General features: G+C 61.6%; 64 protein-coding genes and 1 tRNA gene (2 of these 65 running past the window's edge). 43 read left to right on the top strand and 22 right to left on the bottom strand.

Annotated features, from left to right (window positions below; translation table 11 throughout):
* The 10 genes from KBZ14_RS00665 to KBZ14_RS00620 all read left to right on the top strand — a co-directional run.
* Window positions 1-374 carry the 3' portion of a phycobilisome rod-core linker polypeptide gene (locus KBZ14_RS00665; RefSeq protein WP_255116351.1) on the top strand. The gene continues 385 nt to the left of window position 1, outside the view, so only the last 374 of its 759 coding nucleotides appear in the window; its start codon lies beyond the left edge, outside the window; it ends in the stop codon at window positions 372-374.
* A 68-nt stretch (window positions 375-442) separates the two neighbouring features.
* Window positions 443-1,027 (top strand): hypothetical protein, encoded by a 585-nt coding sequence (locus KBZ14_RS00660; protein ID WP_255116350.1) that lies wholly within the window; start codon window positions 443-445, stop codon window positions 1,025-1,027.
* Window positions 1,028-1,031: 4 nt separating this feature from the next.
* Window positions 1,032-1,631 (top strand): globin family protein, encoded by a 600-nt coding sequence (locus KBZ14_RS00655; protein WP_255116349.1) that lies wholly within the window; start codon window positions 1,032-1,034, stop codon window positions 1,629-1,631.
* Between the two features lie 57 nt (window positions 1,632-1,688).
* Window positions 1,689-2,432: a pentapeptide repeat-containing protein gene (locus tag KBZ14_RS00650; protein ID WP_315856113.1), complete on the top strand. Its 744-nt coding sequence runs from the start codon at window positions 1,689-1,691 to the stop codon at window positions 2,430-2,432.
* A gap of 25 nt (window positions 2,433-2,457) precedes the next feature.
* Entirely contained in the window at window positions 2,458-3,657 is a 1,200-nt protein-coding gene (gene hemH / locus KBZ14_RS00645; protein WP_255116584.1) for a ferrochelatase, read from the top strand.
* A gap of 207 nt (window positions 3,658-3,864) precedes the next feature.
* Window positions 3,865-4,740 carry a phycobilisome linker polypeptide gene (locus KBZ14_RS00640; RefSeq protein WP_255116347.1) on the top strand — a complete coding sequence of 292 codons (876 nt, stop codon included), beginning with the start codon at window positions 3,865-3,867 and terminating at the stop codon, window positions 4,738-4,740.
* Window positions 4,741-4,852: 112 nt separating this feature from the next.
* Window positions 4,853-6,379, top strand: coding sequence for a phycobilisome rod-core linker polypeptide (locus KBZ14_RS00635; RefSeq protein ID WP_255116346.1), 1,527 nt, complete (start codon window positions 4,853-4,855; stop codon window positions 6,377-6,379).
* A gap of 68 nt (window positions 6,380-6,447) precedes the next feature.
* Window positions 6,448-7,188 carry a phycobilisome rod-core linker polypeptide gene (locus tag KBZ14_RS00630; protein ID WP_255116345.1) on the top strand — a complete coding sequence of 247 codons (741 nt, stop codon included), beginning with the start codon at window positions 6,448-6,450 and terminating at the stop codon, window positions 7,186-7,188.
* Between the two features lie 264 nt (window positions 7,189-7,452).
* The gene (locus KBZ14_RS00625; RefSeq protein ID WP_255116344.1) at window positions 7,453-7,986 is read left to right on the top strand and encodes a phycobiliprotein lyase; all 534 of its coding nucleotides are present in this window, start codon (window positions 7,453-7,455) and stop codon (window positions 7,984-7,986) included.
* Between the two features lie 3 nt (window positions 7,987-7,989).
* On the top strand, window positions 7,990-8,610 hold the full coding sequence (locus KBZ14_RS00620; protein ID WP_255116343.1) for a chromophore lyase CpcT/CpeT: 621 nt from the start codon (window positions 7,990-7,992) through the stop codon (window positions 8,608-8,610).
* A 299-nt stretch (window positions 8,611-8,909) separates the two neighbouring features.
* Here the strand turns inward: KBZ14_RS00620 and KBZ14_RS00610 are convergent, their stop codons facing one another.
* Both KBZ14_RS00610 and KBZ14_RS00605 read right to left on the bottom strand, forming a co-directional pair.
* Window positions 8,910-10,256, bottom strand: a complete 1,347-nt coding sequence (locus tag KBZ14_RS00610; RefSeq protein ID WP_255116341.1) for a HEAT repeat domain-containing protein — start codon at window positions 10,254-10,256, stop codon at window positions 8,910-8,912.
* Window positions 10,257-10,728: 472 nt separating this feature from the next.
* Window positions 10,729-11,163 carry a DUF2656 family protein gene (locus KBZ14_RS00605; protein ID WP_255116340.1) on the bottom strand — a complete coding sequence of 145 codons (435 nt, stop codon included), beginning with the start codon at window positions 11,161-11,163 and terminating at the stop codon, window positions 10,729-10,731.
* A 99-nt stretch (window positions 11,164-11,262) separates the two neighbouring features.
* Between KBZ14_RS00605 and KBZ14_RS00600 the strand changes: the two genes are divergently transcribed.
* Complete coding sequence (locus tag KBZ14_RS00600) at window positions 11,263-12,177, top strand: HEAT repeat domain-containing protein (RefSeq protein WP_255116583.1); 915 nt, start codon at window positions 11,263-11,265, stop codon at window positions 12,175-12,177.
* A 50-nt stretch (window positions 12,178-12,227) separates the two neighbouring features.
* On the opposite strand, the gene KBZ14_RS00595 is transcribed toward KBZ14_RS00600, so the two are convergent.
* From KBZ14_RS00595 to cpeB, 3 genes are all read right to left on the bottom strand, one after another.
* Window positions 12,228-12,857 (bottom strand): HEAT repeat domain-containing protein, encoded by a 630-nt coding sequence (locus KBZ14_RS00595; protein ID WP_255116339.1) that lies wholly within the window; start codon window positions 12,855-12,857, stop codon window positions 12,228-12,230.
* A gap of 94 nt (window positions 12,858-12,951) precedes the next feature.
* The gene (cpeA, locus tag KBZ14_RS00590) at window positions 12,952-13,446 is read right to left on the bottom strand and encodes a C-phycoerythrin subunit alpha (protein ID WP_255116338.1); all 495 of its coding nucleotides are present in this window, start codon (window positions 13,444-13,446) and stop codon (window positions 12,952-12,954) included.
* Between the two features lie 56 nt (window positions 13,447-13,502).
* On the bottom strand, window positions 13,503-14,063 hold the full coding sequence (cpeB, locus tag KBZ14_RS00585; RefSeq protein ID WP_255116337.1) for a phycoerythrin subunit beta: 561 nt from the start codon (window positions 14,061-14,063) through the stop codon (window positions 13,503-13,505).
* 349 nt (window positions 14,064-14,412) lie between these two features.
* Between cpeB and KBZ14_RS00580 the strand changes: the two genes are divergently transcribed.
* The 5 genes from KBZ14_RS00580 (at window position 14,413) to KBZ14_RS00560 (ending at window position 17,601) form a co-directional block, all read left to right on the top strand.
* The gene (locus KBZ14_RS00580) at window positions 14,413-14,628 is read left to right on the top strand and encodes a DUF8630 family protein (RefSeq protein ID WP_255116336.1); all 216 of its coding nucleotides are present in this window, start codon (window positions 14,413-14,415) and stop codon (window positions 14,626-14,628) included.
* Window positions 14,629-14,747: 119 nt separating this feature from the next.
* Window positions 14,748-15,461: a biliverdin-producing heme oxygenase gene (locus tag KBZ14_RS00575; RefSeq protein WP_255116335.1), complete on the top strand. Its 714-nt coding sequence runs from the start codon at window positions 14,748-14,750 to the stop codon at window positions 15,459-15,461.
* A 29-nt stretch (window positions 15,462-15,490) separates the two neighbouring features.
* Window positions 15,491-16,081: a phycobiliprotein lyase gene (locus KBZ14_RS00570; protein ID WP_255116334.1), complete on the top strand. Its 591-nt coding sequence runs from the start codon at window positions 15,491-15,493 to the stop codon at window positions 16,079-16,081.
* Between the two features lie 9 nt (window positions 16,082-16,090).
* On the top strand, window positions 16,091-16,822 hold the full coding sequence (locus KBZ14_RS00565; RefSeq protein WP_255116333.1) for a 15,16-dihydrobiliverdin:ferredoxin oxidoreductase: 732 nt from the start codon (window positions 16,091-16,093) through the stop codon (window positions 16,820-16,822).
* Complete coding sequence (locus KBZ14_RS00560; RefSeq protein WP_255116332.1) at window positions 16,819-17,601, top strand: phycoerythrobilin:ferredoxin oxidoreductase; 783 nt, start codon at window positions 16,819-16,821, stop codon at window positions 17,599-17,601. The genes KBZ14_RS00565 and KBZ14_RS00560 overlap by 4 nt, the downstream gene beginning before the upstream one ends.
* An 81-nt stretch (window positions 17,602-17,682) precedes the next feature.
* Here KBZ14_RS00560 and KBZ14_RS00555 read toward each other — a convergent pair whose 3' ends face one another.
* Entirely contained in the window at window positions 17,683-17,925 is a 243-nt protein-coding gene (locus KBZ14_RS00555; RefSeq protein ID WP_255116331.1) for a hypothetical protein, read from the bottom strand.
* Window positions 17,926-18,061: 136 nt separating this feature from the next.
* Between KBZ14_RS00555 and KBZ14_RS00550 the strand changes: the two genes are divergently transcribed.
* Entirely contained in the window at window positions 18,062-18,979 is a 918-nt protein-coding gene (locus tag KBZ14_RS00550; RefSeq protein WP_255116330.1) for an NAD-dependent epimerase/dehydratase family protein, read from the top strand.
* A gap of 139 nt (window positions 18,980-19,118) precedes the next feature.
* On the opposite strand, the gene KBZ14_RS00545 is transcribed toward KBZ14_RS00550, so the two are convergent.
* The 4 genes from KBZ14_RS00545 to KBZ14_RS00530 all read right to left on the bottom strand — a co-directional run bounded on the left by KBZ14_RS00545 (window position 19,119) and on the right by KBZ14_RS00530 (window position 22,160).
* Window positions 19,119-19,430: a hypothetical protein gene (locus KBZ14_RS00545; protein WP_255116329.1), complete on the bottom strand. Its 312-nt coding sequence runs from the start codon at window positions 19,428-19,430 to the stop codon at window positions 19,119-19,121.
* 89 nt (window positions 19,431-19,519) lie between these two features.
* Window positions 19,520-20,050, bottom strand: coding sequence for an ISAs1 family transposase (locus KBZ14_RS00540; protein ID WP_255116328.1), 531 nt, complete (start codon window positions 20,048-20,050; stop codon window positions 19,520-19,522).
* Window positions 20,044-20,661, bottom strand: coding sequence for an ISAs1 family transposase (locus KBZ14_RS00535; protein ID WP_255116327.1), 618 nt, complete (start codon window positions 20,659-20,661; stop codon window positions 20,044-20,046). The genes KBZ14_RS00540 and KBZ14_RS00535 overlap by 7 nt, the downstream gene beginning before the upstream one ends.
* A gap of 560 nt (window positions 20,662-21,221) precedes the next feature.
* Window positions 21,222-22,160, bottom strand: coding sequence for an IS481 family transposase (locus KBZ14_RS00530; protein WP_255116326.1), 939 nt, complete (start codon window positions 22,158-22,160; stop codon window positions 21,222-21,224).
* Between the two features lie 173 nt (window positions 22,161-22,333).
* Here KBZ14_RS00530 and KBZ14_RS00525 point away from each other — a divergent pair, with 173 nt between their 5' ends.
* Genes KBZ14_RS00525 through KBZ14_RS00515 form a run of 3 tightly spaced genes read left to right on the top strand, consistent with a single transcriptional unit; the run spans window position 22,334 to window position 24,358 of the window.
* Window positions 22,334-23,173 (top strand): HEAT repeat domain-containing protein, encoded by an 840-nt coding sequence (locus KBZ14_RS00525; RefSeq protein WP_255116582.1) that lies wholly within the window; start codon window positions 22,334-22,336, stop codon window positions 23,171-23,173.
* The gene (gene cpcF, locus KBZ14_RS00520; protein ID WP_255116325.1) at window positions 23,170-23,877 is read left to right on the top strand and encodes a C-phycocyanin alpha-cysteine-84 phycocyanobilin lyase subunit CpcF; all 708 of its coding nucleotides are present in this window, start codon (window positions 23,170-23,172) and stop codon (window positions 23,875-23,877) included. The genes KBZ14_RS00525 and cpcF overlap by 4 nt, the downstream gene beginning before the upstream one ends.
* Window positions 23,870-24,358 carry a low molecular weight protein-tyrosine-phosphatase gene (locus tag KBZ14_RS00515; protein WP_255116324.1) on the top strand — a complete coding sequence of 163 codons (489 nt, stop codon included), beginning with the start codon at window positions 23,870-23,872 and terminating at the stop codon, window positions 24,356-24,358. The genes cpcF and KBZ14_RS00515 overlap by 8 nt, the downstream gene beginning before the upstream one ends.
* 3 nt (window positions 24,359-24,361) lie before the next feature.
* Here the strand turns inward: KBZ14_RS00515 and KBZ14_RS00510 are convergent, their stop codons facing one another.
* Window positions 24,362-25,873, bottom strand: coding sequence for a bifunctional pantoate--beta-alanine ligase/(d)CMP kinase (locus KBZ14_RS00510; protein ID WP_399219570.1), 1,512 nt, complete (start codon window positions 25,871-25,873; stop codon window positions 24,362-24,364).
* A gap of 133 nt (window positions 25,874-26,006) precedes the next feature.
* The gene (locus tag KBZ14_RS00505; RefSeq protein WP_255116322.1) at window positions 26,007-26,525 is read right to left on the bottom strand and encodes a septal ring lytic transglycosylase RlpA family protein; all 519 of its coding nucleotides are present in this window, start codon (window positions 26,523-26,525) and stop codon (window positions 26,007-26,009) included.
* Window positions 26,526-26,936: 411 nt separating this feature from the next.
* On the opposite strand from KBZ14_RS00505, the gene purM reads away from it, so the two are divergent.
* Entirely contained in the window at window positions 26,937-27,971 is a 1,035-nt protein-coding gene (purM, locus tag KBZ14_RS00500; RefSeq protein ID WP_255116321.1) for a phosphoribosylformylglycinamidine cyclo-ligase, read from the top strand.
* 179 nt (window positions 27,972-28,150) lie between these two features.
* Window positions 28,151-28,876 (top strand): DUF8656 domain-containing protein, encoded by a 726-nt coding sequence (locus KBZ14_RS00495; RefSeq protein WP_399210565.1) that lies wholly within the window; start codon window positions 28,151-28,153, stop codon window positions 28,874-28,876.
* Between the two features lie 4 nt (window positions 28,877-28,880).
* Here KBZ14_RS00495 and KBZ14_RS00490 read toward each other — a convergent pair whose 3' ends face one another.
* The gene (locus KBZ14_RS00490; protein ID WP_255116320.1) at window positions 28,881-29,864 is read right to left on the bottom strand and encodes an aldo/keto reductase; all 984 of its coding nucleotides are present in this window, start codon (window positions 29,862-29,864) and stop codon (window positions 28,881-28,883) included.
* 28 nt (window positions 29,865-29,892) lie between these two features.
* Here KBZ14_RS00490 and KBZ14_RS00485 point away from each other — a divergent pair, with 28 nt between their 5' ends.
* The 6 genes from KBZ14_RS00485 (at window position 29,893) to KBZ14_RS00460 (ending at window position 33,139) form a co-directional block, all read left to right on the top strand.
* Window positions 29,893-30,060, top strand: a complete 168-nt coding sequence (locus KBZ14_RS00485) for a DUF8639 family protein (protein WP_255116319.1) — start codon at window positions 29,893-29,895, stop codon at window positions 30,058-30,060.
* A gap of 41 nt (window positions 30,061-30,101) precedes the next feature.
* Window positions 30,102-30,632, top strand: coding sequence for a hypothetical protein (locus KBZ14_RS00480; RefSeq protein WP_255116318.1), 531 nt, complete (start codon window positions 30,102-30,104; stop codon window positions 30,630-30,632).
* 32 nt (window positions 30,633-30,664) lie between these two features.
* Window positions 30,665-31,033, top strand: a complete 369-nt coding sequence (locus tag KBZ14_RS00475) for a ribbon-helix-helix domain-containing protein (protein ID WP_315856112.1) — start codon at window positions 30,665-30,667, stop codon at window positions 31,031-31,033.
* A 151-nt stretch (window positions 31,034-31,184) separates the two neighbouring features.
* On the top strand, window positions 31,185-31,535 hold the full coding sequence (locus tag KBZ14_RS00470) for a hypothetical protein (RefSeq protein ID WP_255116317.1): 351 nt from the start codon (window positions 31,185-31,187) through the stop codon (window positions 31,533-31,535).
* Entirely contained in the window at window positions 31,507-32,064 is a 558-nt protein-coding gene (locus KBZ14_RS00465) for a LysR substrate-binding domain-containing protein (RefSeq protein ID WP_315856115.1), read from the top strand. The genes KBZ14_RS00470 and KBZ14_RS00465 overlap by 29 nt, the downstream gene beginning before the upstream one ends.
* A 448-nt stretch (window positions 32,065-32,512) precedes the next feature.
* On the top strand, window positions 32,513-33,139 hold the full coding sequence (locus KBZ14_RS00460) for a type 2 periplasmic-binding domain-containing protein (RefSeq protein ID WP_255116316.1): 627 nt from the start codon (window positions 32,513-32,515) through the stop codon (window positions 33,137-33,139).
* A gap of 42 nt (window positions 33,140-33,181) precedes the next feature.
* Here the strand turns inward: KBZ14_RS00460 and KBZ14_RS00455 are convergent, their stop codons facing one another.
* Window positions 33,182-33,313, bottom strand: coding sequence for a hypothetical protein (locus tag KBZ14_RS00455; protein WP_255116315.1), 132 nt, complete (start codon window positions 33,311-33,313; stop codon window positions 33,182-33,184).
* 958 nt (window positions 33,314-34,271) lie between these two features.
* On the opposite strand from KBZ14_RS00455, the gene KBZ14_RS00450 reads away from it, so the two are divergent.
* Entirely contained in the window at window positions 34,272-34,520 is a 249-nt protein-coding gene (locus tag KBZ14_RS00450; RefSeq protein ID WP_255116314.1) for a helix-turn-helix domain-containing protein, read from the top strand.
* Between the two features lie 29 nt (window positions 34,521-34,549).
* A complete protein-coding gene (locus KBZ14_RS00445; RefSeq protein ID WP_255116313.1) occupies window positions 34,550-35,224 on the top strand; it encodes a hypothetical protein in 675 nt (224 codons plus the stop codon).
* A 400-nt stretch (window positions 35,225-35,624) separates the two neighbouring features.
* Here KBZ14_RS00445 and KBZ14_RS15970 read toward each other — a convergent pair whose 3' ends face one another.
* From KBZ14_RS15970 to KBZ14_RS00425, 5 genes are all read right to left on the bottom strand, one after another.
* On the bottom strand, window positions 35,625-35,804 hold the full coding sequence (locus tag KBZ14_RS15970) for a hypothetical protein (protein WP_488657331.1): 180 nt from the start codon (window positions 35,802-35,804) through the stop codon (window positions 35,625-35,627).
* A gap of 24 nt (window positions 35,805-35,828) precedes the next feature.
* The gene (locus KBZ14_RS15795; protein ID WP_255116312.1) at window positions 35,829-36,869 is read right to left on the bottom strand and encodes a helix-turn-helix transcriptional regulator; all 1,041 of its coding nucleotides are present in this window, start codon (window positions 36,867-36,869) and stop codon (window positions 35,829-35,831) included.
* Between the two features lie 34 nt (window positions 36,870-36,903).
* Complete coding sequence (locus tag KBZ14_RS00435; RefSeq protein ID WP_255116311.1) at window positions 36,904-37,107, bottom strand: ribbon-helix-helix domain-containing protein; 204 nt, start codon at window positions 37,105-37,107, stop codon at window positions 36,904-36,906.
* Entirely contained in the window at window positions 37,104-37,418 is a 315-nt protein-coding gene (locus KBZ14_RS00430) for a hypothetical protein (RefSeq protein ID WP_255116310.1), read from the bottom strand. The genes KBZ14_RS00435 and KBZ14_RS00430 overlap by 4 nt, the downstream gene beginning before the upstream one ends.
* 191 nt (window positions 37,419-37,609) lie before the next feature.
* A complete protein-coding gene (locus KBZ14_RS00425) occupies window positions 37,610-37,897 on the bottom strand; it encodes a hypothetical protein (RefSeq protein ID WP_255116309.1) in 288 nt (95 codons plus the stop codon).
* A 134-nt stretch (window positions 37,898-38,031) separates the two neighbouring features.
* On the opposite strand from KBZ14_RS00425, the gene KBZ14_RS00420 reads away from it, so the two are divergent.
* Window positions 38,032-38,292 carry a hypothetical protein gene (locus KBZ14_RS00420; RefSeq protein ID WP_255116308.1) on the top strand — a complete coding sequence of 87 codons (261 nt, stop codon included), beginning with the start codon at window positions 38,032-38,034 and terminating at the stop codon, window positions 38,290-38,292.
* Window positions 38,293-38,996: 704 nt separating this feature from the next.
* On the opposite strand, the gene KBZ14_RS00415 is transcribed toward KBZ14_RS00420, so the two are convergent.
* Window positions 38,997-39,067: transfer RNA gene (locus KBZ14_RS00415), tRNA-Cys, on the bottom strand.
* A 43-nt stretch (window positions 39,068-39,110) separates the two neighbouring features.
* On the opposite strand from KBZ14_RS00415, the gene KBZ14_RS00410 reads away from it, so the two are divergent.
* Window positions 39,111-40,379 (top strand): lipid-A-disaccharide synthase-related protein, encoded by a 1,269-nt coding sequence (locus KBZ14_RS00410; protein ID WP_255116307.1) that lies wholly within the window; start codon window positions 39,111-39,113, stop codon window positions 40,377-40,379.
* A 30-nt stretch (window positions 40,380-40,409) separates the two neighbouring features.
* Complete coding sequence (locus KBZ14_RS00405) at window positions 40,410-40,667, top strand: DUF8658 family protein (RefSeq protein ID WP_255116306.1); 258 nt, start codon at window positions 40,410-40,412, stop codon at window positions 40,665-40,667.
* 23 nt (window positions 40,668-40,690) lie between these two features.
* Here the strand turns inward: KBZ14_RS00405 and KBZ14_RS00400 are convergent, their stop codons facing one another.
* Window positions 40,691-41,359: a ribonuclease D gene (locus KBZ14_RS00400; RefSeq protein WP_255116305.1), complete on the bottom strand. Its 669-nt coding sequence runs from the start codon at window positions 41,357-41,359 to the stop codon at window positions 40,691-40,693.
* Window positions 41,360-41,520: 161 nt separating this feature from the next.
* Between KBZ14_RS00400 and KBZ14_RS00395 the strand changes: the two genes are divergently transcribed.
* From KBZ14_RS00395 to KBZ14_RS00385, 3 genes are read left to right on the top strand one after another with little or no spacing between them, the layout of a single operon-like run.
* Entirely contained in the window at window positions 41,521-42,000 is a 480-nt protein-coding gene (locus tag KBZ14_RS00395; protein WP_315856111.1) for a Pex protein, read from the top strand.
* On the top strand, window positions 41,918-42,472 hold the full coding sequence (locus tag KBZ14_RS00390; RefSeq protein ID WP_255116304.1) for a cofactor assembly of complex C subunit B: 555 nt from the start codon (window positions 41,918-41,920) through the stop codon (window positions 42,470-42,472). Before KBZ14_RS00395 ends, KBZ14_RS00390 begins: the two co-directional genes overlap by 83 nt.
* The gene (locus tag KBZ14_RS00385) at window positions 42,472-43,287 is read left to right on the top strand and encodes a dehydrogenase (protein WP_315856110.1); all 816 of its coding nucleotides are present in this window, start codon (window positions 42,472-42,474) and stop codon (window positions 43,285-43,287) included. The genes KBZ14_RS00390 and KBZ14_RS00385 overlap by 1 nt, the downstream gene beginning before the upstream one ends.
* Here KBZ14_RS00385 and hemF read toward each other — a convergent pair.
* On the bottom strand, window positions 43,214-44,257 hold the full coding sequence (gene hemF, locus KBZ14_RS00380; protein ID WP_255116577.1) for an oxygen-dependent coproporphyrinogen oxidase: 1,044 nt from the start codon (window positions 44,255-44,257) through the stop codon (window positions 43,214-43,216). The genes KBZ14_RS00385 and hemF overlap by 74 nt on opposite strands.
* A gap of 234 nt (window positions 44,258-44,491) precedes the next feature.
* Here hemF and KBZ14_RS00375 point away from each other — a divergent pair, with 234 nt between their 5' ends.
* The 7 genes from KBZ14_RS00375 to ppc form a co-directional block, all read left to right on the top strand.
* Window positions 44,492-45,628 carry an Mrp/NBP35 family ATP-binding protein gene (locus KBZ14_RS00375; protein ID WP_255116303.1) on the top strand — a complete coding sequence of 379 codons (1,137 nt, stop codon included), beginning with the start codon at window positions 44,492-44,494 and terminating at the stop codon, window positions 45,626-45,628.
* Window positions 45,625-46,908, top strand: coding sequence for a rod shape-determining protein RodA (rodA, locus tag KBZ14_RS00370; RefSeq protein ID WP_399210556.1), 1,284 nt, complete (start codon window positions 45,625-45,627; stop codon window positions 46,906-46,908). Before KBZ14_RS00375 ends, rodA begins: the two co-directional genes overlap by 4 nt.
* Window positions 46,908-48,287, top strand: a complete 1,380-nt coding sequence (locus KBZ14_RS00365) for a DUF8628 domain-containing protein (RefSeq protein ID WP_255116302.1) — start codon at window positions 46,908-46,910, stop codon at window positions 48,285-48,287. The genes rodA and KBZ14_RS00365 overlap by 1 nt, the downstream gene beginning before the upstream one ends.
* Window positions 48,288-48,407: 120 nt before the next feature.
* The gene (gene psaD, locus KBZ14_RS00360; protein WP_255116301.1) at window positions 48,408-48,830 is read left to right on the top strand and encodes a photosystem I reaction center subunit II PsaD; all 423 of its coding nucleotides are present in this window, start codon (window positions 48,408-48,410) and stop codon (window positions 48,828-48,830) included.
* Between the two features lie 95 nt (window positions 48,831-48,925).
* Complete coding sequence (locus KBZ14_RS00355) at window positions 48,926-50,446, top strand: anthranilate synthase component I family protein (protein WP_255116300.1); 1,521 nt, start codon at window positions 48,926-48,928, stop codon at window positions 50,444-50,446.
* A complete protein-coding gene (gshA, locus tag KBZ14_RS00350; RefSeq protein ID WP_255116299.1) occupies window positions 50,443-51,600 on the top strand; it encodes a glutamate--cysteine ligase in 1,158 nt (385 codons plus the stop codon). The genes KBZ14_RS00355 and gshA overlap by 4 nt, the downstream gene beginning before the upstream one ends.
* 107 nt (window positions 51,601-51,707) lie before the next feature.
* Window positions 51,708-53,076, top strand: the start of a protein-coding gene (gene ppc / locus KBZ14_RS00345; RefSeq protein ID WP_399219569.1) for a phosphoenolpyruvate carboxylase. It continues 1,562 nt past the right edge of the window; the window shows 1,369 of its 2,931 coding nt (coding positions 1-1,369); its start codon is at window positions 51,708-51,710; its stop codon lies off the right edge, out of view.

Raw genomic sequence — 53,076 nt, 5'->3', positions numbered from 1 at the left:
TCATGATCGCCCAGCATGGTCTCGGAGCATTTGTTGATTCACTCCTGGATTCGGAAGAATACATGGATACATTTGGATATAATACCGTTCCCTTTCAAAGGTCACGGATTTTACCCGGCCAAGCCCTGGGCACCATGCCCTTCAACCAGCAGGCGCCCCGCTACGACAGCATCTGGAGGGACAAAATGGCCAAGCGAGCTCCAGCCAAGGTGCTCTGGCAAGACGCCATCAGCCAACGACCGGCCTGGCTCGCCGACGCCCCCGCACCATGGGCTCGCAAGCTCTGGCAAAATACTGTGACAGCCGGTGGTTTTGTGATCACAGGACTCGTGCTCTGGATTGCAGCTGCCATGCTGAGCACTGGAGCACAATAAAATGGGACTCGCATTAATAAACTGCCTCCAACAATTGAGCAATGGATTCACCGTCAATCACGGCAATGATGGGCTCAACTGATGGCCGAAGCGATTACTCTTACTGTCATCGTTGGGAAAGTGAGCTGGATGAAGATCTTCTTCCCTCAAAGAGAATTGCAATGAGCGATCCCCTTAGTCAGCTCAATGCTCTTATCAGCTCCCATCAAGGCCAAGACGAAGTTACCCCTGACGCCAGTCAGCCCGGATTTCGGATTTCCGTAAATCCTCATAATCTTGAGCTATGGAGATTAGAGTATAGGAAAATTGCTGGGAAGGGAGGAAATCTCCTATTGGCCTGCTTGAGTTCCACTGGACCCCTTGAAGACACCTCGCTAGGTTGGGTTGTAGGAGCAGCAATTCGTCCTGCCTCTGTAAACAGTCAAGAAGATTGCAAGGTGCTCTTGCAAGCTCTTGGTCTAAGCTCAGACCTGATAAAGTCTGTTCTACTAAACTGCCCAGGTATTGCCGGAAAAGTAGCATGGGCGCTTTACTTAGAACGTCACGGCCATCTGGTTGCCACGCCCGTGCTCGATCAGGATCCAGACTCTAACGATATCAAACTTCAAGTCACCGTACGCACCGATGACATGAAGCGGCTTAACCGAGAATGATCCCATGGACGAAAGACTTAGAGAGCTGACAGCCAAGGCGCGCATATTCGGCTTGATACACGATCAGTCTCTACCGCCATCGATTCGTGCAATACTTCAGCAAGCAGATGCGGAGGCCCGTGCATTAAGTGAGGATGAATTGAGCGCCATCTGTAGTATCTCTACTGTCAATGCTGAACACCTGCAACGGCTTCAGTCAAAGACTCCCCTAATTGTTACCTCAGCCAAGGGTCAACTACTTCGCGAAGATCCAGGCCTAGTTCTTACCGGTGGTGCGCTTTACCCTGGGGCAAGGGCGGAAGCGTGTTGGCGCGATTGTTGGCATTTTCTTAGAGTAACGATCTATGCAGTTGCGGTGGAACGCCCAATTTTCACCCATCCCCCCGGAGTACGGGGTCTAGGTGATTTGTATCGGGAATTAAGGGTGCCAGTCAACAGCATGGCTCTAGCGATAGGCTTTCTAAAAACTGACGCACTTTCACGCTATTCTGCCTATGCGAGCTCAAATGATGTATCCCTTCTGGGAGAAGCCCTGCTGCACCTAGAGCAGATGATTCAACAATTGAACCAAAGATCCAGCCCAGCCACTGAGGTTAACTTATGAACTCATTGTATGCGCCATTTCTAGCTCGACCATCAGCAAGTCCGCCTAGGGCAATACATGCAAATCCGATGCCATTATCACGTACAAAACAACCCTCCAGATATCATGACGTCAGCTTTCCCCATTACGTCACTCGCCTTTGAGCGCACAACCCCCGAGCAGCAGAAACCCCCTGCTAACAGTCATGAAGGCCCATTGGATGCCAGGGGAGCCGATTGGCGCAACCTACAACTTGGCGAGCTTGATCTATCCAAGGCACGATTATGCCGAGTAGATCTTAGGGGTGCTGACCTTCACAGCTGCCAATTTGAAGGCACAGATCTACGATTGGCTCGCTATGACAGACATACAATTTGGCCCCACGGTTTCGATTTCCGAAGCAGTGGAGCAATCGGCCCGCAGGCACGGCTTAATGGGGCCTTTCTCAACAATGCAGATCTTGCCGGCATGGATCTGGAAGGAGCATCGTTAATGGGTGCCTATCTCAGCGGAGCTGATCTCTCAGGTGCTTGCCTGCGAGGCGCACGACTGGCTGGAGCAGATCTACGCCATGCCCTATTGAGAGGTGCATTGTGTGAGGGGACTCGATTCCTGAACTGCCAGCTTGACTATGTGGATTTCCGACATGCAGAGCTCAAAAACAGTGATTTAAGCGGCGCTAGTTGCATTCGCGGGGCTGACTTTTCAGGTGCAATCGACATCGACACCCTTCGAGGATCTCTGCTTGGCCGGGCTTTCCAGGAACTTGACTGCTGGAATCCATTGACACGCCGAACGACGCGCGAAAGCCTTCATGGCTGAATCCAATCGTGCATTTGAAGCCCGCATGGAACCATCTGCAACCAAACGAAAACCACGAGTCGGCGTTGTCCTGCTGAACCTTGGCGGACCGGAACGGATCCAGGACGTTGGGCCGTTTCTTTACAATCTATTCTCAGATCCAGAGATCATCCGCCTGCCGGTATCAGCGATGCAGAAGCCATTCGCATGGCTGATAAGCAGCTTACGCAGCGGCAAGTCACGGCAGGCCTACCGCTCGATCGGAGGAGGTTCGCCGTTGCGACGCATCACGGGACAGCAGGCCCAAGACCTACAAAGCAGCCTGCGACTCCATGGAGTGGATGCCACCAGCTACGTAGCCATGCGCTACTGGCATCCATTCACCGAATCCGCTGTAGCAGACCTCAAGGCCGACGGAGTCGATGAAGTGGTTGTGCTGCCGCTCTACCCTCACTTCTCGATCAGCACCAGTGGCTCGAGCTTCCGGGAGCTGCGGCGCTTGCGCAATATCGATCCTACCTTTAGCCGCCTGCCAATCCGCTGCATCCGTAGCTGGTATGACCATCCTGGCTACATCCAAGCGCTGGCTAATTTGATCGCACACGAAATAAAAGCATGCGAAGATCCTTCCAATGCACATATATTCTTCAGCGCCCACGGTGTGCCCAAAAGCTATGTGGAGGAAGCCGGGGATCCCTATCAACTGGAGATCGTGGCCAGCAGCAAGTTGATCCTTGAGCAACTAAAGCAGCAGTTAGGCTATACCAATCCCTTCACCCTCGCCTACCAAAGCCGTGTTGGTCCAGTCGAATGGCTCAAGCCCTACACCGAAGACGCCCTGCAGGAACTGGGAGCGCAAGGAGTTAAAGACCTTGTGGTAGTGCCGATCAGTTTTGTCAGCGAGCATATCGAAACCCTAGAAGAAATCGATATAGAATACCGAGAGCTTGCTATAGCAGCCGGAATAAAAAACTTTCGGCGCGTCCCTGCGCTGGACACGGATCCAGCGTTCATTGCCGCCCTGACCGACCTGGTGGAGCAGGCGATGGCTGAAACGGAAACCGATCTCGATCAAGCTGCTCAGCGACCCACCAAGGCGAATCTCAAACCCCAGAACAAGTGGGCCTGGGGCTGGAACAACGACTCCGAGCTGTGGAACGGACGAGTAGCGATGCTTGGGGCTGCCGCAGTCCTGATGGAGGTGATCATCAGGCATGGCCCACTGCATGGACTAGGACTGCTTTAAAAACTCCTAAACTTCCAATATTGTTGGCTGTTGCTCGTTGCCGCAAGGGAAAAGGGCTGTCCAGCCATGGGCCCGCAGCAATGGGCGGGGCAATACCCCAATGCCCCAAGCAAGTCAGGCGAAGACAGAATTGCGCTTTGTAAATCTACTGGCCAAAATGGCCGCCTTCATAGGATGATCTTCGGGTCATCCCAGGAATGCACTATCATGTCCTTCGGCCCCGCCTCAATCCTAGGGGTTGAGCGATTCGACAGCGAGTCACCCCTCGAGTTGCTTCCTGGAGATAGCGATGCGAACAAAGAGCAGCTAATTCAGTCAGTCTACCGCCAAGTGTTGGGCAACGCCTATGTGATGGAGAGCGAGCGCCAGCTGGTCGCAGAGTCCCAGCTAAAGCTTGGTGAGCTTAGCGTACGTGAGTTCATTCGCACCATCGTCAAGAGCGATCTCTATCGGACTCGATTCTTCGATGCCTGCCCACGCTACCGCTATATCGAACTAGCCTTCAGGCATCTGCTGGGCCGGGCACCTGCGGATTTTGAAGAGATGCGTGCCCACGCAGAGCGCCTCGATAGCCACGGCTATGACGCAGATATCGACAGCTTCATCGATTCAGACGAGTACCAGAACGCATTCGGTGAGTGGACTGTTCCCTACCAGAGGGGATGGAAGACGGAAAGCTGCCTCACCATGCAGGAGTTCACTTGGAGCTTCCAGTTGCTCAGGGGAGCCAGCAGCAGCAGCCTCAAGGGCAGTCTTGCCGGTAAGGCTTCGCGACTCGGCGCAAATGCCTATCTCAACCGAGCGGTTGCGGTAATTCCGCCCTCCTCCGCGGACAGCCAGGGCTGGAGTTTCAGGCCATCATCTAACCTCCAGGATGCCCAGACCCGTTTGGGAGTAGGCGCTGGAGCAGAAGGTCGCATTTATCGAGTGGATGTAACGGCGTATCGCGCCAACAATGTGAAACCGATTTCTCGTTATAAGAAATCGAACCGTACCTACTTCGTACCCTTCGACCAGCTCTCAACAAAATACAAGCAGATTCACCGCGAGGGAGGAGTGATCGCCAGCATCACCCCCGTATAAACATTCATTGATTGCTACTTTATTCAGAGAACGTCATAACCTGCCTGGTGAGATAGTCACTCACCAACGCAGCACTTCCTGATCTCTCCCCCTCCCCCCTCCCAGTTGTGTAATGACCAGCCAATCCTTTGCACTCAGCTTTGGCGCTACTCCCCTTCTAGACAATCCGGTTAGCTACAAGACTGGTGATGATGAATCCAGCCTTAACCTTGTGATAAATGCGTGTTACAGGCATGTCTTCGGCAACACCATGCCGATGGAAAGCGAGCGCCTCGAATCTGCGGAATCGCAACTGAGGCATGGCAGCCTAACGGTCAAAGAGTTCGTTCGCTCCCTTGCGAAGTCGTCTTTCTACCGCTCACGCTTCTATGAAGCCGTGGCGCCCCATCGTTGCGTTGAATTGTCCATCAAGCATCTACTGGGCCGACCGCCAGTGGATGAGGCAGAAGTGAGCGCCGAAGTGGCAAGGATTGCTAGCGCCGGCTTTGACGCGAGCATCGATGCCCTCATTGATTCCGAAGAGTACGGACGTTCATTCGGAGACGACACGGCCCCCTACATCCGCACTTGGAACAGCCCTGCCGGCTCACCCCAATCGGCCTTCAATCGCATCGCCGCCCTCGAGCAGAACTTTGCTGGCAGCGATTCAGCTATTGGCTCCAAAAGTAAGCTCCTCGTCAGTCTGGCCAGGAATCAATCCATCGCAATTAGTGTCCCTACCCATGTGTATCGGGCCCAGAGTTATGGAGGTTTCGGAGGAAATGAAACGGGTCGCACAGTCTTTACGCCTGTAAGTCGTAGAAGCAGCGATGGAGGAGATTCAGTGCCGCTGCGTGGCGATTTGTATGTGGGATTCGGTCTCGGCCAGCGCAGCCAGGAAATCTTCCAACGGGTCCCGGGAGACACCCCCGATCAGATTCAGGGGTTGATCCGGGCAGCCTACCGCCAAGTAATGGGCAACCCCCATCTCATGGAAAGCGAAAGGGTACTCAGCGCCGAAAGCAAGTTCGCCGAAGGCTATCTCAGCACCAGAGAGTTTGTGCGGGCTATTGCCTGTTCGCCTGAATATAGACGTCGCTTCTTCGAAAGCAATGCTCCCTATCGCTTCGTAGAACTCAACTTCAAGCACCTGCTCGGACGCGCGCCTGCTAGCCAGGCCGAGCTGAGCGAACACATCCAACGGCTGGCCGTAGAAGGCTACGAAGCGGAAATCAGCAGCTACCTAGATGGCTCAGAATACCAACATTGGTTTGGCGAACACACTGTTCCATACGCCCGCATCCAAACGGAGAATGGCCGCAACCAGATTGGCTTTAATCGTCACTTGGCACTGGTGCAAGGCTTCTCCAGTAGCGACAGCGTGCAAAGTTCCTCCAGCTTGGTAACTTCGTTGGGTGCCAAGGCTCTGCCAGGCGGCTGGAGCAGCACCACCGTACGTCTGAACCGCCGCTCCGCCTTCAGCGGCTCGGTTGACCCCACCACAAAACGGTATCGGATTGCCGTTCAGGCGCAACCCGCAGGTGGCCGCCAACGCACACCTAACGCCAGCTACCTAGTCTCTGGTAAGGACATGACCACGCAATTGGCCTACATCCACCGCCGTGGCGGACGCATCATTTCAATCACTGAAGTTGCCTAAGTAAGCACAGCTTTCTCCCTGCTCTTATTGCAACACTCGTTTCTCCCTTTTCTGATTTCTCCCTGGCAGTGACCTTCACACTCACCACCTCATCAGTGCAAGACCAAGCCCATGCGCAGGACATTCTGCGAGCTGCCTACCGACAAGTGTTTGGCAATGCGCACTTGATGGAAGAGCAGCTGGTTGCGACCGCTGAAAGCCAATTTCTCCAAGGTGATCTCACCGTTCAGGGGCTGATTTCCGCCCTTGCTTGTTCAGACACCTATCGCAGCCTGTTTCTCGAGAAAAATGGGCCCTATCGGTTCGTTGAACTCAACTTCAAACACTTGCTGGGCCGAGCACCACGCAACCAAGCAGAACTGAGCGAGCATGTTCAGCGACTAGCCGCTGAAGGGTATCAAGCCGAAATCGACAGCTACGTGTATTCCACTGAGTACGGCGATGCCTTCGGTTTCGACAGCGTTCCTTACTGGCGTACCACAGCTACCACCACTGGGGAAAGCAATCTCACCTATGTGCGCTCCCTGAGTCTAAGAGGTGATTCCGCTGGCTTTGATGGGGGTAAACGGCCGATCCTAAAAGCAAGCCTTGCAACGGGTTCAGCGCCGGCCACTGCTGCTCGTAGTAACCGGGGGGTAAGTTCTAGCCGCAATCAGCGTCGCTATCGCATCAGCTGGAGCACATTGACGCCAACCGGAGTGAACCGCCGAGTTGTTCAAGTGTCCGTTGTCCCCTTCAGCAGCCTCACCGCAACGCTACAGAGTGTGCAACGTCGCGGCGGCACAATCCTATCGGTGACAAATGGTTGATCGACGCTTTTTGGACTCCTAACCTGCTTTGTGGTGGGACAGGCAAGCAGTTTGACCTAGAAGGAAACAGCCTAGTTCTTCCCACCATATCCTGATCTCCCTAACCCAAAATGCAATCCCAGTCTCGGTTCACACAGGTCCCATCCAGAGTGACCAAGGCCAGTTCTTCTGTGGCAAGGGATCTAATGATCCACAGCCTGGTCCACATGGTGCAGGCCGCCCGCCCAGAAACGGATAGGCTCGCCCAACTCCCCCAATTAATGTATGAGCATTGAGCAGTTCGTTGCCCGTTCGGAGGGGCAATGGCGGTCGATGCGTTCAGCGCACGCTCTGGCCTTTAAACAGTTTGAGGATGTCATTAGCACTATCAAGATCGTACGCCTAGCTAGTAATAATCAAGACGTAGTGGATTACCTGGCATTGCAGTCGATTGCTCCTGACAGTATTTCCAGCCCTTTTCAGATGACTTGGCAGGCAGAGTCTGATTGGGAACCAGATGATCCCACGGCAGTTTCTCAAGGAACCAGCATCCTGATCCCGATTCCAAGAACCGAACGAACGGGGCAGCTGCTGCGTAGCACAGGCTATGCAGAATCGGAGCCGGCAGTTGCCTCCTATAGCTTTCTCGATGATGGCACATTTATCCTCAAGACTGTCTATGGTCAATCAATAGCAGAGGAACGAATCTGGTTTCTCTCTGAGCACGTGCGTTGCCGATCCTCTGTTCTACGAACATCAGAGGGATCGGGCATATTGCAGACTTCCTTCAGCTCGGAAATCAGGAGAATAGAGGCTTGATCCATGGATTCTGCATCCATACTGCATTTCGCTCAGACCATTTCTGGCTGTTTCAGTAACCATCAACAGGCAAAGGCAGAGCCATCCAAGTTCGCTCATATCAACATTTTCTTTCGTCCCTTTCCATGGGAGACTTTTCGTGGCCCTTGGTTTTACTCTGAGCAGAGTTATGATTATGATCCTTGGCGTCCATACCGTCAGGGAGTGCATCAGCTAATCAATGCAGACGACCATCTTCTGATGCTCAACTTCGGTCTTCGTAACGGAATTCGCACAGCCGGAGCAGGATCTCGCCCCGAACTCCTGTCTGGGATCGTCGTAGATGATCTGCTGCCCCGTCCAGGCTGCGCGATGGTCTTTCGCCAGAAAGAAGATGGTTCTTTCAGGGGTGAAGTGGAGCCGGGTTGTAAATGCCTGATTCCCCGCGATGGACAACTGACCTATCTTGTCAGCGAAGTAGATTTTGGCAAGGATCACTGGTTGAGCCGAGATCGCGGCTTTGACCCGAGTACGCACGCCTATCTCTGGGGATCTGAGCATGGACCTCTACGCTTTAGCCGATCCCATCGCTATGGCGACCATCTCGATAAAGCCTGGCTCCTGAATGATCATGAGATCAGCTAAGGAAGATGGGTACAAAGAGTCCACAGCATCAGCTGGAAAGTTGGATTCGATCACAGCATCTAATCTGCCGTGGGACTGACTTTATCTTTGAGACAGTTGATCAATCTCTGATCGATCGATTCGAACACTGTCTGCTTTCGTTAGGGGGTGAGATCACCTCCATACAAGAAGTAGGTGCTTGGCCGATGGGGCCAAAGCGTACTTTTAAAATTTTACGTGCTGTGGCAAAGGTTCCAAGACCTGCCGGACAGGCGTTCGTGAGCTATTGGGCAAGCAATGGAAGCACAAAGACACGATTTTCAGAAATCAGTGAGTAACCCAGCCACCTGCCGTTTCTTGCTCTCGACAAAAGCATTTGGATCATTAGTCTTGATGTGCAAGTGCACGAGTTGAGTGCCGATCGACATGCCCATTCCAATCATTTGTGCAACCGCCATCCACGACGCATAGCGACATTCCCAATTCGCCTCCAGTTCAGGGTCCAGCAGTTGAGTTAGAGAAGAATTTAATCGTTCGGGCTGAAGACTTAATAGGGCCAGAATGGCCGCTGGGCGGGACTTGGCAAACTGCGGTCGGCGGTTGAAGATGGCATCATCGCAATAATCTTCTACCTTAGCCTTTTCATCCCCCCAGTCAACTATCATGGCAAATAGGCGAATAAAAAAATAGTGAGCTCCATAGTCATTGTGGGCCTCTTCCAGCCAGCGCTGCTCGAGCAGAGGCCACAGGCGGTCGCCCGGTTCGCAGGCAAGTGTTTGGAGCGCAAGATAGCAGCGACTAAAATCCGTACCAAAAAACTCATTAATCAAAAACAAATTCTCTTGCTTTTCGCCATAGCTGTGGACAAGCTGAAGGCACTCAGGGCTATCAAATAGCAGCGAATCTAGTGTGTCCAAAAGCGATAGGCCGTTGCATAGCGGCTGCGCCTCGGGCCAGAGCAGACGCACCGCCCGCATCCGAAAGGCCGGCGATACAGGTGTGCGCATAATCTCCTCAAGCAGCTCTATTGCGCCAGCATCAATCACATCCTGAATAGCCGACTGCCGGTCCATCTGATTTGGTAGAAACAGTTGCTCGCCAAGGATCAGGATCCGATCTTTCGATCCAGATAGAGTGGCCACAGCGGCGATTGCTGCACCACGGACACCAGGCCTATCATCATTCTGTAGAGCGCTGATCTCGGGAAGTGCTTGCATGACCCTTAGGCCGGCCAAACTCTGAATCAGCACACGACGATTCTGACGGCGGTCTGCCAATAAGGCCACCATCTGGTTGATGAAACCTTGATCCTGGCAGCCCAACTGGTGCAAGGCCCAAGCTGCATTCTCTACCAAATAATGGTCGTCGCTGTTCAGACACTTGCCAATGCTCTGGATCGCATCTCTGCAACCAAGCCGCGCCAGCACCTCCACGGCTTTGCGTTTAGCGAGTTGAGTTGCTTGCGTTTTATCTCCATCTGCGAGCAGCTGAAGCAAGGCCTGTTCCGATTGCCAGCCTGGAAAGTTGAGCAATTGGGCCGCCGCCATGTAGCGATCACTGCTTGACTCCAATTCGGCCACTGGTAAAGACAGAATGCGCAAAGACTCTTCCAGATCAAGGCCCGGATGAATGTTATTAAAGCGGCTTGAACTCACTGGCTCGTTCATCCTTGATTACATCGATCATTATCCCATGCGCTACCGATCAGAGGGGCGCATTGCAGATGTCAGAATATGTAGCGATTGGCGAACCCAATGCGCTTGGGAGACAGTCCAAGTAAGATGCCTGCGTCAGCATGGGAATCCTTGATTAATCAGGTATTTTATGTGAGCGTGGTCGGAAGCTTGAAAGGTGGCCACGTCGCTTGCAGAACCATTCGAGTTCCACAGCAAACCTTGAGTGTCGTGATGCATGTGCTTCATCACCAGGGAATGAGGGTTGCCGATGTGACTGGCCTGATTAAGGCCCGGGCTGATGTCGGTGCTAAGCCCCAGCCAGCTTCAGCGCAGGAGAATGTCGAAGCACTGCCTTCCCCTGACGCTGATCGGTCGGAACCTGGCCAACCCAAAGAAACTAAGCGCGTAAACCGGCGCACGACCAAGCAACCCTCTCGGAGCAAGCGAACCTAAAGCCGTTCCACTAGAGCGGCTTGTAGAGCACCTCAAAAACGCCATCGGCTGGACGGCCAACCTTCAGCTGTTCCCATTGAATACCCTCCAGAAAAGCATCTGGATCAGGAGTTTCAACGACGTCGACCCCCCAGGCGCCGAGACCGAGTGGTGAAGAGTTGGCTGCTGGTGTGTCCTTGCGCCCTCCTAACGCAAGAATCCCATGGTTGACCCCATGGCCATCGTCGCTACGCAGTGAGGCCCATCCTGCCACTAGTTCCTCAGCAAAACGCGGGGCATCTAGCGGGCTCTCCATCCGGAGACGCCAGTGCGGGTGGGACAAAGCTTCCGCCGAGGTGACCGTTGGACAGAAGCGTTTCAACCCTGCCGCCAATTGCAGCCCATCCAAGGGGGGGCAACATTCACTCGCCACCTGCAGGTTGTGGGAGATCAAGAAGGTGGTCATTGCTTTGCTTCAATCGGGCTTATGTTAAGAGCAGACACACCAGCCGGGTGCCGTCTGGCTCTGCGTCAAGAATGGGCCCTGGACTGCCACACCGCCTTGATCCACGAGACTCCGCCACTGACGCCGGCATCTGCCGCCATCTCCCTCAGTGAAGAGGAAGCAGCGCTTTTAGCTTCGGAGCTGAAGCAGCAGTTGCGCTCCGGAGATCGCCCCGCCGGGGATCAAGAATTGATCGAGAAGATGGTGGCCGGGCTCGGCGATCCACGCGGCCTGATGCGGCTCACCTTCGCCGAGAGTCTGGGTGCCGTTGGTCCCGCAGCCGTTCCGGCTTTGTGCCAGGCTCTTAGAAGCCACGCCAATGTGACCGTCCGCCGTGCCGCCGCCAAAACCCTCACTTTGATCGGTGACCCCGTTGCACTCCCCGATCTCCTGGCTGCGCTTCTGAATGATCCGGATCCGGTGGTGCAAGGATCTGCCGTGGGTGCCATGGCAGCCACTGGTGAGTGCGCCGTGGAGGCTCTGATCGCTGTTCTCTCCAATGCCGAGAGCACCACCATGCACCTGGGACTGGCCAGTTGGGGGCTGGCCTTCGTCGGTGCCAGGGCGCCAGAAGCACTGCGCCGAGCAGCCCGTTCTGCCGACACCGAAGTGCGTACGGCGGCGATTGCCGCCCTGGGTGAGCAGATTCAGAGCCTGGACGACGACGAGGCCCGGGTGCTGGTGATCGAGGCTCTCGCCGATCCGGCTGAACCGGTGCGCGCAGAAGCCGCCACCCTGCTGGGGAAGCTGCATGATCCGATCTGGGCCTCACCGCTCCTGCAGCCCTTGCTAAGAGACCGTTCGGATCAGGTGCGCAAGAATGCCGCCCTTTCGTTGATGAAGCTGCGAGCCATGGATGCCATCACCGAGCTAGAGGTTGCCCTGGCAGCAGAAGCCAGCGACCAGGTCAAGCCTGTGCTGCAGGTCTCACTTCAGCAGCTACGCAAACATCAACGAGCCGTCGACGACCTCTGAGGCCTGCCTGAACAGCAGGCTGATGGCCCCTTGTTAGGCTGGCCCCTTGTTTAGGCCAATGGCTGCCGCATCCGTAGCTCCTCCAGCCTGGCCATCGACGCAATCACCGTTTCGAGCACATAGGGATCGGTGTTCTCGGCGGTGGACAACTCAAGGAAACAAGCAGCCACATCCGGATGATCGATGCCAGCCAGGGCAGTCACCGCTGCCACGGCCTGCGCCTCGTTCTTGCCTCGGCACACCTGCAGCAACAGCGGCAGCGCCTGCCTGCCGACCTGGCCGAGGGTCATCACAGCGGTGATCGCCACCACGGGGGAGGCGTCATGCAACGCGGCCTCAAGGGCTGCCATGGCTTCCGGAGGAACATCGATGCCGGGCCGATTGGAAGCAATCTGGGCATAGGCCTTCACGCAACTGGCGCGAACGGTGGCATCGGAGCTGGCGTGGAACTTAGCGGCAAGGGGCAGCATCGCCCGATCGGCGAAAGCACCTAGGGCGCGCACCGCTGCCCGTCGCCTCGCCACATCCTGATGATCGAGCATCAGAAGCAGCCGAGGTAACGATGCATCGGCATGGTGCCGAACCATCTCCAGGAATGCCTCGGTCTGCACGTAGGGATTGGGATGCCCAAGATCGTCGAACAGCTGATCAAGGGAGCTGGTGCTGGTGGCAGGAGCCATCGGAAGGTCGTCGCTGCGAGGGGAAGGGCCTCAGAAGGGGCCGTCAACAAAAAAGGGGAGGCCTAAGCCTCCCCCCTGCGTAATTACACGGGCCTCAGGAGAGGGAATTGATGGCGTAATCGAGGTAGCTCTTGAGCTCGTTCAGAGCCTGGGGGCTCATGTCGCGAGGGGAGCAGGCGCGGTCACGGGTGTAGGTGAGCGCTTCGACGTAGGCCGCAGTGGGGAGATTCAGGGTGCGATAAACCTCGCGGGCGCCGGCAATACCCCACTCGTCGAGGGGGCCGGTGCCGCCCACCACCAGGCAGTAGTTGATCAGGCGCATGTAGTGGCCGAGATCGCGGTAGCACTTGTCAACCTTGGTCTGGTTGCTGCCAGCTTCGCCGGCTTGCTTGAGATAGGGGTACTTCTTGAAGCAGGCATCGCCGGCCTCCTTCACAACGGCGTCCATACCAAGAGCCAGCTTTTCAGCGGCTTCCAGGCGGGCAGTGGCGCGTTGAATATTGCCCTGAACGGCCTCAAGGTCGTTCTGGCTGGGGAAGCGACCGGCGGCGTCAGCGGCGGTCACGACAGTGGTGACAACTGATTTCATTGAATGGTTCCTGTGATGGAAGTGAAAAGGATGAAAAAGCTATTGCTGAAAGCCGATCAAGCCAGAGCGCTGGCCACGCGGTCGAAGTAGGAGGCAGCTTCGGCAACCAGTGCGGAGCAATCGCCCTTGATGGTTTCCATCTTGCGGAAACGGGTTTCGTCGGGATTGGTACCGCTGGTGTTGGTCTCGTTGATGTGGGCCGTGGAAGACGCCTTCATGATCGCCACGGCACGGGCGGCTGACTGCAGGGGCACACCCAGAGCGATGTAGGTTTCCTTCAGACCGTTAAGGCAGCGGTCGTCAAGAACGGAGGAATCGCCGGCCAGCAGGGCATAGCTGATGTAACGCAACACGATCTCACCATCGCGCAGGCATGCGGCCATGCGGCGATTGGGATAGCAGTTGCCACCAGCCTGGATCAGTCCAGTGTTCTCGCAGATCATGCCGGTCACGGCATCAGACACAATGCAGGATGCATTGGAGGAGATGGCATTGACGGCGTCGAGGCGCTTGTTGCCCTCAGCAACATAGGCACGAAGAGCTGCCAGTCCATTGCCGCCAATAGCAGCATTTTTTGAATCAGCGCTTACAACAGCGCGGGAGAAGGCGTCGAGCATTTTGGAGAGAACCCTGGGGGAGGGATGGGGAGCTTCTTCAAACAGGCTCTGAACTTTTCAAAATTACTGGGACAGCAACTGAAAAGTGGCTTGTGAGCTTGTCCTAAGGATCGAAGCTCCACGAAGTTAGCCTGAGGGTCTAGCCAGGACTGCCTAGCAACGGGTGACGCAAGATTTCGTGATTAAAGCCCGCTCGGCCGCTTCCCAGGCCCTGGCCCGTCGGCCCAAATGGTTTGTCGCGCCGTCGAACTCGCGGCTTGGGCCAGGCCTTTTAGGGGCCCGAGGCCCCGGTGCGAGCTGCCGGGCTCGGACGACTACGTACCGTGGCCAAAGCCGCCTTCTCCACTCCATGACCGATCCCAGCCGTCAGGACTGTCTCGAGTCAATCGAAGTGCTCACCACCTACCGCGATCGCCTGGTCAGCGATGTGAAGGCCATGGGCCAGCGGCTCAAGCTCCCCCAGAAGCAGGTTGAGGCCACCCTCGCCTCCCACGCCGAACTGCAGCGCATCGAGGCGGTGCTGATCCAGCTGGCCAGCCAACTGGAGACCACCACTCCGTCCTGATCCGATTCAGGCCTGCCAGTTTGGCTGGCAGGGCCTTTCATTGAGGCCTGCAACCGACGGACCTGATCCCGGACGATCCTCCCTTAGGTTCGAGCCAGCACCATTCCTGCCTTGCTGCCATGGCTGTCAACCTTGCCCTCCAGCTGCGGGAGGGTACGAAGAAGGCCCACACCATGGCCGAGAACACAGGCTTTGTGAGCTGCTTCCTCAAAGGGGTGGTCGACAAGGCCAGCTACCGCACCCTTGTGGGGGATCTCTGGTTTGTGTATAGCGCCATGGAGGAAGAGATCGGCAAGCTCGCCGATCACCCCGTGGTGGGGCCAATCGGTTTCCCCCAGCTCAATCGGCGATCGGCGCTGGAGCAGGATCTGGCCTTCTACTTCGGTTCGGACTGGCGCAGCCAGGTCAAAGCCACTCCAGGCGCCCAGGAGTACGTAGCCCGCATTCATCAGGTGGCCCAGACGGCCCCCGAGCTGCTGGTGGGTCACCACTACACCCGTTACATCGGCGACCTTTCCGGCGGCCAGATCCTCAAGGCCATCGCCCAGAAGGCCATGAACCTGGGAGAGCACGATGGCTTGCGCTTTTACGAGTTTGATGCCATCGATGACGAAAAGGCCTTCAAGGCCGGCTACCGCGCCATCCTCGACGGCCTGCCGATTGAACAGGCCGTGGCGGACCGCATTGTGGCGGAGGCCAACCAAGCGTTCCACTACAACATGAAGATGTTCCAGGAACTGGAGGGCAATCTGGTCGCCGCCATCGGCAAGGTTCTGTTCGGCTTCCTCACCCGGCGACTCCGGACCGGCAGCACCGAGGCCGTGGTCGCCTGAAGGTGATGGCACAGCTTCCACCCTTGACCATGGCGGAGTTCTTGGCCGCCAGTGCCGGCACTTGGCTAACCCGCCGGGCCGTTCACCATCTTGATCACCAGGACGACGAAGCCGGCGACTCCAATCTCACCATCGAACCTTTTGATCGCTCCGATGCGGCCGTGCAGAGCATCTGCGAAAGCCTTGGCGTTGCCTCCGGCCAGGTGAGTGGCGGTGCGCGCTTCTGGTGGGAGAGTAACCTTAAAGAGAACAGCCGCAGTGACGACCATGCCGCCGTTCTGCTCGATGTTGTGGACCTTGCGAACCCACGCTGTGGCTTGCTACTGCGGGACAAGGGCTACATCGAGAAGCAGCCGGTGATCAGCAACTACTCCTTTGCCGAGGACGGGCTGCTCACCATCACCACTCGCTACGACACGAATGTAGGGGTTGAGCGCTGCTGGTTCGTAACCGAAGGCGTACGCATCCGGGTCAGCAGTGTGCAGTTCCTTGATGGCATCAGCATGACGACCTACTGCACCGAGCTGCGCTGTCCCAGTGACGCTCAGCTGGAAGCGATCAGCGCAACGGCACGACAGCGTTTCCCACTCGCCACGCAGCCGCTTGCTGCGGAAAGCTAACCGCCCACCATGTTCGAACCCTTCCTCGACGAGCTCCACGCACAGATCCGGGCCAGGGGGGGCGAATCCCTGGCGATTCCGAACGACCTGGCCGAGTGCCGCTCTGCCAAGGGCAACAGTGTGATCCGCAGTTGGCTCTGGCAGTTGCCTGGCATCCGCCGCTGGCGGGTGACCCGGCTCGATGCCGGCGAGAGCCTCCAGGTGCTCAATTCCGTGGCCTATCCCGAATACAACCGCGATCAACCACTGCTGGGGATCGACCTGCTGTGGTTCGGTACCCGCCAAAAACTGGTGGCCGTTCTCGATTTCCAACCTCTACTCCAGAAGCCGGAGTATCTGGCCCACCACCTGGAAGATCTTCGGCAGCTGCATGATCGCTTCCCCGATCTCAACGGCGAGGAAACCATGCGCTCCTTCGACCCGCATCAGTACTTCTCGCCATGGCTGCTGTTCTGCAGGGGGAACGCCGAACAAGCCCAGGGATCATTGCCTGCCGCATTCACGGCGTTCCTCGCCAGTTACTGGGCTCTCCACGATCGCCCCCAAGCGTCCGCTGGCCTGCATCCCGACGAGGTACACCGCCTTCAGGACGCCTACGACGTGTATAGCGCCGAACGGGATCCCGCCCATGGATTGTTCACCAGCCACTTCGGCAAGGCCTGGTCGGATCGATTCCTGCAGGATTTTCTGTTCCCCGGCAGTGGTCAGGTGCCGGTTCTTCCCCCCGAGATTTCCCCATGACGTCTTCTGCGCAGCCCCAGCCCTGCAGCCTCGATCCGGTCAACCTGGCTGGCTGGCGCTGGGCTCCTTTCCTGGACCATGCGGTGGCTGCGCTTCAGCCGTTTGAGCCGGTTGCCTATCCGATCGAAGCGCAATTTCTGCGGCGTGAAGGTTTCGCCGGGTCCAAGGCCCAGCCCGTTGCCGTCTGCACAGCCACCTGGGGCTGCAGCACGGAGAAACTGCGGCAGGTGCGTGCTGCTTGCGTGGAAGCGGGCAGCACCGCCTCGGTGCTGAATTTCGTGGCCAACCCCTGCAGCGGCTTCGATCTTCCCTTTTTCGGTGCTGATCTGGTCACCTTGCCAGCGGGTCACCTGATCGCCCTTGACCTTCAACCAGCCCTAAAGACCGACCAACGGCACACCGCCCCCGTTTGGGAGCGACTGCTGCCGATCTGGGAGCAGTGGCAGAAAGTTCTCCCCTCCGGTGGCCCGATTCCGGCCGAGGCCGAGCCGTACTTCTCTCCCGGCTTCCTCTGGACCAGGCTACCCCTGGGCTCCGACGGCGACGCGCTGATCGAGAACGCCGTCTTCCCGGCCTTCGTGGCCTACCTCAACCTTTACCTGCAGCTGGTGGCCGAGGCCCAACCCGTGACTGACGAGCGCCGCCAGGAGCTACTGGCCGGACAGAGTAGCTATGTGGCCTACCGCGCCGAGAAGGATCCGGCCCGGGGCATGCTGGGCCGCTTCCATGGCAAGGAGTGGACCGAGGCTTACATCCACGGGGTCCTTTTCGACCTCTGAGCGTCGGCCGCTCTCGTGAGCGCAATACGGAGGGCCCAGCAGCTCGGCCAGCAACCTGGCCCGTGGTGTCAATCGCACCATTCAGTCGTCGATTCGACAGACGCTGACCACCCTGATGACGGCACTGTCTTCCCTGACTTCAGCCGCTGCGAGCTTCAAGGTCACCTGAAACCACCATTGACGACCGTCCTCGCTGCGCCGAAGCGTCTGATAGCTCTGAATGTCCCAGTGCCCCAGGGCCAGAACGAGGGCGTCGCCGCTGCAACCTGGGCAGTTCACCCGTAAGTCCGCCAGCCCCTCCGCTGTGATCTGGTAACTGGGCATTGGGATAGGGCGCCTGAAGCCAACCCTCTCACGCGAGGCGGAGCTGGGACATCTCTCAGCGAGGGGACGATCGCCCCATCCCTCGCCTCACGGGCCGCCAACAGGCCGGCTAACGTTTAAGAAATGTAACGGACTCATGACGTCCTCGCCAGATCTGGCATCTCTGTACCAATTGCTGGCCAAGGAGCAGCGCCCCATCCTGCCCTCAGGTGAACGGCGGGCGATCCTTGGTTGTGGCTATGTGGGTGAAGCTGTCGCCAAGGCTTGGAGGCAGGAGGGCCATGAACTTTGGGGAACGACGACCCGTCGTGAACGCCTAGCGGACCTAGCCGAGATTGTTGATACTCCGTTAGTTTTTGATTCTACAGATCCCCGCAGCAGCCTTAAATTTGCAGGAAGTCTTGACGGAATTCTTGCGTCATTTGCACCCTCCAAAGCTTCCCAGGTTGATGTCAATCAATATCGGGAGACCTTTCTAGGAGGCTTGCAGATGCTGGCTGAGGCACTCCAGCAACGTCCTAGGGAACTCCCCCTACAACTGGTTCACTTGAGCAGCTGCGGTGTTTACGGCAATCGACATGGTGCCTTAACAGACGAGACCGTCCGACTGGATTCGCTTCACCCGGTTAATGAGGTTCTGGCGATGGCGGAGGATATGGTCCAGTCTCTCCGCTCAGAATCGGTCAACGTCTGCATTTTGCGACTGGGTGGCATCTACGGGCCTGGCCGTGATATTCCCGCCATGCTGCTTTCAGCTGCCGGCGGCGTTGTTCAACGCAATGGCCAAAACGTGCCTTGCTGGATCCATCGCGATGACATTGTGCGTGGGGTGTCATTTGCTTTTGAGCACAACCTCAATGACACTTACAACCTGGTAAATGATACCCAATTCACCGGCCAAGAGCTCACTGATCGCCTGTGCGAACAAGCTGGTCTGCCCCTGGCAAAATGGTTGACGACTGACACGACCGATCGGGTGCTCAACGCCAGAGTGAGCAATGCAAAGCTCAAGCAACTAGGTTTCACGCTGACTCAGCCATCGATGGTGGGTTGATAACGACGCTCCACCCAGCTGTCCAGTTGATGCTTCCCATCGTAGCGAATGATTAGATGCACAAAACTTTTCGCACTTAACAGACAGCCGAAATTCAGATCAAATATACCCTTGGGTAGGCATTCTGGCAAGTTGCATGCTAAATTGTCCGAAAAACAACCATCAATATCATATTTTGAAAACTTTTTGCATCGAATTCAGGGATAGAATGCCTTGGAGGTGAGTTTTCAGGCCATTGCCCGGGTCGCAACTCCTGCTCAAGCCCAGGCCATCCTGTGATGATTTGAAAGATATCGTGCATCGAATCTGGTCTATCGCGAACAGGATCGATCAGCGCCCGCTTGCAGCGAAAGGGTGTGGCGGCGATGGATTGCAGTACCATTGAGTGATCATCCTGTCGCTGATAAAGAGCAATCAGCATCGAGCGGGAGCGGCAGGTGAAGAAGTCCACTTCATGGCCTGCCCGAAAAGCACTTCCATCCATTTCCAGGCTTGACTGGCCTGCCGTATCGGGGAAATGCCCAGGGCTGATTCAAAGTCTTAACCCAGGCCGGGTTCCGGCCGGCGCCGCGCCATTGCCAGCAGCGCCTTGATGTCGTGCATCACCGCCTGAATTCCAGCGCGGATTGAGCGGAAGCCAGCCAGACGCAGCAGGTTCAAGGCGGCGGTGCGCAGAGTGGCTATCACGCCGGCGCCATTGCCCCGATAGCGGTGGGCGTCCTCATGGAGCTGGGTGTCCCGGATCCAGTGCCAGCCCTCGATACTCCAGCGGCCCCGCACCAGTTGCAGCAGGGCTTCTGGCGTGGTGCGCAGGCTTGTCAGAAACAAGTGAGTGGCCTGAAACGGCTTGCCGTCACGGGTGCCACTGGCCATGACTTCCACGATCCAGCTGGTGCCGATCCAGGCCTCGCTGATGTGCTCTGGAGCCTGTCTGACGCGCAGCATCCAGGTGATGTCGCGGCCGTGGGCAACCTCGTGATCCGTTGCCACAAAAGGGATCTTGCGCTTGCCCTGGAACTGGCTGCTGATCTGGCGGTGCAGCGTCTTCTGGTTGCCCTTGACCGTCAGCAAGAAGTCGGCTCCCTGCTCCTGGAGCTGCCGAAAAACGGGCGCTGGGTATGGAGCGCATCCGCCTGGATCAGCACACCCTCGAGATCCAGCTCGCCGAGCAGCTGCCGCAGCACCGCCCGCTCGTGGTTTTCGCCGGTGGCGTAGCAGGCCTGGCTGATCGCCACACCGAGGGCGGCGGAGTACAGGGTGACCTGGGCAATGAACGCGGAGCCCCCGCCGGCTGTGGGCTCGATCGAACCCCTCAAGGTTTTGCCGTCACACACCAGCTGGTCGAGATCCGTTGCACCACCCGGGATCTGGGCGATCGTCCAGTCACGGAGCGCTGCGCACAGGGCTGCCACGTCCACCTGGTGGAAGAAGTAGCGGAACGAGGAATCCGACGGCGGCCGCCGCAGCTCCAGGCCGAGTGCCTCGGTCAGGGCGCTGTGGTGGCGGATGGCAAAACGCTCCAGATCCCGCAGGCTCTGGCAGCCGCTGAGGATTCCCAGCACCGCCACCAGCAACAGGTACCAGGCGGGAAAACGCACGCCGCGTCGCATCCGCGCATCTGGGATCGACCTCAGATAGCTGATCAGGTCGAGATCGGTTGCGGCGGAGGCGCTTTCAAGCACAAGGAGGGGGCGATTCCGCCGACCTCAACCCATGCTGACAGCCCCGGCAAGGACGCCTGTGACGGACTTTGAATCAGCCCTGGGGAAATGCCAACAATTATTGCTTAAATTATAGCTATGCCGAAACAAAGGGAACCCGCCCCCCCCCCCCCCCTGAAGCGAATCGCAAGCCCGTTCCATGCCAAAGCCCCGTGCTTGCATCGGAGAAACGGATTGCATAGATCGATCCAGCCGGATAAGATTCTCCCTGGGTCAGATTCATTCCAGTGCTGTCTCGCCCATACCAGCTGGTCACCCCCTGCCAGTCGCCATCGAAGCTGGCGCGCATCAGATCCCACTGACGATCTGCTCCTGTATTACTCCGGTTGGTCGTCGATGCCATGGTGATCAGTCCAGGATCTGGCTTGTCATGACCTGATTCTCCCAGGCCATGACGAGCTAGATGTCACTCCTCGATCATTGTGACGGGGCAGTAACTACCATTTTCTAGGGCTGGTTGGCACCCCACTGGTGTCAAGACTCGGCGCCGGGATCCTCTCTAAGTGTGTTTTCTCACCAGGTCATTCAGTAGCCCGCAACAGTCCGAGCTGCTGAATGGGGGTGCGGCCAGCCAGGGCCATATGACACCTGCGGCCGTTATAGATCGCCAGATAGCGGGGCAACAACCGGCTCCGCTCGGTTGAGGTCTGGAAGGCCATCGAATACGCCCACTCCGCCAGCAAGGTTTTGATGAACCGCTCAGCTTTGCCGTTGGTTCGTGGGGTGTACGGCCTGGTGCGTTTTGGTGTGAGACCAAGCGCTGAACAGGCTTCTCGCCAGGGTTTCGAGCGGTAGGCGCTGCCGTTATCGGAGAGCACCCTCTTGCAGCTGATCCCCTGACCATCGAACCAGGCCACTGCCCGCAGCAGAAAGCCGACCGTGGTTGCCTGCTTTTCATCCGGCAGCACCTCGACGTAAGCCAGCCGTGTTGCATCGTCGATGGCCACATGGGCCTTCTCGTAACCCGCACCACGGGAAGAGCCCAGGCGTCGGTCACCCGTGATCCGGTGACCCACTCGCTCAAAGCGAGCCAGCTGCTTGGTATCGACGTGAATCATGTCGCCCGGCCTCGCCCACTGATAACGGCGTACCGGCTCAGCTGGCTGCAGGTTCTTGAGTCGGCCGAGGCCCAGGGCCTTGAGCACCCGACCGACGGTGGAGAGTGGCGCCGCCAACACCCTGGCGACGCGACGCAAGGTGCAGCGCTCATGGCGGAGGTCAACGGCGCGTTGCAGTTGCAGTGGATCGAGCGCCCGCCGCTGAGTGCGGCGAACACTGCGTCGATCCACCAGAGCCGTGGCACCGCCTGAGCGGTAGCGCGCCAGCCACTTGTAGGCAGTGCGGACGCTGATCCCCACCTGAGCAGCAAGGAAGGCGAGGCTTTCACCGTGATCAATGTGTCGACGCAGCAACCGTTCACGGCCGAGGGGTGTCAGCCGAGCATTCGGGTGGGTATGCATGGGATGTGAGGTCAGTGGGTCGGAGGTGACACCCGGACCATGACGACCTCACACCCACTTGTCAGCTGAACAACCTGGTGGGACTACACACCTAGGCAGCATGGGGTGGCATCCGGGTGCGAGGACTGGACGCAATGGCAACATCGAACTCTCTCTCCGGCACCGTGCAGGCCATGGCTGGAACCATCGATCCAGATGCCGGGATCAGCGCAGCAGGCGAACCGATCACGGAGGCCGAAGCGCTGCAGCGCCTTCGACAGAGCGAGGATCAGTCGCAGCAGTACTACGCCGCCTGGTGGCTGGGTCGTAACCGCAGCCGCCACCCGGAGGCCCTGCCCCTGCTGCTGGCCACCTTGCGCCAACGCCGCCCCCGGGATCCCGGCGCCGGTGTCGAGGAGAACGCCATCGCCCGCAATGCCGCCCGTGCCCTGGGCAAGCTGGGCGATGCCGGCGCGATTCCCGAGTTGCTGGCCGCCCTCGACGACGAGGATGACGGCCTGCGGGAGGCGGCTGCCCGCTCGCTCGGCGAGTTGCAAGCCACCGAGGCGGTGGCGGTGCTGCTGCGGCGCCTGGCCAGCGGCCCAGCCGGTGCTGGAGCCCCCCGTCTTGATAGCCCGCGCCTGCAGGAACCCTGCGAGGCGATGCTGGAGGCCCTGGGGGCGATTGGCATCGCCGAGCCCGGCGTGATCACCTTGATCGAACCCTTCACGGCCCATGACCGTCCCCTGATCCGCAGCGCCGCCTGCCGGGCCTTGCTGCAGCTCAGTGGCGAGGCCCGCTGGGCCGAACCCTTAATGCAACTGCTGGACCATCCCCAGCTGCAGGTGCGGCGCGCCGCCCTGATGGATCTGGGGGCTGTCGGCTGGCGGCCGGCCCTGGAGCCGATTTGCCACACCCTGGCCGAGAACAGTCTCAAATTGATCGCTCTGCGGGGCCTGGTGGAGCAGGGGGCGCACCATGACGCCACCATTCAGGCTGGGGCAGTGTTGAGCGCCATGGACTCCCTGTTGTGAGGAGCGTTGAAATCGACCCAATCGGCGAACGCATCGAGGCGGTGCGGCAAGCAGCCAGCGCCCAGACCCTGCTGGCCGCCACCGCTGTCCTGGCGACCAGCGACCACGGGAACGGCGTCAACAACGAGGCGATTGCTTGCCTGGTAGAGGTGCTGGGCTTCAACAATCCCGGCGCTGCCGTGGCCGCCGTCGATGGCCTGATCGCCCTGGGGCCCGAGGCGGTGGAGCCAATCCTGGAAAGCCTTGATCCCCGCAATTACGGCGCCCGGGCCTGGGCCGTGCGAGCTCTAGCTGGCATCGGCGATGTACGCGGCCTCGACCTGCTCGAAGAGGCCCTCGCCAGCGACATCGGCCCGAGCGTGCGCCGCGCCGCCGCCCGTGGCCTTGGCCAGCTGCGCCTGGCGGGTCTTCCCCGAGAGCAGCGCCATCCGATTGCAGCGCGCTGCCTGGAGGCCCTGCTGGCGGGGTGCGGCGATGGCGAATGGGTGGTGCGCTATGCCGTGGTGGTGGGGCTGGAGGCCCTAGCGCCCGAGCTGCAGCCCGAGCAACCGGGCGCCCCCCCCCGCGGGCTGGCGCAGCTGCGTTCTGCCCTGGAGCGCCTGAGCACTGATCCGGCCGAAGACGCCTCGGTGGTGAACCTGCGCGCGGCCCTGGCCCTGCAGCGGCTGGCGCCCCTCAGCGCAGCGGAGGGCGCCCATGGCTGAGCAGCGTCTGTTGTTCGTGTGCCTCGGCAATATCTGTCGTTCGCCGGCAGCGGAGGGGATGTTCCTGCACCTGGTGGCGCAGGAGGGCCTTGAGGATCAGTTCCTGGTGGATAGCGCCGGCACCGGTGGCTGGCATGCCGGCAACCTGCCGGACCGTCGTATGCGGGCGGCCGCGGAGCGCCGCGGGATTCATCTGCCCAGCCGTGCTCGCCAGATCCAGCCGGCGGATCTCACCAGCTTTGATCGCATCCTCACCATGGATGCGGACAACCTGCGGGCGGTTCGCTCCCTGGCTGCCACCGAGGTGGCTGGCGGCAGCCTGGAGTTGGCCCTCATCGAGCCGATGACCAGCCACTGCCGTCGCTTCAGCGATGCGGAGGTGCCGGATCCCTATTACGGCGGAGAGGCCGGCTTTGAGCACGTGCTGGATCTGCTGGAGGATGCCTGTAGCGGCTTGCTGGCAACCCTGCGGCCTGGCTGAGCCTCAGCCGGGCCAGGCATCTTCCGGCACCCGTGCGCGGAACAGGCTGACCAGCCGCTCGATCACCGCAGCGATGGCCATGCCGTCGGTGACCACTTCCACCGCATCGGCGGCCTGGGTGAGGGGGGCCACCGCGCGGGTGGAGTCGAGGTGATCGCGCTCGGCAATCTGAGCTTCCAGCTCGCTGAGGTCGGGCACCGCAAAGCCCCGCTGCTGGAGATCGCGGGCGCGGCGGCGGGCCCGTTCGGCCACGGTGGCGGTGAGGAACACCTTCAGATCTGCGTCGGGGAACACGGCGGTGCCGATGTCGCGGCCTTCCGCCACGAGGCCGCCCCGCTCGCCCATGGCCTGTTGCTGGCGGGTGAGGGCTTCCCGCACGCAGCCATGGGCGGCCACCACTGACACCTGGCCTGTCACCTCGGGGCTGCGGATGGCGTCGGTCACGTCGTGCCCGTTGACGCTGACCCGCTGGGCGCCATGGGCACTGGTGCTCAGCTCAAGGTTGAGGTTCTCCAGCTGGGCGGCCACGGCATGGGCATCGCTGGGGTCGGCGCCGCTGCGTTGCACCAGCCAGGTCACGGCGCGGTACATGGCCCCGGTATCCAGGTAGATCAGCCCCAGCTGTTCGGCAAAGGCCCTGGTCACGGTGCTTTTCCCTGCTCCGGCGGGGCCATCAATGGCAATGATCGGCTGGCGGCTCATCAGAAACACGTGATCGATCAGGCGGCTGGGGCCGCAGTGGGCGGCGGCGGCCAGCAGGGTGAGGCCGCGCAGCTGGGCCGCGGGCTGAAGGCTGTGGGGATCCACCGCTTCCACATAGTCCACCACCAGCCCCGCTGAGGCGAGCTCAGCGACCACCTGCGCCATGAGCTGGCTGGGGGTGGCGCTGCGCTGTTGCCGGGTGGCCATCAGCGCCCGTGGCAGGGCCGCCGCCTGCTGCCGCTGCTCCGCCGTGAGATAGCGGTTGCGGGAACTGAGGGCCAGGCCATCGGCCTCCCGCTGGGTGCGGCAGCCGATCACCTGCACCGGCAGGCCCAGGTCGGCCACCACCCGCCGCAGGATCACGAGCTGCTGCCAGTCCTTCTCCCCCAGCAGCAGCGCATCGGGGCGAATCAAGCCCAGTAGCCGCGCCACCACGGTGGCCACGCCATCGAAGTGTCCAGGGCGTCGGGCACCGCAGAGCCCCCGTTGCAGCGAGGCCGGGGGCTGCAGCCGGGTGAGCTCCGCGTCGCCGTCGGGGTAGAGCTCCGCCACGCTGGGAGCAAACAGGGCTTCAGCCCCTGCGGCGGCGGCCAGTTCCGCATCGGCCGCCAGGGTGCGGGGGTAGTGGTCGAAATCTTCGCTGGGCCCGAATTGCAGCGGGTTCACAAACACGCTCACCAGCACCCGGGGCGTGCGGCCAGTGGAGATGGCGGCTGCCCGCCGGATCAGGCTCTGGTGCCCGGCATGGAGCGCCCCCATCGTGGGCACGAAGTGCAGGGGCGCATCGGCGGCCTGCCGGCGCCAGTGCAGCAAGTCAGTGCGGGTGTGCAGCAGGCGCACCGGGACTCCCGTTGGGCCCTGACACTACGAGTGGGGCCCGCAGCAAAAAAGCCCACCCGCCGGGGAGGCGGGTGGGCTGAGCGGGATGCCTGGGGGCGCCCTAGGCCTACTGGAGAACTTCCAGCTTCACCTGGGCCACACCACTGGCGACCACACCGAGTTGGTTGGCGGCGCCATGGGCCAGGTCGATCACCCGGTTGCCGTGGAAGGGGCCTCGGTCGTTGATGCGAACCACGGCCGTGCGGCCGTTCCAGAGGTTGGTCACCCGCACCTTGGTGCCGAAGGGCAGGGTGCGGTGGGCGGCGGTGAGGGTGCCTGGGCGGAACATCTCGCCATTGGCGGTGCGGTTGCCATAAAAACCAGGGCCGTACCAACTGGCTTGGCCATTGCTCACGGAGCGCACCGTCGGCTGAGCCGGAGGGGTGGCAATGGGCAGGCTGGGGGCCGCAGGCTTGAGGGGCTGTTCCTCGATGGCTTGGGGGGCCTCCACTTCACGGATGGCCACCTCAAAGCGGGATTCGCTGGTGACAGGGTCCACCCGGCCGGTGGTTGCGAAAGCAGGGGCCAGGACGTTGCTGCCAGACAGCAGGAGGGCGGAGCCGCTCAGGAAAATCGTGCGACGCATAACAAGCGAAACTCGCTGCGGTGAACGCAGCAGCCACTGGGAAAGACGTGGCCCGCTAGCGGTGTAAACGCTCCAGCTCTTTGGAAGAGTTGATGGAGTGAACCGCCCTGCGAAGTTCCTATCGGGAATTGACGACTCAGCAAAGTTAGGGGCTATCTGCAGGAGATCTGATCAAGAAAGGCCCGTATTCCATCGATCAGGATTCACTATCAAAGTGCTGAGCCCTGGCCTGGCCTGAGATCTGCGCCTGTCAAGTCCCGCCTGGCCATCAGCAAGAGCGATCGCGTCCATAAGGCCGGCTGATCCTTGCTTGGGTCAATCGGCCGACTGTCCACTCCCTCGGAGGTCTTGGGCCGGGGTTTCAGGCGCGCGGCGGGGCAGGATCGGGGCAGGAGATTGATGGGATCACGCATGGACTACCGCACAGCCGGTGTGGACGTGGTGGCTGGACGGGCGTTTGTCGAGCGGATTCGCGCCAGCGTCGAATCCACCCGCAGGCCCGAGGTGGTGGGCGGTCTGGGTGGGTTCGGCGGCCTCTGCCGTCTGCCGGAGGGGCTCAAGAAGCCCCTGCTGGTGTCCGGCACCGATGGCGTCGGCACCAAGCTGGAGTTGGCCCAGGCCCATGGTCAGCACCACGGTGTGGGAATCGATCTGGTGGCGATGTGCGTCAACGACGTGATCACCAGCGGCGCCCAGCCCCTGTTCTTTCTCGATTACATCGCCACCGGAAAGCTCACCCCCGAGGCCATGGCCGAGGTGGTGGAGGGCATCGCCGATGGCTGTCGCCAGAGCGGCTGCGCCCTGCTGGGGGGGGAAACGGCCGAGATGCCTGGCTTCTACGGCCCCGGTCGTTACGACCTGGCGGGCTTCTGTGTGGCGGTGGTGGATGAGGACGCTCTGATTGATGGCCGGGCGGTACGGGCCGGCGATCGCCTTGTGGCCGTGGCCAGCAGTGGCGTGCACAGCAATGGCTTCAGCCTGGTGCGGCGGATCCTTGAGGCCCACAGCGTCGGTCCGGATACCCCGCTGGCGGCCGGCGGGCCGCCAGTGCTCGAAGCCCTGCTCACGCCCACCCGTCTCTACGGATCCCTGGTGCAGGCCCTGCTCACGGCCGGCGTGCCGCTGCATGGCATGGCCCACATCACCGGCGGGGGCCTGCCGGAGAACCTGCCCCGCACGCTGCCGGCCGGGGTTCACGGCCGCATCGATGCCACAAGCTGGGAGCGCCCGGAGCTGTTCCGCTGGCTGCAGCAGAAAGGGGAGGTGCCTGAGGCCGATCTCTGGAACACCTTCAACCTCGGCGTGGGCTTCTGCCTGGTGGTGCCGGAAGCCGCCGTGGCCCAGGCCCTCGCGGTGTGTGATGAGCAGGGGCATCAGGCCTGGCTGCTGGGGTCGGTGGAGCAGGGCGAAAACCTGGATGCGCCCCTGGCGGGTTTGCCGTACTGAGGCCCCTGGCGACACCTGCCAGACTGCTTCAAGTGTGCAGCGTTTGCTGCTGAACAGGCCTGGGATCCCTAGGGTGCCAGCCAGCAGAGGCTGGCGCTCGGCACGACCGAGCGTTCCCCAGCTGAAGAAGAGGCGCTCGCGCCCGACAGATAACAACCGCGTCAATTAGGTCCATTGGTATGTCCTTTAGTTCCCCTTCGGCTGCGTCTGGCCTCAATGGCACGGGCTCGGGCTTCAATGGCACCAGTCGCATCACCCGCCGGCGCAGTTCTGCCGGCCCGATGCCGCCCAACCGCCCCCAGCGTCCGCGGGAGGCCTATCCCAGTCGGGGTACGGTGCGGCCCACCTTCCTCACCCTGCGGGACCACGGCAAGGTGTTCGTGGCGGATCTGCCTCGGCTGTCCGACGGCCAGTTGGCCCACGTGGGCAAAGAGGCCCGCGAAGTGCTCGAGAGCCTGAGCCGTCGCCTAGAGGAGCTTGAGCTGCAGGGCACGCTCACGCCGCTGGAGCAGGAAACCCGCATCCGGGCTGCCACCAAGCGCGATGTCACCGAGCGCTTCATTCGGGCCGTGGAAGATGAACAGGAGCAGCGGCGCTCCAACCCCGCCCTCAAGGCTGCTGCGGGAGAGTCGTTGGCGCGGGCCTTTCTGGAGATTGCCCGCCATCGCCTGGCTGGGGCCACGTTCGATTCCTTGCTGCAGGAGGCCCTGGCCGCCTGCGATCACAGTGGCGAGGTCGCCGATGAAGAGCCGGACGTTCCTGCCCTGGCCCTGGCTGAGCCTCCCCGCCCTCGGGTGGTGAGCCTCGTGCGTCATGGCGAGGTGGCAGCGGCTGCGGAGCCGGAACGCGAGCGCCTTCCCGTGGTGCTCACCCCGGATCCATCCCCGGAGATGGGCCGGATCTGAGGGTTCAGGCGCTCTGAAACGGATTGGCCGGCATGCGTGGCCCGTCTGCCAGCACCAGTTGATCCAGGGCGCCGCGTTCGCCGGCGTTCAGCTGCCAGCTCCAGGCTGCGGCGGCCGCCTCCACCTGTTCGGGGCTGCGCAGGCCCGGAATCGGCATGGCGCCATGGGCTCGACACCAATTCAGCGCCACGGCTGCCCGCCCGCCGGGGCGGTCGCCGCCAATGCTGTCCATCAGCTGCAGCAGTGGGGTGAGACGCGGACCCAGTCGCCGGAACAGGGCCCCGCGCGGCCCCCTGGGCAGCGCCGTTGCCGTGTCGGTCCCGCCACGACCCAGAAGGCCCAGAGCTAAGGGGCTGTAGGCAATCAGCTCGATTCCCAGCTCACGGCACACCTCCGCCACTCCGCCAGGGCCGATGGCCTCGGGGGCCAGCAGGGAGAGTTGCACCTGCAGGCTGCTGATGGGCACGCCCCGCATCTGCAGGTCCGTGGCCACTTGGCGTAGCCGCTGGGGCCCCATGTTGGACACCCCCAGGCTCCCTACAGCTCCCTGCTCCACTAGGTCGGCGAGGCCCTGCAGCAGGGGGCCTTCCTGCCAGGGCGCATAGCGGGCCGTGCTCCAGTGCAGCTGCACCCGGTTGAGCTGCCCCTGCAGCCGTGCTTGGGAGGCGGCAAAGGCCCTGGCGTAACCGCGCCGCCCCAGCCGCCAGGGGAACGGGGCGAGCTTGGTGGCGATGCAGAGCTGGCGCCGCTGCTCGGCGCTGGCGGCTGCGGCGAACCGCCCGAGTAGCAGCTCGCTACGGCCGTTGAAGCGGCCTGTGCCGTAGGAGTCGGCGGTGTCGAAGAACTGGAAGCCAAGCGCCAGGCAGCGCTCGAAGGTGGTTGCCAGAGCCGCGTCGTCGCGCTCGGGGTCGTAACCCCACAGGAATTGATTGCCCCAGGCCCAGGTGCCAACCCCGATCCCCGGCGTGGGGGGCTTGTCGGTTGCCATGATCAACGTCCACGGGGCTGCAACTGCAGTGAAGTCTCTGCCCACACCGGTGTCCACGGGCCTTGAACAGAAGCCGCCTGCTGCAGAGCCCGCCTCCCCTGGGTCGGTGGATCCGGTGCTCTGTAACCACTGCGGCCGCACCGCCACCAACGGTCTGGTGTGTGTGGGAATCTGTGTGGCCGATTCGGGCTATTGAGCCCAGTCGCCGCAGAATGGCTCTGCCTTGAGCGCCTGCCGATGTTGTCCTTCCCGGGTCGTCGTCTGGTCAGGCCAGCGGGCCTGGCTCTGGCCAGCATGCTGCTCGCCACTCAGCTGCTGCCGCCACAGGCCCTGGCCCGCGGCGGCCAGGAGGGTTTTGGTCGTTGGGAGCTGCGCAGCGACCACTGCAAGCGCAATCTTGCGGAGTCGTTGGCAACCTCGCCCTGCCAGGTTGTGCAATTGGATCAGCGCCAGGAGGGGCTGCTGAATGTGACGTTCCTGGCCCGCGGAGCCGAAAAGGGTGCCATCAATCAACTCACCTTTGTGGGTGAGCTCAAGCCCGGCAGCCTGGCGATGCGCTGCGCTCAGGCGCGCTGTACGCCCCAGGGGAGCATGCAGGCCCAGCTCAGTAGCGTCAGTGAGACTCGCTTTGATGGCCGCGGCATTGCTCAGGGGCTTCCCAGCGCCTGGCCGGTGAATGGCACTTGTCTGGTGGAGGACCGTCAGGTCCGTTGTGAGGCTAAGGCGCTCAGTGGAGAGGCCTGGACTGCTGAGGCAACGACACCCTGAAGGCCCCACTGGCCGCCGATTTGCCGCATGGGATGGCGGAGAAGCCCAGCTGCTTTCGGCAGGGCATGTGTAGGGATTTCAAAAGTAGATCAGCAGGAATACCTAGCGTTAGGCCAAAGCGCTCGCCATGCCCAGGGCCTTTAGCCGCAAAGTGGAAGAAAAGACAAAGGTGTGTGTCATGCTGGCTAGGTTCCGATGGGAAAGGGGGGTCTGTTGTGACTGCCTCACAAGCAGACGTTGAGCCGCGAGATCGAGCTCTTTTTCGCACCTCGCGAAGAGTATCTGTCACCTTGTCTCATATGGCGTATTCGCGATTGTTGAAACGCAGTGATGAGGAGGGGAGATCTCTCAGTAATCTCTCTGCCTTTCTGCTGGAATCATCGCTCGGAGTAGCGGAGTAGCACTTCATCCACGAGTGCTCGTTCGGCTTGTTGTCGCTGTTTGAAGTGGTGGTGGCCAGCTGCGAGGATTGCTTTGCTGACAACGCTGTTGTCACGCGAGCGTTGCTGGCCTGATCGCGGCCGTAAAGTTGATTCCGCTTGGTACTGAGCGTTGGTTGATCTGGATGCCCTGACTGCGCTCGATGCGCTGCAGTGGTTGAGAACCGGGGAGGAGGTGTCCAAGCGGTTCGCCATCAGTGCGGCTTCCGTGAGCAGGCAATCCAGGAAATGCCTGGATCTCTTTGGTCTTGACTTGCAGCGTGTTGACGGCGAGTGGAACACTCTGGGGGATAGCTCAATCCTTCTGCTTGAGCGCAGGGTGCATCAAACCGCGCGTTGGATGGGGCGGCGGCCGGGCTACGTATTGGTCGGGGCCTTTGCTGTGTTCGCCGGTTCCAGAGGGTTGGATTCTGGGCTTGTCGAATATTGTTGGTGTGCCGAGAAGCTTCCAGCTTATTCGTGAGCGGATTGTGGATGTCTGTCTAGGCGCACTTCCCGATTGTCCCTCTAATGATGATCCTGAGTTGGTGTCGCTGAGCCTGTCTTCGATGCCGGTGTTCTTCGTTGCGAGCCCAGATCATCCCTTGATGAGCAAGCGTAATCTCGCCTATTCTGATGTTGCTGAGTACCCTACTCTTGGCTTGCCAAGTGGTGCCTATCCGCTGGTGGAGGCATCGTTGAAGTCGATTGGTCTTTGGAACGACTTCGTTCGCATGTCGCGTTACCGGCGCGAGGCTTGGGAGGGCAAAACTGAGGCTGAGCTCACAGTTGGCTACGGAACGGTGCTGAGCATGGAGGTGAGTGGTTCCGGCTTGGTGCCACTCCCTTTGCACTTGCCCTTCGATTCGGGCGAAGTGATGGTGGTTCGCAGAGATTTCTGTTCCCATCCCAGGCTCCTAGCTCTGCGCGATCTGATCGTCGCCCGGCTGCGGCAGTTCGCGCGTCGGTATCCGGAGATCTGCCTTGAGCCTTCTAGTCCTCGGCATGGATGAGTCTCGCCGCTATGCAGGATCTGCAAGATTGTGCGCAGATCGTTGGCTTCCATGGGAGGCCAGTGGATTGATGCAATAGTGCAGTGATGCTATTGGGGGGGTCTTGGTTGATCTTGAGTCTCTTGCCGCACTGGATGGGTTGATCTGGTTGCGCACGGGGCACGCGGTGGCGAGTGCCTTCTGTTTCAGTCAGTCGTTTGTGAGTCGAAGCGCGAGGCGGTGCGCCGATATCTTCGGTGTTGAACTGAGAAAGGCTGGATCTGAGTGGCACTTGGACGGTGACCTAGTGCTGCTCAATCTTGAGCGGAAGGTTCATCAGCACGTCAGGTGGCAGAAGGGCCTCCCGTTGCGGCTGGAAGCGCAGCATTGGTCGGGGCCCTCGCTTTGCGCTCCACCTCCTTCTGGCTGGATCACAGGACATCGGAATGTTCTGGAGTACCACAGGTCGTTGCACTTGCTGGCCCTGGGTGTGATCGATGCCTGGGTTGCCTCCTATCCAGATGTGCCCTGCGGCGATGATGCGGACATTGTTGCGATCCCCCTGAGTCGGATGCCGATGCGCTTGGTTGTGAACCAGGGGCATCCTCTGCTGGCCCTTGGGAGTCACGTCACCTTTGCTGATGTGGCTCAGTACGCCTGCTGGCCGCTGCCCGATGGCGCGTTTCCGCAGTTCCAGGCAGCCTTGCAGCACTGCGGGCTCTGTCAGGGCTCAGGCTTCGCCACGCCGCTGTCTGGTCGCAGGGGCCGGCAGGAGCAAGAGGGTGTGGAGGATCTGCTGGTTGGCTTCTCGACGCCCCTGGCCCTACCTCTCTATGGAGAGTCTGTTGTGGAGCTCCCACTGAAACTTCCCCTGGCCGTTGGAGATGCTCTGATGATCCGTCGGGAATTCCGTGATAGCCCGCAAGCTCATGATCTGGCCTCCCAGCTGCGCCAGCGTCTGCGGAAGCTTGCCTCCACAACGCCGGATGTGGAGGTGCTTGAAGATTCAATCTGGAGCGGCTTTGAAGCGGCGGCAGCCTTGAAAGAGTTGGATGGCCTGGGTGTTGGTGCTTCGGGAGCATCCAAGATCCACTGACATCCTCTGAAAAGGCGCGGCGCGGCGGCCGATGCCGTTCACCTAGCGCTTGCTGCCTTCCACATCGGTGTCGGAGCCGTTCTGATGCCCGTTCATGTGCTTCTCGCAGGCCGTGGCGGTGACGGTGCCAGCGATGGTCACGGTGGCCAGGGCCAGCAGCAGGAGGCGTCGCATGGGAGTGAGCTCAATACCTGAAGGGTATGCCTCCTTCCCCGGTTCCGCCACGGATACCAGCAGGTGCTCACCGGGGTGCTTGGCGGGTCGGTGCCCTGCCCGTGTCATCCAGCACCCGTGGGGACTGAGTTAGGGAAGAGGCGGCACCCATCTTGAGCATTGGATTGACCCTCTTCCGAGGTCTTGTTGGTCATTGCAGTGCCTGATGCTGTTCCTGCTTCTGAAGAGCTTTGATTGCCTCACGGATCTCAGGTGCATAGTCCCAACTGGGGCGTGACCGCTGCTGGAGGATCCACCCACCAGGGGCGCGAATGCCTTGGCGCTCTTGTTCCAGCGACTTGACCTGCCCTGTGATCTCTGAGCGCCGTTGCAGCAGGGCATCGAGTGTCAGGTTCCACGATGGCAGCGAGGCTCGCGGGTTGATTGGTGCGTTGGCGGAACTCCTGAATGGTGGACACCAGTTCCATCGTGTCCTGACTCAGGCGAATGCCGAACTGCTTAGGGGTGTTGGGATGGTCGTCTGCAATTTCTGCTGAGATGAGTGGATTGAGTGTGGCAGGGGAGTCCGCCAGCACCCGCAGGGATCAGACAGCGCATTGGGGAACCCCTGTGGCCTTCTGGGAGAAGCCATTCGAGGGGCGGGCCTCGATGAACCTCTTGCCTTCAACACTGTAGATGCAGCCCAGGAGGCTAAGGATAGGGTGCTTGGCACCGAAAGTCATTGCGAAATGACCCGCTTGGTTCTGGTATGTGTTCGAGCACGGCGCCGCCTTCGGATTTGCTTCAGGATTGCGCCATTCCTTGGGGTTGCTGTCGTGCTCTCTTTTCCTTCCCTGCTGGCCTTCGCTGCTGTTCTTGGGTTTCTTGCTTTGGAGGCGGCGCTGGCGTATTCATAGCATCAAGCGCTAAGATCTTGCGCGCTTAAGCATTTATTGCATGTTCCGGTGCTTGAGGTCTCGTGCGCCTTGTGGCAACGCAAGTCCGTCTGACCCTTGCCAAGGCAAGCCTGCGTCGTGCTGAGGCGGGGGAGAAACCGATCACGATGAACGCGCTGGCGGTTGCTGCTGGAGTGGCGGCAACCACCATCACCCGTCTGGCGAGAGCTGACGACAAGGCGGCGTCCGCACTGTCGTCGGATCTGGCGGGGAAGATTGTGACGGTGCTGGATTGTGGGATTGAGGATCTGTTTGAAGTGATTGATAATTGATTGGCAATCAATCATTGCCAAGAGATACCTTGGAAGCTCTTTCTTTTCTCTGTCGCTATCTTCGGATCAGATGGGAAATCCTCTTCTTTGTTTTGGTTTTTGCCTTGCTGGGTTTTCAGGTCTTTTCCTTTTATTCTGATATCCAGTCTTTCTCTGATATTCACGGAGCAATTGCTTTTTTTGTGGGATTTGAGTCCTTTGTGGCGACAAGGTTGACTTATGTATCGCTGCCCTTGGTTCTCGTTCCGCTTGCCTATCTCTTCTGTCGCTCAAAGAGGCCTGCTTGGGCGCGACCGTATTTGGATTTATTGGGCATCTATGTCATCTTTCGATTGGTTATTCAGTTGATTGGACTGAATATTCTTGTTTTTGACTCTGTAACATCACGATTTCTTCTGATCTCGCAAGTTCTATTCTTCTTACCTTATTCGCTCCTGATTTGGGGTTGGGTTTATTGGCGACTCGATACATTTGCCAGGGCAAGCGATCGACCCCTGTTCCATCTCGATTGCGAAGGTGTCGCGCCGCCGCGCCCCGTAGACTATTTTGTTGCTTCCTTTTCTTCTGTTTTTTCCGCTACGATCAATGCAATAAAGGGGAGGTCGGCGCGAGCAAGAATGCTGATTCTTTTTCACGGATTTATGATTTATGATGTTATGGGACTGACTCTTTCTAGGGCGGTTGCTCTTGTTCAAGCCAAGTAGGATTGGGCGCTTTCGGCAATTCAAGAGAGGCGCCGCGGGTCGTCGAAACCATCCAGGTCTTCCCCCGCATCCTCATCGCTTGCTTCGGGGGAGGTGAAGGTCGCGGAGTCGGTCCCTGGCGCTGGTCGCTTCGGTCCATTGTGGCTTGCAGCGTTGGGTTTTGCCCGTTATGCGGCGGGCGCATCAAGACCCGTGGATCTACGATGGACGCTTGCTCAACCGTCACGCATGGCGCCTGTCCCTTCCCGCTGCACCAGCTGCCAGAACTTCAATGGGTGTCAAGGAAGTTCTGGCGTCTGCAGGGTTTGGCAGGTCGTGTTGCCTGCTCAGGTGGCATCCAACAACCGCTGTGAGTACTGGACTGCACCTGAGGTTCGGTAGCAGCGCAACCATTGCGCCTCTACGAGATCCGTTGCCCCTTCGCCCAGATCCTCTCCAAGGTTTTGCGGAACTCTCCCTCACGCAATGGTCGTGCCAGGTCGCGCCGTCGCAGAGTGCTGCTGATCCACCACACCTGAAGACCCCCAAAGACCAGGGCGAACAGACCCAGTTGGAGGTATCCAGCATTCAGGTTGTCCAAGATTTTCTGGGGCGCTTAAGTCCTTTATACGCTATGTCCTTTCCCACGTCGTGATGACCTGAGCACGACTGAGGGACTGACTCCAAACTCTCTCTGGAAGTCGCAACTGAAACTTGAGGTGTAGCGATAACCCATATCCCTGGCGATTGTGGTCACTGTGTCGCCAAGACCCGCTGTTTGGAGTTTCTCCATCGCAGTGGATAACCGTTGCCTTCTCACGAACTGCAACGGAGTGCAGTCAAACTTCTCTCTAAACAGGTTCTGCAGTTGCCTGCCTGAGTAATGACTGCGCTCCTCAAGGTCTGTCAGAGTGAGGTTCAAGTGGGCATTGGAGTGAATGTAATCCACTAGATCGTCAAGTTTATCGGTCCATTGCTTCGTTGATGCTCCCCACTGTTCCTGGGTATTTTCCAGCACTCCTTCTTCTTGGAAGAGTGACATCGCCAGCAAGCGATAGACCTGTTCGTCCAAGCCAAGACCTGTTGCCAGATATTCGCTTTCACCGAGTAGTTCATCTACGAAGGCAAGCAGGGACCATAGGTGCCGTTGCGTGTTGCGACCCTCGTGGGATCCCCTCTTTCTGAGCACATATGACTTCTGCGAATTCCACTTGAACTCTTCGCGTCCCAGTGCTCTCATGGTCCTCTCTAGTCGCAACCGATCAATCTCGCAGATGATTCCAGAGAAGTAACCGATATGTGCTGCTCCCCCTGTTCGTTGACACACGTGAATGCTCCCAGGCTCTATGTGTTGAACGCCGCTCTGCTGTTGGTATCTGTATCTCTCCCCCGCATAGAGCATTGCCATGGTGATGTGCTTGGGGTCGTCTGCTATTGAAATGCAGGGAGTGGTTCTTGTCGCCACCATCTCTATTCCCCCGATCCTGGCGAGCGCATAGTCCGCGCTTGGTCGTATCACGCTCGATCTGTTTTCTCTGAGTCCCTTGCCAATGAGATCAAGGCTCAGCATTTCCGTCGGATTTGCCGAATGCAATCTGCCAGTGTTCTTTAAAGGGAATGGCAGGAGGTCCAGTTTTGGTTCCTTTGTTGGTTGAACTGCTGCCACGGCGCCTCCATTGTCATGAAACTGTTGAAAACACTCATATGTTACCTGATTGTTTTTCTATTGCTTCCTCTAGGAGGAACGCTGCCAAGTTGCTCAGCGAGCGCCCCTCGTAATCGCTTCGCTTCAGCAGGCGCTCATAGGTGTTATGGGGAACAGTGATAGAGATTCGCTTGGGTGACTTCAGCGCAAGATCAGTGCGCTGAAGGGGAGGCTGCTCGCCGCTGAATTCGTAGGTCATGCCTCTGGTTCGGTGTGGCATGAATTGACTCCATCGCCCCATCCCTTGTCCATATTGTCTTCCACTAGGTAGGCAGATTTGTTCGTTTTCCCCAAAATTCTTCGTTTCTGATCAATCCTCCCTTCTACCCCCCCCCTTCTTGCATGGACTGCAACTGTCCCTGGTATGCCCAGTGCCTGACCGCCTCTATTTGCGGCGTTATGCAGCATTCCTGTTGCAAACGCGCGGCGCATTTGCGTCTGTTTGTCAAACTGTTCATTTTGCCACCTTAAAACTGCTGCTATCTCCATCTCATCCGCCTCTTTGTGCATCATGTCTGGTTCTTCTTGGTGCCTTGACCGCTCAAAACTGCCTCAGCGTCTTGATTTGGAGGTTTCTGACCATGCCTATGAGTGCCTTCAGCGACTCAGTGCCAAGGCGGGCCTATCGGTCAGAGACCTTGCCGAGCGTCTGATCTCTCAATCGGTCAGTTCGCTGCAGTTGCATTCCTGATCTGGGTGGATCACGCTCCTTTCTGTGCCCTCTGGCACCGCTTGGACTGCTGGTGCTCACGCAGACCCGCTGGATTGCCCTTGATCGCTATCCCGCAGTGCTCACAGGTCATGGTGGGTGCCTTTTTGATCCAGTTGCCAGGACGCTCGCCCACCAGTTCCCTTCGTGACGGGTCGATGCCTCTTCCCTGCTGGTAGCGGGTCAGGGCAGGGGCGGTCGTGACGAACCCTGTTTCAAGGCAGCGGAACAGGAGGGTCTGACCCCGAAGGTTCTGGGTGTTGAAGGTGGTTGCGGTCATCACCATGGGCACCTAGCACTGCCCATGGTGGCAAGAATTCTCGAGGGGCGCTACAGGTGGCGATTGCTGGCACCGGGTCGTGTGCTGGGGCGTCCCGCTGCTATCTGCTGCTATCTGCTGCAAATGGGACTCTATTGCGCTTCAACTATAAATTCGTTACTGTCACCTTCATTCAAGTTTGTTGGATGCGCCTAACGCGCTGTGGTGACGAGCACCTCATTGCCCTCAGCGCCAAGGAGGCATCGACGCTCCTCGACGCTGCCGTTTTGATTGCCGTTGCAGTTGACTCGGTTCCAGATGTCTCTTTGCCCGCGGACATGGCAACGCTAGTCGGGGACCTCTTCTCTGGACTGTCCAAGGCGGTCTCCAAGGAAGAGAGCATTTCCAGGGAATGATGGGGTTTGGCTTTTCCTTTTCATTGCCAAGGGTTAATCTCTCGGTCTGGTTCTGCTTCTGACTCTTGTCAATCAGTGGCAGATTGTGTGACGGCTAGCATGAAGTGTCTGCTTCATTTTGTAATCCCTTGAATCAGGTGACTGATTCTTTTGTCTATGTTAAGGCTCGGTGAGTTCGTTCTCCCGTCGGTGCTCTCCTGCTGCTCGTCTATCCGTTTGAGCTCCATCAGCAGTGCCCGGTTGAGATGGTCGTCGCATCCCATCGCCAGCTGAGGGCAGATGGTGCCGTCCTTGTAAGGCGCATCTCCACGGTGTTTTCGGCAGAGCACTTGATCTTTGGCCCCTGTGCGTGAGCAGCAGGCGCTTCATCGGGTCTATGGATCCCGACCGCTGTTGGCGACCGCCCTGCCCGCTCAGGCGCCGTCTGTATCACCTGTCCCATTCATCACGGTCTGATTCCCCAAGGCGAGCGCCTGGTCAAGCCTTGCGCTCGGTGGGTTGCTCGGCGTGAGGCCAGGCGTGGCGCCTCTGCTTGACCCGTTGGCCAGGGCTGGGTGAAAAACGGGTGGGCGATTCGGCGCATCACTGGCCAACCGACTTGCCAGCAAACCAGGTCAATGCGCTGGTGCTGGCAAAGCACGCAGCTACAACAAGAAGCCAGCGCCAAGCGCAAAAGATTGCGCTTATGGCACTGCGTTTTTAAGAGGCGGCACCCAGATTCGAACTGGGGGTAAAGGATTTGCAATCCTCTGCCTTACCACTTGGCCATGCCGCCGTTCAGGAGCAAACTCCCTTGCACGGATCGTATCAGCCACAAGATGCCCGGCCGTCTGCTGGTTCTGAGCAACGGCCACGGGGAAGACCTGATCGCCCTGCGGGTGTTGCTGGCCCTCCACCAGCGATGTCCGCAGCTGGAGCTGGCGGTGTTGCCGCTGGTGGGGGAGGGCTCGGCGTTTGCCGCGGCGGAGCAGGCCGGGGTGTTGCGCCGCATTGGCCCCAGGCGTCAGCTGCCCAGCGGTGGCTTCAGCAACCAGAGCCTGACGGGCTTGCTGCGGGATCTGGCGGCCGGTGTGGTGGGGCTGAGCTGGCACCAATGGCGGCTGGTGCGGCGCTGGGGGCGCCACGGTGATCCGGTGCTGGCGGTGGGGGATCTCCTGCCCCTGCTGCTGGCCTGGGGCAGTGGCGCTCCCTATGGCTTCATTGGCACGCCCAAGAGCGATTACACCTGGCGCAGTGGTCCTGGCTCGGCGGGGGTGGCCGCTGTTTACCACCGTCTCAAGGGCAGCGAATGGGATCCCTGGGAATGGGCCTTGATGGGCCGAGCCCGTTGCCGGCTGGTGGCCCTGCGTGATGGCCTCACCGCCAGGGGACTGCAGCGCCATGGCGTGAGGTCCCTGGCGCCGGGCAATCCGATGATGGATGGCCTGGAGGGCGTCCCCCTGCCAGCGGCCTTGGTGGGCCACCGTCGGCTGGTGTTGCTGGGCGGCAGCCGGATGCCCGAGGCCCTGGGCAATCTCGAGCGCCTGCTCCTGGCCCTCGATGCCTGGGTGCTCCAACCGCCAGGGGAGCCTGACGCCGCTCGGTTGCTGGTGCTGGCTCCTACCGGTTCACGGCCCAGCCCTGACGATTGGCTGCCGCTGCTCCGCCGCCTGGGCTACGCCCCGGCGGCCATCCCAGATGGCACAGGGGCGCAGGCCGCCTGGAGCCGGGGGCCTGTGCTGTTGCTGATCGGTAGTGGCGGGTTTGGCCGTTGGGCCAGCTGGGGTGAGGTGGGGCTTGCCGCAGCTGGCACCGCCACTGAGCAATTGGTGGGGCTTGGTGTGCCCTGTCTGTCGCTACCCCGGCCGGGGCCCCAGTTCAAAGTGGGCTTTGCCCAGCGGCAGAGCCGTCTGCTGGGCGGGGCGGTGGGGGTATGCCGCAGTGCTTCAGAGCTGGCCGACCGGCTGGAGCTCTTGTTGCGGGAGCCCTCCCTCCGCCGCGCCTTGGGCCGCATGGGCCGCCGGCGCATGGGCCGGGCAGGGGGCAGTGCTGCCCTGGCGGAGTTGGTGCAGCAGCGGCTGGTGGACGCCGCCACCGCCGCGGGATGATGGGGGTGAGCCCATGCCCGCACCCGTTCGATGCCCGCACCCCAGGACAAGCACTTCGTGACGGCCTGCGGGCGGCTCGCCAGCCAGCTGAGCATCAGCATCGCCTCGGCCCGCCGCAAGGTGGATCTGGTGGCCGCCAGGGAAGGGGTGCGGGACGCCGATGGCCGTTTGTTGATTGCCCAGAGGTTGTTGCTGGAATCCCAGGGGGTGAGTGCCGAGTCCCGCCAGTTGCTGGATGTGCTGTTGGAGGCCGTGGCCGAGGAGGCCAATTACATCGGCGACGACTGACCAGTTCCCAGCGCGGCTGGGGGTCAGCAGCGGTGCTCGAAGATCGCCCCGAAGCGGCCGCGATCGAGCTCGGCGATCACTGGGATGCAGGCAAAGCTGCGCCGAGCTAGCTCCATGCGCTCCTCGCGTTCCAGCATCTGCGTGAGCCGGTCGCGGGCGGCCAGGAGATAGCGCACGTCGTTGGCGGCATAGGCAAGCTGGCTGTCGCTGAGGTCTTCCACCCGGCCCCAGTCGCTGCTTTGGGCGCCCTTGTCGAGTTCCACCCCGCAGAGCTCCTGCACCAGTTCCTTGAGCCCATGCCGGTTGGTGTAGGTGCGAGCCAGCCGGCTGCCCACTTTGGTGCAGAACAGGGGCGCCACGGCGATGCCCAGGCCCTCCCCTAGGGCTGCCACGTCAAAGCGGGCGAAGTGGAACACCTTTTCGATCGTGGGGGCCTCCATCAGCTGCTGAAGCAGAGGGGCCTGCCGTTGGCCGCGCTGGATGCGGATGCAGCACACGTTGTCGTGATCGTCGCTGATCTGCACCAGGCAGAGCCTGTCGCGGCCGTGCACCAGGCCCATGGCTTCCGTGTCCACGGCCAGGCCGCTGGAGGCCCCCAGCAGGGCATGCCATTCGGCATTCAGATCGCCATCGAGAACGGCAAAGCGAGCGGGGCTGGAGCCGGCGGTCGGGGCGCTGTGGGGGCTGGTCATGGCTGGTGGGGTGAGGGCCGGAGGTCCTGGCCTGGAGACTGTGCTGCCATCGTCGCGGACGCCGAGGCCCCTCCGCCCAAAACCCAAGATCGTCTATCGCTTTTGAGATTTGACCCGAGACCTGGCTAGTTGGTGGATAGAGCGCGCCCCGATACGCCGTGATGCGATCCACCCCGAAGCCCGCCCGTGCCGGACTGGAGGTCATTCACGCCTTCTTCGCCCGCCCGGCCATTCAGCACCTGGGGCTGGAGCTGGCGGTGTGCTGGGTGCTGGAGTGCCTGTTGGAGGCCGACACCTATCCCACGGCTCTGATGCACGACCTCGCTGCAGCCCATCCCAAGTTGCGCCTTTCCGAGACCGTGTTGCAACAGGCGCTCACCTTTCTGGATCAGCTGGGAGCCATCAGCAGCTATGCCCAGCGCTGCCCAAGCCGGGGCCGGCCTCGGCGGATGCTCCACTTGCTGGAGGGCAGCCGCGAGCAGGCCCTAGACCTCATGGTGCCGTGGCATCACTGGTTGGAGGAGAATGAGCTCCAACTTTGTGTTGAGACTGGGTCCCATGCCAACAGCTCTGGGCTCCACGCTCCTGCTCACGGTGCTGCTGGCTGTCGGCCTGGTGTTCTTCCTTCGGGCTGCCAGTAAGGACCGCACCACCGTGGTGGAGGTGCGGTCCTCCAAGCCCCCGCTGGAGGTGTTGCCCGGCATTGCCGACTGGTTGCAGCAACGCGGCTGGACAGCCGAGGACGCCAACCCTGAGCGGCGTCTACTGCGCTTTCGCGGTCAGGTGGAGGCGAGCCCGGTGCTGGCGGTGTTGCTCTCGCTTTTGGGAGGCGTGGGTGCCGGTTGTCTGGGCCTAGTGATCCGCCAGCTGTTGCCCCCGTTGGGCTGGTGGCCCCTGCTGTTGGTGGGCCTGGGTCCGCTGGCGGGGGTGATCTATCGCCGTCGTGCTGCCCGGGCTGAAACCGTTGAACTCCGGCTGATCAGCCACGACACCGCCACCGGCAGCGCCCTGCGCTTGCGCGCCCACCGGGATGAACTGATTGCCCTTGAGCTGGAGATGGGACCCAAGCTGGGTCTGTTCAGCGACGGCAATCTGCTCAGCTCGCCGATCTGATGGGCCGACGCCTTGCCCTGTTGCTGGCCCTCGGGCTGCTGGCTCCGGCCGCGGCCCAACCCCTGGTGACAGCCAGCGCCAGGGGGAGCGAGAGCCTCACCGGTCCCCGCAGCGCGCTGCAGAAGAACTGGATCGGTCTGCGGCCGTTGCCTGCAGCCACCGAGATCCTGGTGATGGCGGGCCATGCCGATTCCCAGGGGATTGCGGGTGCTGGCACCGCCGGAGCTGCGGTGGCGCTGGCGGGCTTGGCCCCCATGCAGCCCGGCATCACCGACGAGCTTTACTGGAATCTGGCGGTGGCCCAGGCGGTCGTGGCCCGCGGCCAGTTGCTGGGCCTCAACATCCGCTACTACGAACCGCCCCTGCGCACGATCCACCACCAGGACGATCCGCGCACCAACTGGAGTGTGGGCAAGCGCCATGTTCGCAGTGGGGGCTACGCCCTGGAGATTCACTTCGATGCCTACGGCTCGAGTGGCATCGGCTCCGGCGTGATCCCGGCCCTGCAGGGCCCCTTCACGCGGGTGGATGAAAGCCTGGCCGCCGCCTTCGGCGCCTATCCGATGGGGTTCCGGGGCGGCCTGGGTGGGCCGCGCCGGGGGATCACTCTGCTTGAGATCGGCAAGCTCGAAGGGGCCTTGGAGTCCACCCTGCGGGATCCCAGCCGCCGGCTGGCGGCCATCGCCTTCATCGCCGATCGCGTTGCTGTGGCACTGGCGGGCGGCCTAGATCAGCCGCTGGTTAGCCCACTGCCCCGTGGGGTTGGCAGCGTGCCGCCAGAGAGGGGTCGCCCAGCCAGTTCTGGGGGCGGGTAAACAGATCGGTGAGCAGTGCCTCACGGCTGCCGGCTTCGGCCTGATACCCGTACTCCCAGCGCACTAGGGGCGGCAGCGACATCAGGATCGACTCGGTGCGGCCATTGGTCTGCAGGCCGAAGATCGTGCCCCGGTCGAACACCAGGTTGAACTCCACGTAGCGGCCGCGGCGGTAGAGCTGGAAGTCGCGCTCGCGGGTGCCGAAGGGGGTGAACTGCCGCTTCTCGGCTATGGGCAGATAGCTCGGGAGAAAGGCGTTGCCGCAGGCGGAGGCCAGCTGGAACAGCTGGTCCCAGCTCTGGCTCACGGCACCGGCGGCCTGGCTGGCCGCCGCCGCGGGGCCGTTCGGATCTTGGCCCTTGTACAGCACGCCGCGGGGATCTTGGTAGTCGTAGAAGATGCCGCCCACCCCGCGGGTTTCCTGGCGGTGCTTGAGGAAGAAATACTCGTCGCACCAGGGCTTGAACACTGGGTAATAGGCCGGGTTCACGCTGTCGCAGGCGCCCTTGAGGGTGCGGTGGAAGTGCTGGGCGTCCTCCAGGAACGGGTAGTAGGGGGTGAGGTCGGCGCCGCCACCGAACCACCACACCGGACCCGCCTCGAAGTAGCGGTAGTTGAGGTGAATGGTGGGGATATAGGGGTTGCGGGGATGCAGCACCATCGATGTGCCGGTGGCAAACCAGCGGTGCCCCTTGGCCTCCGGCCGCTGGCTGAGGATCGAAGGGGGCAATTCCGAGCCCTCCACCTCCGAGAAGTTCACACCGCCCTGCTCGAACACGCGGCCCTGCTTCATGACCCGGGAGCGGCCGCCACCGCCTTCCGGACGCACCCAGCTCTCTTCCGCGAAGCTGCCCACGCCATCGAATTGCTCGAGGCCGGCGCAGATGGAGTCCTGCAGGCCCATCAGCAGGGCCTTGGCCCGGGCCCTGGAATCGGCGGGAGGGGCCTCCAGGACCGGCGCGGCGGGCATGGCGTCGGCGCTGGCTGGGCGAAGCCCGGTCACCTTGTTCTTCGCGCGGGACAGCAGGCCCTTCAACATCAACGCCACACCCCAGGGGGTGCCAGATCACGGCCTCACCTTTTCAGCCTGCGGCCCCAGCGCACAAGCTCTCGAGAGTGTTTGTCATCACGATCATGGAATGTCTGAACCTGAAAGCGCCAGAACGGGGCCCCTAGGATCCAGTCCCTCGCTCAGTTCTGCCGGATGGCCAGCGCCGATCCAGCTCTCGCCCAGGCCCTTGCCGCGCTTGAGACCCTCCAGGATGCCGGCAGTGGTCGCAGCCTGTTGGCCTTGGAGTGGATCCAGCAGGTGCGCCTGCAGGACAGCCGCGTGGTGTTCCGTCTGGCGCTGCCGGGCTTTGCTAACAGCCAGCGGGAGCGGATCGCGGCGGAAGCCCGCACGGCGTTGCTGCAACTCAGCGGGATCGACGACGTTCAGATCGAATTGGCACAGCCCGCTGAAGCGGCGGCGGCCCATGCCCATGCCCATGCCCATGCCCATAGCCATGGGGGCGCCCCCATCGGAGCCGCTGGCCACGGTGGTGGTGGTCCCGAGCGCCAGCCCGTTCCTGGGGTGAAGCAGGTGATTGCCGTGAGCAGTGGGAAGGGCGGCGTTGGCAAGAGCACCGTGGCGGTGAACCTGGCCTGCGCCCTGGCGGCCAGTGGCCTCAAGGTGGGCCTGTTGGATGCCGATATCTACGGCCCCAATGCCCCCACGATGCTCGGGGTGGCCGATCGCACCCCCGAGGTGCGGGGCAGCGGTAATGAGCAGATCCTCACCCCGATCGAGAGTTGTGGCATCGCCATGGTGTCGATGGGGTTGCTGATCGCCGAGAACCAGCCCGTGATCTGGCGTGGACCGATGCTCAACGGCATCATTCGCCAGTTCCTCTACCAAGTGGACTGGGGCGAGCGGGATGTACTTGTGGTGGATCTTCCCCCCGGCACTGGAGATGCCCAGCTGAGCCTGGCCCAGGCCGTGCCCATGGCCGGTGTGATTGTGGTGACGACCCCGCAGACCGTGTCGCTGCAGGATGCGCGCCGGGGGCTGGCCATGTTCCTGCAGATGGGCGTGCCGGTGCTGGGGGTGGTGGAGAACATGACGGCGTTCATTCCGCCCGATGCGCCCGACAAGCGCTATGAGCTGTTCGGCTCCGGTGGTGGGGCCCTGCTGGCTGAGGAGGCCGGAGTGCCGCTTCTGGCCCAGTTACCCATGGAACTGGCGGTGGTTCAGGGCGGTGATGCGGGGAGGCCGGCGGTGCTCAGCGCCCCGGCTTCCCTCACGGCCGAGGCCTTCCGCCGTTTGGCCGAACGGGTGCTCGGCGGCGTGCCGGTGGCATGACGGTGCTCGGCCTTTGGGGCAGGCGCGCCGGCATGTTCGGCAGTGGCAAGTTGCGTCGCCGCCACTGGGTGGATGGCGTGGACAAGCTGCTCTGGTGGATCCCCCTCGCGATGATCTTCATCGCCGGAATCCTGATCGCCAGCACTCAGCGCCAGGCCGATTACGCCGATTGGTATCAGCACTGGGTCACTGCCGCCGTGGGCATGGCCATCGCCCTGCTGCTGGCGCGGGTGCCCTTGGAGCGGATCAGCAGCTGGCAGTGGCCCATCTATGGCGCCATGGTGACCAGCCTGATTGCCGTGCGGATCGTGGGCGTCAGCGCCCTTGGCGCCCAGAGCTGGATCAACATCGCCGGCTTCCACGTGCAGCCCTCTGAGTTCGCCAAAGTGGCGGCGATCCTGTTGCTCGCCAGGGTGCTGTCCCGCCATCCGGTGGAGCGCCCCGTGGATCTGCTGCGGCCTGTGGCGATGATCAGCGTCCCCTGGCTGTTGGTGTTCGTTCAGCCAGATCTCGGCAGCTCGCTGGTGTTCGGTGCCGTGCTGCTCGTGATGATGTTTTGGTCGGGCATGCCCGGAGCCTGGGTGATGCTGTTCATGGCGCCGCTGTTCACGGCGATCCTGGCCGGTGCCTTCCCCTGGCTGCTGTTGGCCTGGATTCCGGCCATGGGCTGGTTGGCCTGGACATCCCTGCCCTGGAAGCGTGTGGGGCTCGCTGTGGTCTTAGCCGTGCAGGCCGCCTTTGCCATGGCGACCCCCTGGCTGTGGAACAACTTTCTGCAGCCCCACCAGCGCGCCCGGCTCACCCTGTTTCTCGATCCATCCCAAGATCCCCTGGGCGGGGGATATCACCTTCTGCAAAGCACGGTGGGGATTGGCTCCGGAGGTCTCCTGGGCACCGGTTTGATGCACGGCCACCTCACCCTGCTGCGCTTCATCCCCGAGCAGCACACCGATTTCATCTTCAGTGCCCTGGGCGAGGAAACCGGGTTCATCGGCTCGATGGTGGTGGTGCTCGGGTTTGTGGTGTGGATCTGGCGGCTGCTGCAGATCGCCGGTAAGGCCCGCACGGATTACGAGTCGCTCGTGGTGGTGGGGATCGGGGCGATGGTGATGTTTCAGGTGGTGGTGAACATCAACATGACGATCGGCCTGGGGCCGATCACCGGAATTCCCTTGCCCTGGCTCAGTTATGGCCGCTCGGCCATGCTCGTGAACTTCATCGCCCTCGGCCTGTGCGCCTCGGTGGCCCGCCGCGGCGTCTCCGCCCAGGGCAGCCGCTGATGGCGGCCTCAGTCAGCGACAGCCTGGATTCCCTGCGGCAGCTGTTGGCCGCGGGTGTCCCCGCCGGCCGCAGTGATGAGGACAGCATTCGCCGCCAGTGGTGGGCGGCTCTGGCCACCCTTCAGGAGGATTTCCTCCTGCCCTTGCAGCCCCTGCAGGGGGTGTGGCTGGCCTCGCCCCTGCCTGCTCTCTATGAACCAGCCCTGCTCGCCCAGTTGCAGGGCTGGGTGTGGGCTCCGGAGGAGCTGGGGGATCTCTTCACCCAGGCGGCTCCGCTGTTGCCCAGTTCCCGGGCCGCCAGTGCGCCGCCGCCTCGGGAGGCCCTCGGCGGTTTCAGTCGGCTGCCCTTGGAGGAGGGCGATGGCAGTGATCCCCTCTTGTTGGTGATCACCCCCCAGCTGCAGGTGGCCATGACCCTGGCGGGTCCGCCCCAGGCACGGCAGCTGGCGGTGCGTTTCGACCCGTCCACCCTGTCGGCGGCTCTGAACCTCCTGGCTGGGCGCCTGCAGCGCTCGGCTCCGCACCAGGGCAGGCAGTTGCGCGAGGCGTTGCAGGGCCTGGGCCCGCTGCAGAGCGATGGGCAACTGGCGGAGGCCTTCTGGCCGCGGCTGGCGGAACGGCTCGCTTCCATGGCTCCAAGCGTGACGCTGCAGCCCCTGGTGCACCGCAGTGATGGCCAGGAGGCGAAGCCTGGCCCCAGCAGTGAACTGGCCCTGCTCGAGGCCCTCACCCATGAGGTGCGCACTCCCCTGGCCACCATTCGCACCCTGATTCGCTCCCTGCTGCGCCGGGCCGATCTCTCCGAGCTGGTGCGTCAGCGGCTGCAGCAGATCGATGGTGAATGCAGTGAGCAGATCGATCGCTTCGGCCTGATCTTCCACGCCGCTGAACTGCAGCGCCAACCCGGCCCGGAGCCGGCCCAGCGGTTGGCCCGCACCGACCTGGCCCAGCTGCTGCGGCAGCTGGAGCCCCTCTGCCGGCACCAGCTGGAACGCCGGGGTCTGCTGCTGGAGCTGGTGATGGCGGCGGATCTACCGCCGGTGCTCAGTGATCCCAGTCGCCTCGAGACCATGCTCGGCGGATTGATCGATCGGTTCAGCCGTGGTCTGCCGGCCGGCTCGTGCGTGGTGCTCAGCCTCCAGCCGGCCGGGTCGCGGCTCAAGCTGCGGCTCAGTGGGGCCGGAGATCCCGCGTTTGGATCCGAGCCGCAGGCCGGGGAGCGCCGCTCCGTGGGGCCCGTGCTCAGTTGGAATCCCGGCACCGGCAGCCTGCAGCTCAGTCGCCAGGCCACCCAGCGGCTGTTTCACAGCCTTGGTGGGCGGCTCACCGAGCGCTCGGGCAACGATCTCACCGTGTTCTTTCCCGTGGCTTCCGGCTAGGCGTTTGTTGACGGGTGTGAAGAGAGGGCCAGACCCGTCTGTCTGCCCCAAAACACGGTGCTAGCTTCCGAGCGAAACGGTCTGCCGATTCCCTTCTCAGGACCCTTCTCTGAAAAAGCCATGGCATTGAGCGGTCAACTCCCGAAGTACATCGGCAGCACGGGCGGTCTGCTCAACGCCGCTGAAACCGAAGAGAAGTACGCCATCACTTGGACCAGCTCCAAGGTTCAGGCCTTCGAGCTCCCCACCGGTGGCGCCGCCCACATGAACGAGGGCGAGAACATCATGTACTTCGCCCGCAAGGAGCAGTGCCTGGCCCTGGGCACCCAGCTCCGCACCAAGTTCAAGCCCCGGATCGAGGACTACAAGATCTATCGGATCTTCCCCGGTGGTGACACCGAGTTCCTGCATCCCAAGGACGGCGTGTTCCCTGAGAAAGTGAACGAAGGTCGGGTGATGGTGGGGCACAATGCCCGTCGCATCGGCCAGAACGGCAACCCCTCCAGTATCAAGTTCACTGGCAAGAACACCTTCGATTCCTGATCGAATCCGGGTTGCGCCCATCAAGGCCGCAGCCCAGCCAACCTCTATAAAGGCGGGGCCAGGCGCCCCGTTTTTTTTGCCTGCCCGTTGCCGTGATGCCTTCCCCCGATCGCGCCACCTTTCTGGACCAGGCCGCGGCGGGCAGCACCTTCATCCCCCTGGTGCGCTGCTGGCCGGCTGATCTGGAAACTCCCCTCACCACATGGTTGAAGGTGGGGGCCTCCAGCGACCACGGCGTGCTGCTGGAGTCGGTGGAGGGTGGTGAGCGCATTGGCCGCTGGAGCTTTGTGGTGAGTGATCCCCTGTGGACCCTCACGGTGCGCGCGGATCGGGCTGAGCAGCGCTGGCGGGATGGTCGCTGCGACAACCATCAGGGCAACCCGTTCGACCTGCTCCGCCAGGCCCTGGCGCCCTACAGCGCTCCGCCGGTGCCAGGGCTTCCGCCGGTGGGCCAGCTGTTTGGCTTCTGGGGATATGAATTGATCCGCTGGATTGAACCCAGCGTGCCGGTGCACCCCACGGCGCCCGATGGGCCGCCCGATGGCTGCTGGATGTTGGCCGACAGCCTGCTGGTGTTCGACCAGGTGAAGCGCCAGATCACCGCGGTGGCCTATGCCGACCTCACGGCCGCCGCGGATCCGGCCGCGGCCTACGACGCTGCCGTGGCCCGCCTGGATGCCCTGGAGGGCCAGATGCATCAGCCTTTGCCCCCCGGCGTGACTCCGCTCGACTGGCATGACAGCCCTGGCCTGGAGCTCGAGACCCGCAGCAATCGCAGCCGCGACGACTTCGAAGCGGCGGTGCTCACAGCCAAAGAGCACATCGCTGCCGGTGACGTGTTCCAGCTGGTGATCAGCCAGCGCCTGGAAACCCAGATTCAGCGCGAGCCCTTTGAGCTCTATCGCAGCCTGCGGATGGTGAACCCCTCGCCGTACATGGCTTTCTTTAACTTCGGCGGCTGGCACCTGATTGGCTCCAGCCCTGAGGTGATGGTGAAGGCCGAACCCCTGGCCGATGGTAGTGGCCGGGTGAAGGCCTCCCTGCGGCCCATCGCCGGTACCCGGCCCCGTGGCGCCGATCCGGCGGAGGACAGGGCCCTGGAGGCCGATCTGTTGGCGGATCCCAAGGAGCGCGCCGAGCACGTGATGCTGGTGGATCTGGGCCGCAACGACCTCGGCCGTGTCTGTGAGCCTGGCACCGTGGGCGTGAGCGAGCTGATGGTGATCGAGCGCTACTCCCACGTCATGCACATCGTGAGCGAAGTGGAGGGGTTGCTGGATCATCGGCACGATGTCTGGGATCTGCTGATGGCCTCCTTCCCGGCAGGCACCGTGAGTGGCGCCCCCAAGATTCGGGCCATGCAGCTGATCAACCAGCTCGAGCCCGATGCGCGGGGCCCCTATTCCGGCGTTTATGGCGCCATGGATCTGGGGGGCGCCTTGAACACCGCCATCACCATTCGCACCATGGTGGTGCTGCCCAGTGCCGATGGCAGCTGGCGGGTCCAGGTGCAGGCTGGTGCCGGCCTCGTGGCCGATTCGGTGCCAGCCTCGGAGTACCAGGAAACCCTCAACAAGGCGCGCGGCATGCTCAAGGCTCTGGCCTGCCTGCAATGACAGGGACTCTTCTGCTCAAGGGCTTTGAGGTGGAGCTGTTCACCGGTAAGCCCGACGGGACGGTGGTGGGTTGCTCGGCTGAAGCGGCGGCGGCCCTCGAGGGCTTTGTGACCGAGCCCGATTGCCGCAATCTCGAGTACACCACCCCCCCGGATGCCAGCTACCCGGCCCAGCTTGAGCTGCTATTGGAGCCCCGCCGGCGGCTGCGGCCGTGGCTGGCTCAGCGGGGGCTCACCCTGCTGCCCGGCAGCACCCTGAGCACGGGCGACAGCACCCGCTTCGAGCGCTCCAACCCCGACAACCCCTATCACGCCTACATCGAGGCCAGCTATGGCACCCGGGTGGTGACGGCCAGTGTGCATATCAATCTGGGCCTCACCGATATGGATGCCCTGTTTGCGGCCTGCCGCTTGGTGCGCTGTGAGGCGGCCCTGTTGCTGGCCCTCAGTGCCTGTTCCCCCTTTGTGGATGGCCGCGTGAGCGGCGCCCATTCCCAGCGCTGGTTGCAGTTCCCGATCACGCCCGAGCAGGTGCCCCTGTTCACCAGCCATCCGCACTACATCCGCTGGGTGGAGCAGCAGCTGGCCCTCGGCACGATGCAGAACGTGCGCCATCTCTGGACCTCCGTGCGCCCCAATGGTGAGGACCGACCCCACGATCTCAATCGCCTCGAGATCCGCATCTGTGATCTCATCGCCGATCCGGAGCTGTTGCTGGCGGTCACGGCCTTCGCGGAACTCCGCATTCATCAGCTGCTGCATGACCCCGCCAGTCACGATCCGCTACGGGCCAGTGCCCTGGATGCTGAGCAGCTGGCTGAGCTGGCCGACGCCAACGACCGCAGTGCCGCTCGCAGCAGCCTGGAGGCCCACCTGCACCACTGGCGGACAGGGGAGCCGGTGATCGCCCGCGACTGGATCGCCGCGGAGCTGGAAGCCATGGCCCCCCTGGCGGCAGAGCTGGGCCTGCAGGGCGTCCTAGTGCCTGTGCAGCAGGTGCTTAGCCAGGGGAATCAGGCCATGCAGTGGTTGGCCGCCCACGCTGACGATGCCTCGGTTGCCGCGTTGGTGGCCGATGGCGCGGCGGCGATGGCCGCGCTGGAGGTCAGGCTGAATGCAGGCCTTGCGACAGATCGAGCCGACACTTTGGGATGATCATGGATCGCCCGCTTGCCGTGCCCACCTCCATGGGGCCAACCCTCGCTGCCACTGGCTCTGATCTCGCAACCGGCCTTGTGGCAGGTGCCGCTGAGCCGAGGGTGATGCGCCTGCTGGGTGAACGTCTCGAGCTGGTGGAAGACCTCTGGCAGACCGTGCTGCGCAGTGAGTGCCCCCCCCAGCAGGCCGAGCGCCTGCTGCGCATGAAGGAGCTCAGCAATGGTATTGAAGGCGGCGCTCCCGATCAGGCCTCGGAGGCAGCCACCGCTGCGATCGTGCAGTTGATCCGCGACATGGACCTGGCGGAAGCCATCGCCGCGGCCCGGGCCTTTTCCCTCTATTTCCAGCTGGTCAACATCCTCGAGCAGCACATCGAGGAAGACAGCTATCTCGCCAGCCTCCAGGCCCAGCACCCCGAATCGGTCAGCGATCCCTTCATCCCGCCGCTGGCCACCCAGACCGAGCCGGCCACCTTCCGGGAGCTCTTTGCCCGGCTGCGGGGCCTGGGGGTGCCGCCCGCCCAGATCGAGCATCTGCTGCAGGAGTTGGACATTCGCCTGGTGTTCACGGCTCACCCCACCGAGATCGTGCGGCACACCGTGCGCCACAAGCAGCGTCGGGTGGCGGCCCTGATCCAGAAACTGCAGCAGAACCAGCCCCTCAACGTGGATGATCGCCACAGCCTGCGCCAGCAGCTGGAGGAGGAGATCCGGCTCTGGTGGCGTACCGATGAACTGCACCAGTTCAAGCCCTCCGTGCTGGACGAAGTGGATTACGCCCTCCACTACTTCCAGCAAGTGTTGTTTGGGGCCATGCCACAGCTGCGCCAGCGCATCCGCACGGCCTTGGCGGCCAACTACCCCGATGTGGTGCCCCCCAGTGATGCCTTCTGCACCTTTGGCTCCTGGGTGGGCTCAGACCGCGACGGAAACCCGTCGGTGACCCCTGAGATCACCTGGCGCACGGCCTGTTACCAGCGCCAGCTGATGCTGGATCGCTACATCGCGGCCGTGGCTGATCTGCGCGATCAGCTCAGTATCTCGATGCAGTGGAGCCAGGTGAGCGCTCCCTTGCTCGAGTCGCTCGAGATGGACAGGCTGCGCTTTCCGGAGATCTATGAGGAGCGCGCTGCCCGTTATCGGCTGGAGCCCTATCGCCTCAAGATCAGCTACGTGCTGGAGCGCCTCAAGCTCACCCAGCAGCGCAACCAGCAGCTTGCCGCCGCCGGTTGGGAAGCCCCGGGCGATGCCAAGCCGGCGCTGCCGGACTTTGGCCAGGGCTCCCTGGCCCCGGCCCCGGCTCCGGAACTCCACTACGCCTCCGTCACTGAGTTCCGCTGCGACCTGGAACTGATCCAGGACAGCCTGCAGGGCACGGGTCTGAGCTGTGAACCGCTGCAGGGCCTGATCGCCCAGGTGCACACCTTTGCGTTCTGCCTCGCCAGCCTGGATATTCGCCAGGAGAGCACCCGCC

The organism is Synechococcus sp. HJ21-Hayes, from assembly GCF_024345835.1.
GTDB lineage: Bacteria > Cyanobacteriota > Cyanobacteriia > PCC-6307 > Cyanobiaceae > Vulcanococcus.
The sequence above is the reverse complement of the archived record's forward strand: the minus strand, read 5'-3'. Positions and strand labels throughout refer to the sequence as shown.

Excerpts from the sequence above, each read along its gene's own strand:
- KBZ14_RS00660 (WP_255116350.1), top strand. The coding sequence starts at position 443 with ATGGGCTCAACTGATGGCCGAAGCGATTACTCTTACTGTCATCGTTGG.
- KBZ14_RS00655 (WP_255116349.1), top strand. The coding sequence starts at position 1,032 with ATGGACGAAAGACTTAGAGAGCTGACAGCCAAGGCGCGCATATTCGGC.
- KBZ14_RS00650 (WP_315856113.1), top strand. The coding sequence starts at position 1,689 with ATGCAAATCCGATGCCATTATCACGTACAAAACAACCCTCCAGATATC.
- hemH (WP_255116584.1), top strand. The coding sequence starts at position 2,458 with ATGGAACCATCTGCAACCAAACGAAAACCACGAGTCGGCGTTGTCCTG.
- KBZ14_RS00640 (WP_255116347.1), top strand. The coding sequence starts at position 3,865 with ATGTCCTTCGGCCCCGCCTCAATCCTAGGGGTTGAGCGATTCGACAGC.
- KBZ14_RS00635 (WP_255116346.1), top strand. The coding sequence starts at position 4,853 with ATGACCAGCCAATCCTTTGCACTCAGCTTTGGCGCTACTCCCCTTCTA.
- KBZ14_RS00625 (WP_255116344.1), top strand. The coding sequence starts at position 7,453 with ATGAGCATTGAGCAGTTCGTTGCCCGTTCGGAGGGGCAATGGCGGTCG.
- KBZ14_RS00620 (WP_255116343.1), top strand. The coding sequence starts at position 7,990 with ATGGATTCTGCATCCATACTGCATTTCGCTCAGACCATTTCTGGCTGT.
- KBZ14_RS00610 (WP_255116341.1), bottom strand. The coding sequence starts at position 10,256 with ATGAACGAGCCAGTGAGTTCAAGCCGCTTTAATAACATTCATCCGGGC.
- KBZ14_RS00605 (WP_255116340.1), bottom strand. The coding sequence starts at position 11,163 with ATGACCACCTTCTTGATCTCCCACAACCTGCAGGTGGCGAGTGAATGT.
- KBZ14_RS00595 (WP_255116339.1), bottom strand. The coding sequence starts at position 12,857 with ATGGCTCCTGCCACCAGCACCAGCTCCCTTGATCAGCTGTTCGACGAT.
- cpeA (WP_255116338.1), bottom strand. The coding sequence starts at position 13,446 with ATGAAATCAGTTGTCACCACTGTCGTGACCGCCGCTGACGCCGCCGGT.
- cpeB (WP_255116337.1), bottom strand. The coding sequence starts at position 14,063 with ATGCTCGACGCCTTCTCCCGCGCTGTTGTAAGCGCTGATTCAAAAAAT.
- KBZ14_RS00580 (WP_255116336.1), top strand. The coding sequence starts at position 14,413 with ATGACCGATCCCAGCCGTCAGGACTGTCTCGAGTCAATCGAAGTGCTC.
- KBZ14_RS00575 (WP_255116335.1), top strand. The coding sequence starts at position 14,748 with ATGGCTGTCAACCTTGCCCTCCAGCTGCGGGAGGGTACGAAGAAGGCC.
- KBZ14_RS00570 (WP_255116334.1), top strand. The coding sequence starts at position 15,491 with ATGGCGGAGTTCTTGGCCGCCAGTGCCGGCACTTGGCTAACCCGCCGG.
- KBZ14_RS00565 (WP_255116333.1), top strand. The coding sequence starts at position 16,091 with ATGTTCGAACCCTTCCTCGACGAGCTCCACGCACAGATCCGGGCCAGG.
- KBZ14_RS00560 (WP_255116332.1), top strand. The coding sequence starts at position 16,819 with ATGACGTCTTCTGCGCAGCCCCAGCCCTGCAGCCTCGATCCGGTCAAC.
- KBZ14_RS00555 (WP_255116331.1), bottom strand. The coding sequence starts at position 17,925 with ATGCCCAGTTACCAGATCACAGCGGAGGGGCTGGCGGACTTACGGGTG.
- KBZ14_RS00550 (WP_255116330.1), top strand. The coding sequence starts at position 18,062 with ATGACGTCCTCGCCAGATCTGGCATCTCTGTACCAATTGCTGGCCAAG.
- KBZ14_RS00530 (WP_255116326.1), bottom strand. The coding sequence starts at position 22,160 with ATGCATACCCACCCGAATGCTCGGCTGACACCCCTCGGCCGTGAACGG.
- KBZ14_RS00525 (WP_255116582.1), top strand. The coding sequence starts at position 22,334 with ATGGCTGGAACCATCGATCCAGATGCCGGGATCAGCGCAGCAGGCGAA.
- KBZ14_RS00515 (WP_255116324.1), top strand. The coding sequence starts at position 23,870 with ATGGCTGAGCAGCGTCTGTTGTTCGTGTGCCTCGGCAATATCTGTCGT.
- KBZ14_RS00505 (WP_255116322.1), bottom strand. The coding sequence starts at position 26,525 with ATGCGTCGCACGATTTTCCTGAGCGGCTCCGCCCTCCTGCTGTCTGGC.
- purM (WP_255116321.1), top strand. The coding sequence starts at position 26,937 with ATGGACTACCGCACAGCCGGTGTGGACGTGGTGGCTGGACGGGCGTTT.
- KBZ14_RS00495 (WP_399210565.1), top strand. The coding sequence starts at position 28,151 with ATGTCCTTTAGTTCCCCTTCGGCTGCGTCTGGCCTCAATGGCACGGGC.
- KBZ14_RS00490 (WP_255116320.1), bottom strand. The coding sequence starts at position 29,864 with ATGGCAACCGACAAGCCCCCCACGCCGGGGATCGGGGTTGGCACCTGG.
- KBZ14_RS00480 (WP_255116318.1), top strand. The coding sequence starts at position 30,102 with ATGTTGTCCTTCCCGGGTCGTCGTCTGGTCAGGCCAGCGGGCCTGGCT.
- KBZ14_RS00475 (WP_315856112.1), top strand. The coding sequence starts at position 30,665 with ATGGCGGAGAAGCCCAGCTGCTTTCGGCAGGGCATGTGTAGGGATTTC.
- KBZ14_RS00455 (WP_255116315.1), bottom strand. The coding sequence starts at position 33,313 with ATGCGACGCCTCCTGCTGCTGGCCCTGGCCACCGTGACCATCGCTGGC.
- KBZ14_RS00435 (WP_255116311.1), bottom strand. The coding sequence starts at position 37,107 with ATGACCTACGAATTCAGCGGCGAGCAGCCTCCCCTTCAGCGCACTGAT.
- KBZ14_RS00430 (WP_255116310.1), bottom strand. The coding sequence starts at position 37,418 with ATGCACAAAGAGGCGGATGAGATGGAGATAGCAGCAGTTTTAAGGTGG.
- KBZ14_RS00425 (WP_255116309.1), bottom strand. The coding sequence starts at position 37,897 with ATGACCGCAACCACCTTCAACACCCAGAACCTTCGGGGTCAGACCCTC.
- KBZ14_RS00410 (WP_255116307.1), top strand. The coding sequence starts at position 39,111 with ATGCCCGGCCGTCTGCTGGTTCTGAGCAACGGCCACGGGGAAGACCTG.
- KBZ14_RS00405 (WP_255116306.1), top strand. The coding sequence starts at position 40,410 with ATGCCCGCACCCCAGGACAAGCACTTCGTGACGGCCTGCGGGCGGCTC.
- KBZ14_RS00400 (WP_255116305.1), bottom strand. The coding sequence starts at position 41,359 with ATGACCAGCCCCCACAGCGCCCCGACCGCCGGCTCCAGCCCCGCTCGC.
- KBZ14_RS00395 (WP_315856111.1), top strand. The coding sequence starts at position 41,521 with ATGCGATCCACCCCGAAGCCCGCCCGTGCCGGACTGGAGGTCATTCAC.
- KBZ14_RS00390 (WP_255116304.1), top strand. The coding sequence starts at position 41,918 with ATGCCAACAGCTCTGGGCTCCACGCTCCTGCTCACGGTGCTGCTGGCT.
- KBZ14_RS00385 (WP_315856110.1), top strand. The coding sequence starts at position 42,472 with ATGGGCCGACGCCTTGCCCTGTTGCTGGCCCTCGGGCTGCTGGCTCCG.
- hemF (WP_255116577.1), bottom strand. The coding sequence starts at position 44,257 with ATGCCCGCCGCGCCGGTCCTGGAGGCCCCTCCCGCCGATTCCAGGGCC.
- KBZ14_RS00375 (WP_255116303.1), top strand. The coding sequence starts at position 44,492 with ATGGCCAGCGCCGATCCAGCTCTCGCCCAGGCCCTTGCCGCGCTTGAG.
- rodA (WP_399210556.1), top strand. The coding sequence starts at position 45,625 with ATGACGGTGCTCGGCCTTTGGGGCAGGCGCGCCGGCATGTTCGGCAGT.
- KBZ14_RS00365 (WP_255116302.1), top strand. The coding sequence starts at position 46,908 with ATGGCGGCCTCAGTCAGCGACAGCCTGGATTCCCTGCGGCAGCTGTTG.
- psaD (WP_255116301.1), top strand. The coding sequence starts at position 48,408 with ATGGCATTGAGCGGTCAACTCCCGAAGTACATCGGCAGCACGGGCGGT.
- KBZ14_RS00355 (WP_255116300.1), top strand. The coding sequence starts at position 48,926 with ATGCCTTCCCCCGATCGCGCCACCTTTCTGGACCAGGCCGCGGCGGGC.
- gshA (WP_255116299.1), top strand. The coding sequence starts at position 50,443 with ATGACAGGGACTCTTCTGCTCAAGGGCTTTGAGGTGGAGCTGTTCACC.